This window comes from Knoellia tibetensis (genome assembly GCF_048606415.1).
Lineage (GTDB): Bacteria > Actinomycetota > Actinomycetes > Actinomycetales > Dermatophilaceae > Knoellia > Knoellia tibetensis.
The window spans coordinates 111683-166871 of sequence record NZ_JBMBWF010000003.1; the positions used below are offsets into that span (position 1 = coordinate 111683).

The 55189-nt window shown below is 72.4% G+C and carries 55 protein-coding genes, 2 tRNA genes and 1 pseudogene (2 of these 58 cut by a window edge); 14 read left to right on the top strand and 44 right to left on the bottom strand.

What is annotated here, in order from left to right; translation table 11 throughout:
* A protein-coding gene (gene rpsP, locus ACOJV7_RS14310) for a 30S ribosomal protein S16 (protein WP_420190897.1) crosses the window boundary here: on the bottom strand, positions 1-65 show its beginning. 469 nt of this gene lie to the left of the window's left edge; the window shows 65 of its 534 coding nt (coding positions 1-65); it begins with the start codon at positions 63-65; the stop codon falls past the left edge of the window.
* Positions 66-308: 243 nt separating this feature from the next.
* On the opposite strand from rpsP, the gene ACOJV7_RS14315 reads away from it, so the two are divergent.
* Complete coding sequence (locus tag ACOJV7_RS14315) at positions 309-782, top strand: hypothetical protein (protein ID WP_420190898.1); 474 nt, start codon at positions 309-311, stop codon at positions 780-782.
* On the opposite strand, the gene ACOJV7_RS14320 is transcribed toward ACOJV7_RS14315, so the two are convergent.
* From ACOJV7_RS14320 to ACOJV7_RS14395, 16 genes and pseudogenes are all read right to left on the bottom strand, one after another.
* Positions 754-2313 (bottom strand): SDR family NAD(P)-dependent oxidoreductase, encoded by a 1560-nt coding sequence (locus ACOJV7_RS14320; RefSeq protein WP_420190899.1) that lies wholly within the window; start codon positions 2311-2313, stop codon positions 754-756. The genes ACOJV7_RS14315 and ACOJV7_RS14320 overlap by 29 nt on opposite strands.
* Positions 2314-2399: 86 nt before the next feature.
* Entirely contained in the window at positions 2400-2726 is a 327-nt protein-coding gene (locus tag ACOJV7_RS14325; protein ID WP_420191077.1) for a TOBE-like domain-containing protein, read from the bottom strand.
* A gap of 30 nt (positions 2727-2756) precedes the next feature.
* Positions 2757-3410, bottom strand: a pseudogene (locus tag ACOJV7_RS14330) (sulfate/molybdate ABC transporter ATP-binding protein); the annotation flags it as partial.
* Positions 3407-4213 carry a sulfate ABC transporter permease subunit CysW gene (cysW, locus tag ACOJV7_RS14335; protein ID WP_420190900.1) on the bottom strand — a complete coding sequence of 269 codons (807 nt, stop codon included), beginning with the start codon at positions 4211-4213 and terminating at the stop codon, positions 3407-3409. The gene cysW and the pseudogene ACOJV7_RS14330, both read right to left, overlap by 4 nt.
* The gene (gene cysT, locus ACOJV7_RS14340; RefSeq protein ID WP_420190901.1) at positions 4210-5211 is read right to left on the bottom strand and encodes a sulfate ABC transporter permease subunit CysT; all 1002 of its coding nucleotides are present in this window, start codon (positions 5209-5211) and stop codon (positions 4210-4212) included. The genes cysW and cysT overlap by 4 nt, the downstream gene beginning before the upstream one ends.
* Position 5212: 1 nt before the next feature.
* A complete protein-coding gene (locus ACOJV7_RS14345) occupies positions 5213-6253 on the bottom strand; it encodes a sulfate ABC transporter substrate-binding protein (RefSeq protein WP_420190902.1) in 1041 nt (346 codons plus the stop codon).
* 133 nt (positions 6254-6386) lie between these two features.
* Positions 6387-7475: an amidohydrolase family protein gene (locus ACOJV7_RS14350; RefSeq protein WP_420190903.1), complete on the bottom strand. Its 1089-nt coding sequence runs from the start codon at positions 7473-7475 to the stop codon at positions 6387-6389.
* A 139-nt stretch (positions 7476-7614) separates the two neighbouring features.
* Positions 7615-8430 carry an alpha/beta fold hydrolase gene (locus ACOJV7_RS14355; protein ID WP_420190904.1) on the bottom strand — a complete coding sequence of 272 codons (816 nt, stop codon included), beginning with the start codon at positions 8428-8430 and terminating at the stop codon, positions 7615-7617.
* A 10-nt stretch (positions 8431-8440) separates the two neighbouring features.
* Positions 8441-10048: a signal recognition particle protein gene (gene ffh / locus ACOJV7_RS14360; protein ID WP_420190905.1), complete on the bottom strand. Its 1608-nt coding sequence runs from the start codon at positions 10046-10048 to the stop codon at positions 8441-8443.
* Between the two features lie 93 nt (positions 10049-10141).
* Positions 10142-12535 carry a [protein-PII] uridylyltransferase gene (locus ACOJV7_RS14365; protein WP_420190906.1) on the bottom strand — a complete coding sequence of 798 codons (2394 nt, stop codon included), beginning with the start codon at positions 12533-12535 and terminating at the stop codon, positions 10142-10144.
* Between the two features lie 153 nt (positions 12536-12688).
* Positions 12689-13027: a P-II family nitrogen regulator gene (locus tag ACOJV7_RS14370; RefSeq protein ID WP_420190907.1), complete on the bottom strand. Its 339-nt coding sequence runs from the start codon at positions 13025-13027 to the stop codon at positions 12689-12691.
* Positions 13024-14457, bottom strand: a complete 1434-nt coding sequence (locus tag ACOJV7_RS14375; protein ID WP_420190908.1) for an ammonium transporter — start codon at positions 14455-14457, stop codon at positions 13024-13026. Before ACOJV7_RS14375 ends, ACOJV7_RS14370 begins: the two co-directional genes overlap by 4 nt.
* A gap of 268 nt (positions 14458-14725) precedes the next feature.
* Positions 14726-15391 carry a maleylpyruvate isomerase N-terminal domain-containing protein gene (locus ACOJV7_RS14380; protein WP_420190909.1) on the bottom strand — a complete coding sequence of 222 codons (666 nt, stop codon included), beginning with the start codon at positions 15389-15391 and terminating at the stop codon, positions 14726-14728.
* Positions 15392-15393: 2 nt separating this feature from the next.
* On the bottom strand, positions 15394-16596 hold the full coding sequence (gene ftsY, locus ACOJV7_RS14385) for a signal recognition particle-docking protein FtsY (RefSeq protein ID WP_420190910.1): 1203 nt from the start codon (positions 16594-16596) through the stop codon (positions 15394-15396).
* 22 nt (positions 16597-16618) lie between these two features.
* On the bottom strand, positions 16619-18580 hold the full coding sequence (locus ACOJV7_RS14390) for a M13 family metallopeptidase (RefSeq protein WP_420190911.1): 1962 nt from the start codon (positions 18578-18580) through the stop codon (positions 16619-16621).
* Positions 18580-18903: a hypothetical protein gene (locus ACOJV7_RS14395; protein WP_420190912.1), complete on the bottom strand. Its 324-nt coding sequence runs from the start codon at positions 18901-18903 to the stop codon at positions 18580-18582. Before ACOJV7_RS14395 ends, ACOJV7_RS14390 begins: the two co-directional genes overlap by 1 nt.
* A 99-nt stretch (positions 18904-19002) precedes the next feature.
* Here ACOJV7_RS14395 and lepB point away from each other — a divergent pair, with 99 nt between their 5' ends.
* Positions 19003-19710, top strand: a complete 708-nt coding sequence (gene lepB / locus ACOJV7_RS14400) for a signal peptidase I (protein WP_420190913.1) — start codon at positions 19003-19005, stop codon at positions 19708-19710.
* Between the two features lie 50 nt (positions 19711-19760).
* Here lepB and smc read toward each other — a convergent pair whose 3' ends face one another.
* The 3 genes from smc to ACOJV7_RS14415 form a co-directional block, all read right to left on the bottom strand.
* Positions 19761-23336: a chromosome segregation protein SMC gene (gene smc / locus ACOJV7_RS14405; RefSeq protein WP_420190914.1), complete on the bottom strand. Its 3576-nt coding sequence runs from the start codon at positions 23334-23336 to the stop codon at positions 19761-19763.
* 158 nt (positions 23337-23494) lie between these two features.
* Entirely contained in the window at positions 23495-23782 is a 288-nt protein-coding gene (locus tag ACOJV7_RS14410; protein WP_420190915.1) for a chorismate mutase, read from the bottom strand.
* Positions 23783-23865: 83 nt separating this feature from the next.
* Positions 23866-24189: an acylphosphatase gene (locus ACOJV7_RS14415; RefSeq protein ID WP_420190916.1), complete on the bottom strand. Its 324-nt coding sequence runs from the start codon at positions 24187-24189 to the stop codon at positions 23866-23868.
* Between the two features lie 71 nt (positions 24190-24260).
* On the opposite strand from ACOJV7_RS14415, the gene ACOJV7_RS14420 reads away from it, so the two are divergent.
* Together ACOJV7_RS14420 and ACOJV7_RS14425 are read left to right on the top strand one after the other, a co-directional pair.
* Positions 24261-26216 carry an acyltransferase family protein gene (locus tag ACOJV7_RS14420; RefSeq protein WP_420190917.1) on the top strand — a complete coding sequence of 652 codons (1956 nt, stop codon included), beginning with the start codon at positions 24261-24263 and terminating at the stop codon, positions 26214-26216.
* Entirely contained in the window at positions 26213-26668 is a 456-nt protein-coding gene (locus ACOJV7_RS14425) for a DUF1801 domain-containing protein (protein ID WP_420190918.1), read from the top strand. The genes ACOJV7_RS14420 and ACOJV7_RS14425 overlap by 4 nt, the downstream gene beginning before the upstream one ends.
* Here ACOJV7_RS14425 and mutM read toward each other — a convergent pair.
* The 9 genes from mutM to ACOJV7_RS14470 form a co-directional block, all read right to left on the bottom strand.
* Entirely contained in the window at positions 26610-27512 is a 903-nt protein-coding gene (gene mutM, locus ACOJV7_RS14430) for a bifunctional DNA-formamidopyrimidine glycosylase/DNA-(apurinic or apyrimidinic site) lyase (protein ID WP_420190919.1), read from the bottom strand. The two genes, ACOJV7_RS14425 and mutM, sit on opposite strands and share 59 nt — an antisense overlap.
* 17 nt (positions 27513-27529) lie before the next feature.
* The gene (gene rnc / locus ACOJV7_RS14435) at positions 27530-28303 is read right to left on the bottom strand and encodes a ribonuclease III (protein WP_420190920.1); all 774 of its coding nucleotides are present in this window, start codon (positions 28301-28303) and stop codon (positions 27530-27532) included.
* Positions 28304-28313: 10 nt separating this feature from the next.
* Positions 28314-28508, bottom strand: a complete 195-nt coding sequence (gene rpmF / locus ACOJV7_RS14440) for a 50S ribosomal protein L32 (RefSeq protein WP_035946591.1) — start codon at positions 28506-28508, stop codon at positions 28314-28316.
* Position 28509: 1 nt separating this feature from the next.
* Positions 28510-29091, bottom strand: coding sequence for a YceD family protein (locus ACOJV7_RS14445; protein ID WP_420190921.1), 582 nt, complete (start codon positions 29089-29091; stop codon positions 28510-28512).
* Positions 29092-29302: 211 nt separating this feature from the next.
* Complete coding sequence (gene coaD / locus ACOJV7_RS14450) at positions 29303-29803, bottom strand: pantetheine-phosphate adenylyltransferase (RefSeq protein WP_420190922.1); 501 nt, start codon at positions 29801-29803, stop codon at positions 29303-29305.
* Between the two features lie 76 nt (positions 29804-29879).
* Positions 29880-30512, bottom strand: a complete 633-nt coding sequence (locus tag ACOJV7_RS14455) for a hemerythrin domain-containing protein (RefSeq protein WP_420190923.1) — start codon at positions 30510-30512, stop codon at positions 29880-29882.
* A gap of 37 nt (positions 30513-30549) precedes the next feature.
* The gene (rsmD, locus tag ACOJV7_RS14460; RefSeq protein ID WP_420190924.1) at positions 30550-31107 is read right to left on the bottom strand and encodes a 16S rRNA (guanine(966)-N(2))-methyltransferase RsmD; all 558 of its coding nucleotides are present in this window, start codon (positions 31105-31107) and stop codon (positions 30550-30552) included.
* A 1-nt stretch (position 31108) separates the two neighbouring features.
* Positions 31109-33337 (bottom strand): ATP-dependent DNA helicase RecG, encoded by a 2229-nt coding sequence (locus tag ACOJV7_RS14465; protein WP_420190925.1) that lies wholly within the window; start codon positions 33335-33337, stop codon positions 31109-31111.
* Between the two features lie 4 nt (positions 33338-33341).
* Entirely contained in the window at positions 33342-35039 is a 1698-nt protein-coding gene (locus tag ACOJV7_RS14470) for a DAK2 domain-containing protein (protein ID WP_420190926.1), read from the bottom strand.
* Positions 35040-35209: 170 nt separating this feature from the next.
* Here ACOJV7_RS14470 and rpmB point away from each other — a divergent pair, with 170 nt between their 5' ends.
* Positions 35210-35404 carry a 50S ribosomal protein L28 gene (gene rpmB / locus ACOJV7_RS14475; protein ID WP_009778186.1) on the top strand — a complete coding sequence of 65 codons (195 nt, stop codon included), beginning with the start codon at positions 35210-35212 and terminating at the stop codon, positions 35402-35404.
* A gap of 207 nt (positions 35405-35611) precedes the next feature.
* On the opposite strand, the gene thiL is transcribed toward rpmB, so the two are convergent.
* Positions 35612-36652 carry a thiamine-phosphate kinase gene (gene thiL, locus ACOJV7_RS14480; RefSeq protein ID WP_420190927.1) on the bottom strand — a complete coding sequence of 347 codons (1041 nt, stop codon included), beginning with the start codon at positions 36650-36652 and terminating at the stop codon, positions 35612-35614.
* Between the two features lie 138 nt (positions 36653-36790).
* Here thiL and ACOJV7_RS14485 point away from each other — a divergent pair, with 138 nt between their 5' ends.
* Together ACOJV7_RS14485 and ACOJV7_RS14490 are read left to right on the top strand one after the other, a co-directional pair.
* Positions 36791-37024, top strand: a complete 234-nt coding sequence (locus ACOJV7_RS14485) for an Lrp/AsnC ligand binding domain-containing protein (RefSeq protein ID WP_035951055.1) — start codon at positions 36791-36793, stop codon at positions 37022-37024.
* Between the two features lie 2 nt (positions 37025-37026).
* Positions 37027-37482 carry a DUF3515 family protein gene (locus tag ACOJV7_RS14490; protein ID WP_420190928.1) on the top strand — a complete coding sequence of 152 codons (456 nt, stop codon included), beginning with the start codon at positions 37027-37029 and terminating at the stop codon, positions 37480-37482.
* Between the two features lie 11 nt (positions 37483-37493).
* Here ACOJV7_RS14490 and ACOJV7_RS14495 read toward each other — a convergent pair whose 3' ends face one another.
* Positions 37494-38639 carry a D-alanine--D-alanine ligase family protein gene (locus tag ACOJV7_RS14495; RefSeq protein ID WP_420190929.1) on the bottom strand — a complete coding sequence of 382 codons (1146 nt, stop codon included), beginning with the start codon at positions 38637-38639 and terminating at the stop codon, positions 37494-37496.
* Positions 38640-38690: 51 nt separating this feature from the next.
* Between ACOJV7_RS14495 and ACOJV7_RS14500 the strand changes: the two genes are divergently transcribed.
* Positions 38691-39776: a trans-sulfuration enzyme family protein gene (locus ACOJV7_RS14500; RefSeq protein ID WP_420190930.1), complete on the top strand. Its 1086-nt coding sequence runs from the start codon at positions 38691-38693 to the stop codon at positions 39774-39776.
* 52 nt (positions 39777-39828) lie between these two features.
* On the opposite strand, the gene ACOJV7_RS14505 is transcribed toward ACOJV7_RS14500, so the two are convergent.
* Both ACOJV7_RS14505 and ACOJV7_RS14510 read right to left on the bottom strand, forming a co-directional pair.
* Positions 39829-40827 (bottom strand): NAD(P)H-dependent glycerol-3-phosphate dehydrogenase, encoded by a 999-nt coding sequence (locus ACOJV7_RS14505; RefSeq protein WP_420190931.1) that lies wholly within the window; start codon positions 40825-40827, stop codon positions 39829-39831.
* Positions 40824-41705: a lysophospholipid acyltransferase family protein gene (locus ACOJV7_RS14510; RefSeq protein WP_420190932.1), complete on the bottom strand. Its 882-nt coding sequence runs from the start codon at positions 41703-41705 to the stop codon at positions 40824-40826. Before ACOJV7_RS14510 ends, ACOJV7_RS14505 begins: the two co-directional genes overlap by 4 nt.
* Before the next feature lie 131 nt (positions 41706-41836).
* Here ACOJV7_RS14510 and ACOJV7_RS14515 point away from each other — a divergent pair, with 131 nt between their 5' ends.
* Positions 41837-42475: a CofC family guanylyltransferase gene (locus ACOJV7_RS14515; RefSeq protein WP_420190933.1), complete on the top strand. Its 639-nt coding sequence runs from the start codon at positions 41837-41839 to the stop codon at positions 42473-42475.
* Positions 42476-42484: 9 nt separating this feature from the next.
* Positions 42485-42694 carry a hypothetical protein gene (locus ACOJV7_RS14520; RefSeq protein WP_420190934.1) on the top strand — a complete coding sequence of 70 codons (210 nt, stop codon included), beginning with the start codon at positions 42485-42487 and terminating at the stop codon, positions 42692-42694.
* Between the two features lie 97 nt (positions 42695-42791).
* On the opposite strand, the gene ACOJV7_RS14525 is transcribed toward ACOJV7_RS14520, so the two are convergent.
* From ACOJV7_RS14525 to leuC, 3 genes are all read right to left on the bottom strand, one after another.
* Complete coding sequence (locus ACOJV7_RS14525; protein ID WP_420190935.1) at positions 42792-43553, bottom strand: HU family DNA-binding protein; 762 nt, start codon at positions 43551-43553, stop codon at positions 42792-42794.
* 388 nt (positions 43554-43941) lie between these two features.
* Positions 43942-44529: a 3-isopropylmalate dehydratase small subunit gene (gene leuD, locus ACOJV7_RS14530; protein WP_420190936.1), complete on the bottom strand. Its 588-nt coding sequence runs from the start codon at positions 44527-44529 to the stop codon at positions 43942-43944.
* Between the two features lies 1 nt (position 44530).
* Positions 44531-45958, bottom strand: coding sequence for a 3-isopropylmalate dehydratase large subunit (gene leuC, locus ACOJV7_RS14535; protein WP_420190937.1), 1428 nt, complete (start codon positions 45956-45958; stop codon positions 44531-44533).
* Positions 45959-46092: 134 nt separating this feature from the next.
* Here leuC and ACOJV7_RS14540 point away from each other — a divergent pair, with 134 nt between their 5' ends.
* Positions 46093-46836, top strand: a complete 744-nt coding sequence (locus tag ACOJV7_RS14540; protein WP_035951033.1) for an IclR family transcriptional regulator — start codon at positions 46093-46095, stop codon at positions 46834-46836.
* A 72-nt stretch (positions 46837-46908) separates the two neighbouring features.
* Here ACOJV7_RS14540 and ACOJV7_RS14545 read toward each other — a convergent pair.
* The 4 genes from ACOJV7_RS14545 to gltX all read right to left on the bottom strand — a co-directional run bounded on the left by ACOJV7_RS14545 (position 46909) and on the right by gltX (position 49527).
* Positions 46909-46981, bottom strand: a tRNA-Glu gene (locus ACOJV7_RS14545).
* A 97-nt stretch (positions 46982-47078) separates the two neighbouring features.
* Positions 47079-47150 (bottom strand) — tRNA-Gln (locus ACOJV7_RS14550).
* A 95-nt stretch (positions 47151-47245) separates the two neighbouring features.
* Complete coding sequence (locus tag ACOJV7_RS14555) at positions 47246-47995, bottom strand: HAD family hydrolase (protein WP_420190938.1); 750 nt, start codon at positions 47993-47995, stop codon at positions 47246-47248.
* Positions 47992-49527 carry a glutamate--tRNA ligase gene (gltX, locus tag ACOJV7_RS14560; RefSeq protein WP_420190939.1) on the bottom strand — a complete coding sequence of 512 codons (1536 nt, stop codon included), beginning with the start codon at positions 49525-49527 and terminating at the stop codon, positions 47992-47994. The genes ACOJV7_RS14555 and gltX overlap by 4 nt, the downstream gene beginning before the upstream one ends.
* A 117-nt stretch (positions 49528-49644) precedes the next feature.
* Here gltX and ACOJV7_RS14565 point away from each other — a divergent pair, with 117 nt between their 5' ends.
* The gene (locus ACOJV7_RS14565) at positions 49645-49857 is read left to right on the top strand and encodes a dodecin (protein ID WP_420190940.1); all 213 of its coding nucleotides are present in this window, start codon (positions 49645-49647) and stop codon (positions 49855-49857) included.
* On the opposite strand, the gene ACOJV7_RS14570 is transcribed toward ACOJV7_RS14565, so the two are convergent.
* From ACOJV7_RS14570 to ACOJV7_RS14585, 4 genes are all read right to left on the bottom strand, one after another.
* Positions 49829-51121, bottom strand: a complete 1293-nt coding sequence (locus ACOJV7_RS14570; protein WP_420190941.1) for an RNA polymerase sigma factor — start codon at positions 51119-51121, stop codon at positions 49829-49831. The two genes, ACOJV7_RS14565 and ACOJV7_RS14570, sit on opposite strands and share 29 nt — an antisense overlap.
* Complete coding sequence (locus tag ACOJV7_RS14575) at positions 51118-51465, bottom strand: YciI family protein (RefSeq protein WP_420190942.1); 348 nt, start codon at positions 51463-51465, stop codon at positions 51118-51120. The genes ACOJV7_RS14570 and ACOJV7_RS14575 overlap by 4 nt, the downstream gene beginning before the upstream one ends.
* 216 nt (positions 51466-51681) lie before the next feature.
* On the bottom strand, positions 51682-52455 hold the full coding sequence (locus ACOJV7_RS14580) for a fumarylacetoacetate hydrolase family protein (protein ID WP_420190943.1): 774 nt from the start codon (positions 52453-52455) through the stop codon (positions 51682-51684).
* Positions 52456-52487: 32 nt separating this feature from the next.
* Positions 52488-53324, bottom strand: a complete 837-nt coding sequence (locus tag ACOJV7_RS14585) for an SGNH/GDSL hydrolase family protein (protein WP_420190944.1) — start codon at positions 53322-53324, stop codon at positions 52488-52490.
* Between the two features lie 118 nt (positions 53325-53442).
* Here ACOJV7_RS14585 and ACOJV7_RS14590 point away from each other — a divergent pair, with 118 nt between their 5' ends.
* Positions 53443-54330, top strand: coding sequence for a 3-methyladenine DNA glycosylase (locus ACOJV7_RS14590; protein ID WP_420190945.1), 888 nt, complete (start codon positions 53443-53445; stop codon positions 54328-54330).
* A gap of 110 nt (positions 54331-54440) precedes the next feature.
* Positions 54441-55189: the start of an N-acetylmuramoyl-L-alanine amidase gene (locus ACOJV7_RS14595; protein WP_420190946.1), read on the top strand. Its footprint extends 1159 nt past the window's final position; the window shows 749 of its 1908 coding nt (coding positions 1-749); it begins with the start codon at positions 54441-54443; its stop codon lies beyond the right edge, outside the window.

Genomic DNA, 55189 nt, shown 5'->3' on the forward strand with positions numbered 1-55189 from the left:
ACGACGACACGGTAGATGGCGGTGCGGATCTTGCCCATCCGCTTGAGACGAATCTTGACGGCCACGAGTGTGGTCTCCGTTCCGGTTGTTGTGGGCACGGCGAGACCGCGGTCAGGATTCACGCGGGGTACCGATGCCCGGGGTAGGCATCCGGCCGGTCTGCCGGCCGAAAGGTGTACAGCCGACCATTCTGCCAGACCCGGGAGGGTGGTCCCGACCACGAGAGGCGGGCGACCGGCATACCGACGTCCTTCGGGTATGCCGTCGTCTCGCCTTCGTGGACACCTTCCCGGGCCTACCGTGGAGCGGTGACCGCGACGACGAGCACGCCCCCGCGCCCCCTGCCTGCCCCCGCGTCCGTCGCGCTCCTCGTGCTGTGGACGGTTGCCGGCCTCCTGTGGGAGGTCACCGTCGCCGGTCTGCTCACCATCGGGATCTTCGTCGCGCCCCTGGCTGCCATCGTGCTCGTGCTCGCCGTCGTGCTCACCGTGCGTCGCCCCGGCAGCTGGCCCGCCGTCGCCGGCCTGGGTCTCGCTCTGGCGGTGGGGCTCGTCGGGCTCGGGCTGTTCCTCGGGTCAGCGAGTCCGTCGCAGGGGTCGTGCAGCGCGACGCCCGACGGGGTCGAGACGTGCACGTCGGGTGGGCTGGCCCACGACCTGGACGCCTTCGTGTGGAGCACGGGCGCACCGTGGTTCGTCGCGGCGGCGGTCGTCGCAGCCCTCACGGTCGCCGGCTACGTCGTGCTGCGACGGGTCACCACGGGCTGGGTTCGTAGTCTTTGACGAAGCACCCGTAGACGTCCTCGCCGGCCTCGCCGCGCACGATCGGGTCGTAGACGCGTGCGGCGCCGTCGACGAGGTCGAGCGGCGCGTGCCAGCCCTCGGCGGCGATGCGGAGCTTCTCGTGGTGCGGCCGCTCGTCCGTGATCCAGCCGGTGTCGACGGCGGTCATGAGGATGCGGTCGGTCTCGAACATCTCGCCCGAGCTCGTGCGGGTGAGCATGTTGAGCGCGGCCTTGGCCATGTTGGTGTGCGGGTGGCCGGGCCCCTTGTAGCGGCGGGAGAACTGGCCCTCCATCGCCGACACGTTGACGACGTAGGCACGGCGCGCACCGGCGGCGACGGCCGCGCGCAGCGACGGGCGCAGCCGCGAGATGAGGATGAACGGCGCCGTCGAGTTGCAGAGCTGCACCTCGAGCAGCTCGAGCGGGTCGACCTCGTCGACGACCTGGGTCCAGCTGTTGTTGCGTTGGGTGTCGGGCAGCAAGCCGCCGGCGTCGACGGCCGTGCCGGCCAGGTGCGCCTCGAGGCTGGCGCTGCCCGCGGTGAGCGCCATCTCGGTCATCGACGCGGCGGTCCGCTGGGCCAGGGCGCGGGCTGCCTCCTCCTCGCTCTCCCCCTCGTGGTGCGCGACCTTGGTGTCGCGCAGGGTGCCGAGGAGGTTCGCGGGGTGGGCCTCGCTGATCCGGTCGAAGGTCACGAGCTCGGGGTAGCGGACGTGCTGCTCGAGCGGCACCTGCTCTCCGTCGACGAGGTGCGAGTACGAGCCGGGACTGCGACGCACGGTCTGCGCGGCGTTGTTGATGAGGATGTCGAGCGGCCCGGCCGCGGCGACCTCGTCGGCCAGCGCGACGACCTGGGTGGGGTCGCGCAGGTCGATGCCGACGACCTTGAGGCGGTCGATCCAGTCGGCCGAGTCCTCCTGCGCGGCGAACCGGCGGGCGGCGTCGTGCGGGAACCGCGTCGTGATCGTCAGGTGGGCGCCGTCGCGCAGCAGCATGAGGGCGATGTACATGCCGATCTTGGCCCGTCCCCCGGTGAGCAGGGCTCGCTTGCCGGTGAGGTCGGCCCGCTGCTCGCGCTTGACGTGGCTCTTGGCCGCGCAGGTCGGGCAGAGCCAGTGGTAGAAGGCGTCGACGGTCGTGTAGTCGGCCTTGCAGATGTAGCAGCCGCGCGGCTTGAGCAGCTCACCGGCGGTCGTGCCGACCGGCGGCACCTCGAGGAGGATCCCCTTGGTCTCGTCGTCGATCCGCATCGGCGAGCCGGTGGCGGTGCGCGCCAGGATCGCCTCGTCGTGGTCGATCTGCGGCTGCTTCGCCTCACGGCGACGGGCCTTGCGGACCTGCTTGTACATCCGGCCCGTCGCGCGCTTGACCGTCTGGATGTCGGGGTGGCCCGCGTCGAGCTCGGGGAGCTGGGCGAGGACGCGCAGGACGGTGGCGAGGTCGTCGGGGTCGACGCCGGGCCCGAAGTCCTCGGGGTCGTTGTCCGTCGGGTGCTCGTCGACGGGTCGGGTGCGCTCCACGGCGTGCATTGTGTCCCACCGCGGCCGGTGCGTCCGAATCGTCAGGGGCGCGAACGGCATACACCGGCGGTCGAAGGCAGCGCGACCGCGCGCGGTCAGATCGCGAGCGCGGGCTCGGCCTCCGCCGGGTTGACGGGCGCGACCGTGTGCGCGAACACGGTGTCGCCGGCCCCGAGCGCGAGGGCGTCGGCCTCGGCGCGGGTGAGCTGCGCGGCGAACCGCTCTCCCGAGTCGGCACGCAGGTCCACCCGGACCTCGAACCCGAGCCGGACGACGCGCTCGACGACGGCCTCGATGACGCCCGGACCGCCCCCGACCCGACCGTCGAGCTGCTGTGCGCGCTCGCGGCTGCGGTGCAGGGCGATGTCGTGCGGGCGAACGAGCTGGCCACCCAGGCGCGCGACCGAGCCGAGGAACGACATGACGAAGTCGTTGGCGGGTCGGTCGTAGAGCGACACCGGGTCACCCACCTGCTCGATGGCTCCCTTGTTGAGGACGGCGATCCGGTCGGCGACGTCGAGCGCCTCCTCCTGGTCGTGGGTGACGAGGACCGTCGTCACGTGCACCTCGTCGTGCAGCCGCCGCAGCCACTGCCGCAGGTCGGCGCGGACCTTGGCGTCGAGGGCGCCGAACGGCTCGTCGAGGAGCAGCACCTCGGGATCGACCGCGAGCGCGCGGGCGAGCGCCATCCGCTGCCGCTGGCCGCCGGAGAGCTGCGCGGGATAGCGGTGCTGGAACCCGTCGAGCCCGACGATCTCGAGGAGGTCGTCGACCTTGCGGGCGATCTCGGCCTTGGGGCGCTTGCGGATCGTCAGGCCGAAGGCGACGTTGTCACGCACCGTCATGTGCTTGAAGGCGGCGTAGTGCTGGAAGACGAACCCGATCCCCCGCTTCTGCGGCGGTATGCCGGTGACGTCCGTGCCGCCGATGACGACCGCGCCGCCGTCGAGACCCTCGAGGCCGGCGATGGCGCGCAGGAGCGTCGACTTGCCCGACCCGCTCGGCCCGAGCAGGGCAGTGAGGCTGCCCGCGGGGATGTCGAGAGAGACGCCGTCGAGCGCGACGAAGTCGCCATAGGTCTTGCGGGCTCCGGTGACGGTGATCATCGTGTGCTCCTCTTGCGGTCGAGCAGGGTCATCCCCAGCAGCGTCGCGACGGCGAGCCCCATGAGGAGGGTGGCCGCGGCATACGCGCCGTAGGTGTTGTGGTCGTCGATGTAGCGCGAATGCACGAGGAGGGTGAGCGTCTGCGAGACGCCGGGGAAGCCCGAGCTCACCATGATCACCGCCCCGAACTCGCCGAGCGCGCGGGCGATCGTCAGCACGACGCCGTAGGTGAGGCCCCAGCGGATGGCTGGGAGCGTGATCCGCCAGAACGTCTGCCACGAGCTCGCGCCGAGCGTCGAGGCGGCCTGCTCCTGCTCGGTTCCGATCTCGTGGAGCACGGGCTCGACCTCGCGCACGACGAACGGCAGGGTGACGAAGAGGGTCGCGATGACCATGCCGGGCAGCCCGAAGATCACCTGGAACCCGAGGCTCTCGACGCCGCCGAACCAGCCACCGGCACCCCAGAGCAGGATGAGCGAGACGCCGACGACGATCGGCGAGACGGCGAAGGGCAGGTCGACGACGGCTTGCAGGAGCCCCTTGCCGGGGAAGCGGCCGCGGACGAGCGCGAGCGCGGTGGCGACGCCGAAGACGACGTTGAGCGGGACGACGATGGCGACGATGAGCAGCGTGAGGTTGAGCGCCGAGATGGCGGCGGGAGTCCGGACCGACTCGACGAAGGCCCCGAGCCCGGGCTCGAAGGTGCGCCAGAGGATGAGGACGATCGGCACGGCGACGAGGACGAAGAGGTAGCCGAGGGCGAGCGTCCGCAGGCCCAGCCGGGCGGGGGTCGAGGTCCTCATGACGCCTCCTCCTCACGACGCAGCGACCGCCCCGCGAACCACCGGAGCAGGGCGAGGGTGACGAACGCGATGGCGAGCAGCGCCACCGAGACGGCGGCGGCGTTGACGGGCCGGTCGATCTCGATCTGCTGCTGGATGTACTGCGAGGCGACCTGGGTCTCGCGCGGGATGTTGCCGCCGATGAGGACGACCGAGCCGTACTCCCCGATGGCGCGGGCGAAGGCGAGGCCGGTGCCGCTGATGACGGCGGGCAGGAGCGTCGGCAGGACGACGCGGCGGAACGTCACCCAGCTCGACGCGCCGAGCGAGGCCGCAGCCTCCTCGACCTCACGGTCGGCCTCGATGAGGACCGGCTGCACCGAGCGGACGACGAACGGCAGCGTGACGAACGCCAGCGCGACGACGAGTCCGGGCTGGGTGGCGTTGAGCCGCAGGTCGATCGGGCTGTTGGGTCCGTAGAGGGACAGCAGGACGATGCTCGCGACGATTGTCGGGAGAGCGAACGGCACGTCGATGAGCGCGTTGACGATCCGCTTGCCCGGGAAGTCGTCACGGACGAGCACCCACGCGATGAGAGTGCCCATGACCGCGTTGACGAGCGCGACGACCGCGGCCGCGACGAGGGTCACCCGCAGCGACGCCAGGGCGACCGGCGCTGTCACCGCCTCCCAGAAGCCGCCGAAGCCCTCCTCGAGGGACGTCGCCGTGAGCGCCGCCAGCGGGAGGAGGACCATGACGCTGAGCCACAGCCCGACGACCCCGACACCGAGGGGGCGACCGAGCCGTCCGGTGCGGGAGCCGCCCACGGGGCGGGAGCCGCCCCCGGGGCGGGAGCCGCCCACAGGGCGGGGGCCGCCCACGGGGCTGGGCGCCTGCCCGTCGCCCGCCCCGTGGGCGCCGGCCTCCTGCGCACCGGCGACCTCGGGGTCCGCGGGTGCGGTCCCGTCGCGTCGCTGGTGCGCGAGGAGCTGCGGCTGCTCGCCGGTGGCCGTCGTCATGTCAGGACGTGGCCTTGTCGTAGATGACCGCGATCGAACCGGTGTCCTTCTTGAACAGCGTCCCGTCCACGGTCTTCCAGCCGCCGAGGTCGTCGATGGTCCAGAGCTTCGTCGGCTCCGGGAAGTCCTTCGCGAACTCCGCCGCGACGGTCTGATCGACGGGCCGGAACCCGGCCTCCGCCCATAGCTTCTGCGCCTCGGGCGTGAAGAGGAAGTCGCGGAAGGCCGTGGCCTTCTCGGCATTCTCGCCCTTGGTGAGGACAGCGACCGGGTTCTCGATCTTGAACGTCGTCGGCGGCGTGACGTGCTCGACCGGGTCGCCCTTGCGCTCGGCGAAGAGGGCCTCGTTCTCGTAGGACAGCAGGACGTCACCCGTGCCCTGGAGGAAGGTCTCGGTCGCCTCCCGCCCGGACTTCGGCTGCACCTTGACGTGGTCGGTGACGAGCTTCTCGATGAAGGTCAGCCCCGCGGCGGAGTTCTTGCCGCCGTCGCTCTTGGCGGCGTACGGCGCGAGGAGGTTCCACTTCGCCGACCCCGAGCTGAACGGGTTCGGCGTGACGACCTCGACGCCGGGCTTGAGCAGGTCGTCCCAGTCCTTGATGGCCTTGGGGTTGCCCTTGCGGGTGACGATCGTGACGACCGACCCGAACGGGACGCCCTTGTGCTCGCCGGCGTTCCAGTCGGCCGCGACGAGGCCGGCGTCGACGAGCCGGGTGATGTCCGGCTCGACCGAGAAGTTGACGACGTCCGCCGCGGCACCGGCAGCGACCTTGCGCGACTGGTCTCCGGATGCGCCGTAGGACTGCTGGAAGGTCACCCCACGGCCCTCCTCGGTCGCGTTGAACGCGGGGATGACCTTGTCGAAGCCGACCTTGGGCACGGCATACGCGAAGAGGTTGAGGGTGCTCGTCGACGCCTGGTCCGCGGCCTGGGCCTCGGCACCGCCGGCCGTGTCGCTCGCGCCTCCACCGGCACAGGCCGACATCACCAGCGCACCAGCGGTCGCGACGGCGGCCAGGGCGAGGCGGGGATGACGGCTCATGGGAGGGCTCCTTCGATCGGGGTCCGTCAGAGCTGGCCGTGCGGCCGCACTTCCTGTCGGACAGGTCGAAGTCTTCGATAAGCCGAAGTTATCCGTCAAACAACGTCAGATTATGTCTCGCATGATGGATGGCTCACCACGTGACGCCTCGCAGGACGACGGCGTCCGGCTCCCCGAGCACCGTGACGTCCATGCGCGGGTCGCGACCCAGGACGAGCAGGTCGGCGTCCGCCCCCTCCTCCAGGCCGGGCCTGCCGAGCCACTCCCGGGCTCCCCACGTCGCGGCGGTGAGGACCTCGGTGTTGCTGAAGCCGATGCGCGACAGCTCGACGGCCTCCTGCGCAGCGAGCCCGTGGGCGATCGAGCCTCCCGCGTCGGTCCCGAGATAGATGGGTATGCCGGCCTCCCGCGCCGCGCCGAACGTCTCGTAGCGCCGGGCGTGGAGGTCGAGCATCCTCCGGTGGTAGTCGGGGAACTTCTCGCGGGCGGGCTCGGCGATGGCCGGGAAGGTCGCGATGTTGACGAGCGTCGGGACGATGGCGATGCCCTGCGCGGCGAAGGAGTCGATCGTGTCGGGCTCGAGCCCGGTCGCGTGCTCGATGCAGTCGGTGCCCGCGGCCGCGAAGTCGCGCAGCGAGTCCGGGCCGAAGCAGTGGGCGGTCGTGCGAGCCCCTTCCTCGTGGGCCGCGGCGACGGCCTCCTTGAGGACGTCGGCCGGCCAGCACGGCAGGAGGTCGCCGGTCTCGCGGTCGATCCAGTCGCCGACGAGCTTGACCCAGCCGTCGCCCGCGCGTGCCTCCATGCGGACCCGCTCGACGAGCTGCTCGGGTTCGACCTCCCACGCGTAGTTGCGGATGTAGCGCTTGGTCCTCGCGATGTGGCGACCCGCCCGGATGACCTTGGGCAGGTCGTCCCGCTCGTCGATCCAGCGGGTGTCGGCCGGCGAGCCGGCGTCGCGGATGAGCAGGGTGCCGTTGTCGCGGTCGGCGGTCGCCTGCTGCTCGGCGGTGGCGTCGTCGACGGCGCCGTGGCGGTCGAGGCCGACGTGGCAGTGCGCGTCGACGAGTCCGGGGACGAACCAGCCGCGCAGCGTCTCGACGTCGTGGCCGGCGCCGGTCGGGCGCTCGTAGGTCATTCGCCCCCCGACGACCCACGCCTCCGGTCGCACGTCCTCGGGTCCGAGCAGGACCTCACCGACCAGGTGCAGCACCGATGCCGTCATGGCACCCGACCCTAGCGACCCGGCTCCCCACCCCAGCTTTTGCTCCCCATGAGGGAAGGTTGTGGGTCCGGAGGGAACAGTGCCCTCCGGATGCTCAAGGTTCCCTCCCCAGGAGCAAAAGCTGGGGCGCGGAACGGCGTCAGGCGGGGGCGGCGAGGACGCGGCGCAGCGCCTCGATGACGACGGCCGGGGCGTCGCTGTGCACCCAGTGCGACGCACCCTTGACGGTGAGCTGGCGCACCCGCGGGAAGAGCGCGCGCATCGTCACCGAGTCCTCGTCCTTGATGTAGCGGGACTCCGAGCCGGCGATCCACAGGACGGGGCCGGCATACGGCTCGACGTCGCCCGGCGCGAAGGGGAAGTCGGCGATGACCGAGTGGTGGCCACGGGCCGCGTCGGCGACGAAGAGCTCGAGGTTGGCCTGCCAGCGCCACGACGTGCCCTCGCGCCGGAGGTTCTGCAGGAGGAACGCCTTGACGCCCGGGTCGGGCTCCTCGAAGCGCGCCTCGGCGTCGGCCCGGTCGCGCAGCTCCCCCAGCGGCAGGCGCTGCATCTCGGCCATGTAGCCGGTGAAGCGGTCGAGGTTGACGTAGTCCTTGGGTGCGATGTCGACGACGACGAGCTTGGCCACGAGCTCCGGCTCGGTGAGCGCCAGCGTCATCGCGACCTTGCCACCGAGCGAATGACCGACGACGACCCACGGTCCCTCGTCGCTGGCGCGCAGCGTCGAGGCGACGGACGCGGCATACGACTCGAAGGAGAACTCCTGCGTCCACGGGCTGCGACCGTGGTCCGGAAGGTCGACGAGCGTGCACCGCGCGCCGTCACCCGAGGGTCCCGCGAGCGCCTTCGCGATCGTCGACCAGTTGCGTCCCTGGCCGAAGAGCCCGTGGAGGAAGGCGATCCGCGGTCCGGCGGTCCCGACCGACAGCGTGTGGAGCGGCCCGGTGCTCACGACCGACGGGTCACTTGCCGAGGAACTTCTCGAAGCCCTTGGGGAGCTGCGCCGGGTCCATCGCAGCCGGGTCGAAGCCACCGGGAGCACCGGCGCCGCCCCCGAACGACGAACCCGCCGGCTTGGACGCCGCGCGCTGGGCCGCCGCCTGGGCCTCGGCAGCGCGCTTGGCGGGGTTGCCGGACTTGGACTTCTTGCCGCGGACCTGCTGCTGCTGGCGGGCCTTCTTGCCACCGCCACCACCGAGACCCGGCATGCCCGGGAGCCCGCCGCCGCGGGCGAGCTGCTTCATCATCTTCTGGGCCTCGCCGAACCGCTCGAGCAGCTGGTTGACCTCGGAGACGGTGACACCGGATCCGCCGGCGATGCGGGCACGGCGCGAGCCGTTGATCTGCTTGGGGTGGTTGCGCTCGAAGGGCGTCATCGAGCGGACCATCGCCTCGACGCGGTCGAACTCGCGCTCGTCGAGGTTGTCGAGCTGGGCCGACATCTGCCCCATGCCCGGCATCATCTTGAGCATCGACTTGAGCGAGCCCATCTTCTTGATCGCCGACATCTGCTGGAGGAAGTCGTCGAAGGTGAAGTCCTCGGCCGCGAGGAACTTGCGCTCCATCTCGGCGGCCTGTGTCCGGTCGAACGCCTTCTCGGCCTGCTCGATGAGGGTGAGCACGTCACCCATGTCGAGGATGCGGGAGGCCATGCGGTCGGGGTGGAAGACCTCGAAGTCGCGCACCCCCTCACCGGTCGACGCGAACATGATCGGGCGCCCGGTGACCCCGGCGACCGAGAGCGCCGCACCACCGCGGGCGTCACCATCGAGCTTGGACAGCACGACGCCGGTGAAGTCGACGCCGTCGAGGAACGCCTCGGCGGTCTCGACGGCCGCCTGGCCGATCATCGCGTCGATGACGAAGAGGACCTCGTCGGGGTTGATCGCGGCGCGGATGTCGCCGGCCTGACGCATGAGGTCGGCGTCGACCGCGAGGCGTCCTGCCGTGTCGACGATGACGACGTCGTGCTGCTTGGAGACCGCCTCCCGTATGCCGTCACGCGACACCGCGACCGGGTCGCCGAAGCTGCGAGTCCCCTCCCCCGTGGGGCCGACGGCGTCGTGGCCGCCGACGTTGCCCTGCTCGGGGGCGTAGACCGGGACGCCGGCGCGCTCGCCGACGACCTGGAGCTGGGTCACGGCGTTCGGGCGCTGGAGGTCGGCCGCGACGAGCATGGGCGTGTGGCCCTGCTCCTTGAGCCAGTACGCGAGCTTGCCGGCGAGTGTGGTCTTGCCCGCACCCTGGAGGCCGGCGAGCATGATGACCGTCGGGCCGCTCTTGGCGAAGCGGATGGTGCGGGTCTGCCCGCCGAGGATGCCGACGAGCTCCTCGTTGACGATCTTGACGACCTGCTGGGCCGGGTTGAGGGCCTCCGACACCTCGGCGCCGAGCGCGCGGTCACGGACCGAGGAGGTGAACTCCTTGACGACCGGCAGCGCGACGTCGGCGTCGAGCAGGGCCATCCGGATGTCGCGGACGGTCCTGTTGACGTCGGACTCGGACAGACGTCCCTTGCTGCGCAGGTTCTTGAAGGTCGACGTCAGGCGGTCGGAGAGGCTCGTGAACACCGCACAAGGTTAACCGCCGTTCGGCGGGCTCCTTGCGTCCGGCAAGGTGACGCCCCAGCCACCACCTCGCCGGACGCACGAGGAGCGTGGTGGTCAGCTGCTCCCGTCGCACGTGTCGATGACGACGGCGACGACCTGCGCCACCTTGGCCGGGCCCAAGGGGCGACCCGAGAAGTCGGTGACATAGAACGTGTCGAGGGTCTGGCCGGCATACGTCGCGATGTGCGCGGAGCGCACGGAGACACCCGTCTTCGCGAGGGCCATCCCGAGCTCGTGCAGGAGCCCCGGGCGGTCCTCGGCGCGAACCTCGAGCACGGTGGCGTCGTCGCTCGCCCCCGGGACGACGAGCGCGCGCGGCTGCCCGGGGGTGCCGATCGTCGACTCACGGCTGGGACGCGCGGCGAACTGGCGACGCCGGTCGAGCAGCCCGAGAGGCCCCCGGTCGCCGGTGGAGAGGCGGGCCAGTCCGCGGTGCAGCCGGTCGTGCTCGGGCTCGTTGCCGCTCGGGGACTCGACGTGCCACTCGTTGACGGCGACCCCGTCCACGGTGCGCAGGATCGCCGTCCGCACGACGAGTCCCTCGGCGGCGAGCAGGCCGGCGGTGTCGGCGAAGAGCCCGAGCCGGTCCCGGTCGGCGATGTCGATCCGGTACGACCCGCCGTGCGAGACGACCTCGACGTGCGGCTCCCCCGTCGCGAGCGCGCGCACGAGGTGCTCGGGCAGGGAGCCCTGGCCCACGTCCGCGGGCGGCGCGGCCGGGCTGGCAGCGACGGTCGACCCGCTCGCGTCGAGACGGGCGCGCACCTCGGTGGCGAGCTGCGCGAGCAGGGCGGCGCGCCAGTCGGTCCACGCCTTCGGGCCGGCGGCGACGGCGTCCGCCTCGGTGAGGGCCAGGAGGAGGTCGAAGCGGTCGCGGTCCCCACCGACGGCGGCCACCGCCGCGTCGATGGTGCGGGGGTCCGAGTGGTCGCGACGGGTGGCGAGCTCGATGAGGGTGAGGTGCTCGCGGACGAGCGCGGTGACGACCTCGACGTCGGCCTCGGGGTGCCCGAGCCGGCGCATGACGGCCTCGGCGATCGGCGCTCCCGCGGCGGAGTGGTCGTGGGCTCCCGGCACCTTGCCGATGTCGTGCAGGAGCGCTGCGAGCAGGAGCAGGTCGGCGCGGCCGACCCCGCGCACGAGACCGGTGGCGTGGACGACGGTCTCGATGAGGTGCCGGTCGACGGTGTGGCGGTGGACAGCGTTGCGCTGCGGGCGCGACCGCACCGCGGCCCACTCGGGCAGCCAGCGCTCGATGACGCCCTGCTGGTCGAGCCCCTCCCAGACGGTGACGAGGCCCGGCCCGGCGGCGAGCAGGTCGCTGAAGAGCCCGCGGGCCAGCGGTGTCCACGGCGTCGGCAGGTCGGCACAGCGCGTGGCGAGGTTCTCGAGGGTCGTGGGCGAGATCGGCAGGTTGGCGCGGGCGGCGACGACGGCGGCGCGCAGCGGCAGGTGTGGATCGGACCCGGACGTGCGACCGGCGCCGAGGACGACCTCGCCGTCGCTCTCGAAGAGGCCGTAGCCGAGCGGCGCCATCTGTGGCCGGCGCGGCCCGACGCGCAGCACGCGGGCACGCTGCGACTGGCCGGCGCGGCGGACGGTGCCGTCGAGGGCGTAGGCGATGGCGCGCCCGGCGTCGGACACGTCGGCGAGCAGGTCGTCGGGGTCGCCGTAGCCGAGCAGGGCCGCGACGGCGTCGTGGTCCTCGCGACCGAGCCGGTCGCGCCCGCGGCCCGTGACGACGTGGACCGCGTCGCGGACGTCGAGCAACAGCCCGTATGCCGTGTCGACCTCACCACGCGGTCGGTCCGCGAGCCAGGCCTCGGCGAGGGCGCTGAGGATCGTCATGTCGCGCAGGCCGCCGTGGGCCTCCTTGAGCTCGGGCTCGATCGACTGGGCAAGGTCACCGTGGCGGTGGTGGCGCACGGCGATCGCCTCGGTGAGCTGCGGCAGCCGCTTGCGGGCGTGGGCCCGCCAGTCGTGGCTCACCGTCGCGCGGGCAGCGGCGACGACCTCGGCGTCACCGGCGACGGGGGCGATGTCGAGGAGACCGACGGCGGCAGTGAGGTCGTCGGCGGCGACGGTGCGGCACTGGTTGACGGTGCGGACGCTGTGGTCGAGCCTGACTCCGGCGTCCCAGATCGGGTACCAGATGCGGTCGGCGAGGCGGGTGACCTCGTCAGCCGAGAGGGTCCGGCCGTAGTGGAGGAGGACGAGGTCGTAGTCCGAGAGCGGGCCGGCGTCACCGCGCCCGACGCTGCCGACAGCGGCCAGGGCGACCCCCTCGACCCGTTGCCCCCGGACCGCCTCGTCCCAGAGCTCGCCGAGCCACTGCTCGTTGAACTCGGCCAGCCGGCGACGGCGCTCGGTGCCCGAGCCGGCCTGCTCGAAGGCCCGCGTCCCCGCGAGGTCGAGCCGGCGGGCGGCCACGTCGGCGATGTCGGTCATGCGATTTCCTCCCCTGGATGTGGTGTCTCTGGTCGGCCGGTCACACCATTCCCGCCCGAAGTGGGATCCGGTCACTGCGAGTGGGGACGGTTCCCCTGTGCAGTGCACCGAACCCACTCCGGGCGGGAAAGGAGGGGCGGTCGGGTGCGGCCCTCAGATGGCGTCCGAGCCGCGTTCTCCCGTGCGGACGCGGACCACGTCCTCGACGGGCTGGATCCAGATCTTCCCGTCGCCGATCCGGCCCGTCTGGGCCGACTTGAGGACGACGTCGGCGACGCTGGTGGCGTCCATGTCGTCGACGAGCACCTCGAGGCGGATCTTCGGGACGAAGTCCACGGTGTACTCGGCGCCGCGGTAGACCTCGCTGTGACCGCGCTGGCGGCCGTATCCGGACGCCTCGCTGATGGTCATGCCCGAGATGCCGTAGGCCTCGAGGGCCTCCTTCACCGCGTCCAGCTGGTGGGGCTTGATGATGGCGGTGATGAGCTTCATGCCTTGACTCCTTCGGAGGTGAGCTCGTCGGCGTGACGGGCGTCGGTCTGCGGTCCGGTCGAGGTGACACCGAGGCGTCCACCGCGGGCCACGAGGTCGTAGCCGGACTCGGCGTGCTCGGACTGGTCGATGCCGGCGACCTCGTCGTCGTCGCTGACCCGCCATCCGACGGTCGCCTTGAGGGCGAGGCCGATGACCGCCGTGACGATCGCCGAGAAGACGAGCGACGCGAGGGCGATGACGACCTGGACGACGAGCTGGCGGGCGCCGTCACCGTAGAACAGGCCACCCTCGGTGGCGAGCAGGCCGGCACCGACGGTGCCCCAGAGGCCGGCGACGAGGTGGACGCCGACGACGTCGAGCGAGTCGTCGTAGCCGAAGCGGAACTTGAGGCCGACCGCGAGGGCCGCGAGCGCACCGGCCACGGCGCCGAGGACGATCGAGCCGACCGGGGAGAGCGCACCACAGGCCGGGGTGATGGCGACGAGACCGGCGACGACACCCGAGGCGGCGCCGACCGAGGTGGCGTGGCCGTCACGGACCTTCTCCACGACGAGCCAGCCGAGGATCGCCGCACAGGTCGCGACGGTCGTGTTGACCCACACGAGGCTCGAGAGGCCGTCGGCGGCGAGCTCGGAGCCGGCGTTGAACCCGAACCAGCCGAACCACAGCAGACCGGCGCCGAGCATGACGAGCGGGACGTTGTGCGGGCGCATCGCGGTCTTGCCGAAGCCGAGGCGCTTGCCGACGATGAGGGCGAGGACGAGGCCGGCGATACCGGCGTTGATGTGGACGACCGTGCCACCGGCGAAGTCGATCGGCAGCACGTTCGCCACGCCGTCGGTGGCGCCGAAGAGCTTGGCCGACAGCCCGTCGGCGGAACCGCTGAGCAGGCCGCCTCCCCACACCATGTGGGCGACCGGGAAGTAGGCGAGGGTGACCCACAGCCCGGTGAAGAGCAGCCAGGTCGAGAACTTGGCGCGGTCGGCGATGGCACCGCTGATGAGGGCGACGGTGATGATCGCGAAGGTCAGCTGGAACCCGACGAAGAGCACCTCGGGGATCCACACGTCCGCGCCGAACACGTCGATGATCGCCGTGCCGTTCGCGTCGACCGTGGCGCCGGCCGCGTCACCGACGACTCCCTTGAGTCCGAAGTTCTCGAACGGGTTGCCGATGATGCCGCCGATGTTGCTGCCACCGAAGGACATCGAGTAGCCCCACAGCACGTAGACGACACCGACGACGCCCATGGCGCCGAACGACATCATCATCATGTTGAGGACGGACTTGGCGCGCGTCATGCCGCCGTAGAAGAGGGCGAGGCCGGGCGTCATCAGCAGGACCAGGGAGGCGCAGATGAGGACGAAGGCCGTCGCCGATGCGTCGATTGCGGGCTCGGCCGCGACGGGGAGGAGAGTTGGGCTCATGGGGAAGGAGTCTGGAAGCCCGCCGTTTCACCTCGCCTCGCCTCGTGTTACAGCCACGTTGCACGTCGCCGCCGCGCGTAAGAAGTGTGTTTCACGCCCGTATGCCGTCCGCCCACCTCGGCGCTCGCGCTCCCCGGCCCACCCGGTGACGGCACGTCCCGCGTGAGGTGGCGCTCCGGCATACGAGGAGTCGCGGATCCGACCTCACGGAGGTGGGTGATGACCCGGATCTCCGACACCCCCGGGGGCAACGACCGCCCGGCGGACCCTAGAAGGCCGAGACGTCGCCGCCCGATCGCTGCGGACGGCTGAGCGCGCGGACGAGCGCGACCTGCCCGTGGCGGGAGAGCGAGACGTGGACGAGCAGGTCGAGCACCGCCTCGACGACGAGCGGGTCGTGCTCGGGGGTGGGCAGGCCCACGCTGGCCGCGAGGTCGTCGCCGTGCACGACCATCTCCATCATCCGGGTCGTGGCGAAGTCCGGCGTCGCCAGCGACCAGCCCTGCCACGGGATGTGGACGACGTCCGGGTCGCGCGGCCGGGCGAGTGCCTCGGGCAGCTCCGCCAGTGCCTGCCGCGCGCCCGCGACCACGGCTTCATGACCGGCGGCCGCGGCCGCGTTGTCCTTCTCGTCCTGGTCCGGGTCGGTCTCGCCGTCGCGTGAGGCGGCGACCCACGGAGCCTGCGAGTAGTGGTCGAGCAGCCCGATGACCGGCGCGTCTCCGGGGGCCGGCACGCGCAGGCCGCGCACGATGTGCCCCGTCTGGGCGAGCAGGTGGTGGGCCAGCCCGCCGACGGTCATCCCCGAGCACGCGCTGTCGCGCTCCCACGCGTCGCGCACCTCGGCGTGCGCGGCGAGGTCGATGCTCGCGCGGGTGGAGGCCACGAGGGCGTCGGTGAGCCGGGCGCGGTCGTGCAGCGCAGCGACAGCCATCGTCAGTCGAGAATCGCGTCGACGAAGCCCTCGGGGTCGAACGGCGCGAGGTCGTCGGGACCCTCGCCGAGCCCGATGAGCTTGACGGGCACGCCCAGCTTGCGCTGGACGGCGACGACGATGCCGCCCTTGGCGGTGCCGTCGAGCTTGGTGAGGACGATGCCGGTGATACCGACGACCTGGCTGAAGACCTCGGCCTGGCGCAGGCCGTTCTGGCCGGTCGTGGCGTCGAGCACGAGGAGGACCTCGTCGATCGGGCTCTGCTTCTCGATGACGCGCTTGACCTTGCCGAGCTCGTCCATGAGCCCGACCTTGTTGTGCAGGCGGCCGGCCGTGTCGACGATGACGACGTCCGCCTCCATCTCGGCGGCGCCCTTGACGGCGTCGAAGGCGACGGCCGCCGGGTCGGCGCCCTCGCGGTCGGAGCGCACCGTCGGCACGCCCACGCGTTCGCCCCACGTCTGCAGCTGGTCCGCGGCCGCGGCCCGGAAGGTGTCGGCGGCGCCGAGGACGACGTCCTTGTCCTCGGCGACGAGGACGCGGGCGAGCTTGCCGACGGTCGTCGTCTTGCCGGTGCCGTTGACTCCGACGACGAGGACGACCGCGGGGCGGCCGTCGACGCGCGACGAGGCGACCGTTCGGTCCATCGAGGGGTCGACGAGCGCGACGAGCTCCTCGCGCAGCCAGCCGCGCACCGCGGCCTCGTCGGCGTTCCCCGCGACCTTGACCTTGGTGCGCAGGGAGTCGACGAGCTCGGTCGTGGCCTCGACGCCGAGGTCGGCGGTGAGGAGGGTGTCCTCGACGTCCTCCCAGGCCTGCTCGTCGAGGTCGCCGCGCGAGAGGAGGGCGAGCAGGCCCTGGCCGAGGGCGGAGTTGGAGCGGGCGAGGCGGGCACGCAGACGCTGGAGGCGCGTCTGCGGCGCCTCGGGCCGCTCGACCTCGGGGACCGTGACCGGCGGGAGGGTCTCGTCGACCGTGCCCTCGTCGGTCGGTGCGGGCAGCGTGTCGACGGACCCCTCGGGCCGGTCGTCACGCTCCTCGTCGGCCGTCGGGGCCGGCGCGGACGGCGTCGTCGGACGCTCTCGCGGCAGCTCCTTGGTCGCCCCACCCCTCCCCCGGAGGAAGGTGGCGGCGAGCCCGCCGAGGACGACCAGCAGGCCGATCGCGACGGCGAGGAATTCCCAGAAGGTGTCGATGGCACTCACGTCGCCATCCTCGCACCCGGGATCAGAAGATGCGGACCCGCTCGTCCTCGGGCACCCACATGCCGTCGCCGGGCTGGACGTCGAAGGCCTCGTGGAACTCGACGAGGTTGCGCACGGCGTTGGCGCGCAGGTCCATCGGCGCGTGGGGGTCGATCGCGAGCAGCCTCACGGCCTCGGCCTCGCGCGCCATCCCGCACCACACCTGGGCCCACCCGAAGAAGAACCGCTGGTCGCCGGTGAGGTCGTCGAGAACCGGGGCCTCGCTCCCCTCGGTCGAGATCCGGTATGCCGCGTGCCCGATCGTGAGCCCGCCGAGGTCGCCGATGTTCTCGCCGACCGTGAGCGCGCCGTTGACCTTGTGGCCGGGGGCGTCACGCGACTCGAGCTCGTCGAACTGGGCGATGAGGCGCTGCGCCCGGCCGTCGAAGTTCGCGCGGTCGCTGTCGGTCCACCAGTTGCGCAGGTTGCCGTCGCCGTCGTACTGCGACCCCTGGTCGTCGAACCCGTGGCCGATCTCGTGGCCGATGACCGCGCCGATGCCGCCGTAGTTGACCGCATCGTCGGCCTCGACGTCGAAGAACGGCGGCTGGAGGATGGCTGCCGGGAAGACGATCTCGTTGAGCCCGGGGTTGTAGTAGGCGTTGACCGTCTGCGGCGTCATGAACCACTCGTCGCGGTCCACCGGGCCGCCGAGCTTGGCGAGGTTGCGGTCGACCTCGAAGGCCGAGGCCCGGGCCACGTTGCCGACGAGGTCACCGGCGTCGACCTCGAGCGTGGAGTAGTCGCGCCACGTCTCGGGGTAGCCGATCTTGGGGGTGAACGACTCGAGCTTGGCCAGCGCCTCGCGGCGGGTCTCCAGACCCATCCACTCGAGGCCGAGGAAGTCGCGCCGGAACGCCTCGACGAGGTTGTCGACGAGCTCGACCATCCGCTCCTTGGCGTGCGGCGGGAAGTGCTGCTCGACGTAGAGCTGCCCGACGGCCTCACCGAGGGCGTCCTCGACGAGCCCGACACCGCGCTTCCAGCGGTCACGGATCTGCGGGACCCCCGAGAGCGTGCGCCCGTAGAAGTCGAAGTTCTCGGCGACCACCGCGTCGGCGAGGTAGGCCGCGAGCGCGTGGACGACGCGCCAGCGCAGCCAGTCCTGCCACACGGCGATGTCGACCTCGGCGAGCGCGGCCGCGATGGACCGGAGGTGGTCGGGCTGGCGGGCGATGACCTGGTCGAAGGCCCGCTCGGGCGCTTGCGCGCCCACGAGGTATGCCGTCCAGTCGACTCCCGGCGTGAGCTCCTCGAGCTCCTGCCGGTCGACGAGGGTGTAGGTCTTCACGGCGTCCCGGTTGGCGACCTGGTCCCAGTGCGAGGCGGCGATGCGAGTCTCGAGGTCGACGATCCGCTCCGCGGCAGCGGAGGCCGCCTCCCCGGCATACACGCCGGTGAGGGTGAGCATGCGCGCGACGTGACCGGGGTAGGCGCCACGGATGGCGGCGTGCTGCGGGTCGCGGTAGTAGGCCTCGTCGGGGAGGCCGATGCCGGCCTGCTCGAGGTAGACGACGTAGCGGGTCGAGTCGCGGTCGTCGGTGTTGACGATCGGGTGGACGAGCCCGTCGACGCCCGCGCGCAGGAAGCGGCCGAGCACGGACATGACGTCGCTCGGTGTCTTCACCTCGTCGATGGCGGAGAGCAGCGGCGCGAGCGGCGTCGCGCCCAGCTCCTCGATGCGCTCCTCGTCCATGAAGGAGGTGTAGAGGTCACCGACCTTGCGGGCGACGGTGCCGGACTCGGGGTTGCCCGCGGCGACGCCGGTGATGATGTCGCGCACGTGCTCCTCGGCGCTCTCGCGGAGGCGGTCGAAGCTGCCGTAGCGGCCACGGTCGGCCGGCATCTCGGTGCGGGCGACCCACCCACCGTTGACGTGCCCGAAGAGGTCGTCCTGTGGCCGGACCGCGGCGTCGCCAGCGGACCGGTCGATCCCCGAGCGCATCAGGAGCGCGCGCCGGCGTCGGCCGGGGTCGGGGTGTCGGCGTTCACGGCGTCGGCGGACGCCTCTGTGGCCGGCGCGGTGGCCGGCGCGATCGCCTGAGCGGTCGCGGCACCGGCCGAGGACGCGTCGACGGAGGACGCGTCGTCCCCACGCTCGAGGCGCTGGCGGGCCGACTGCTGGCGCTCCTTGAGCGCGATGACGACCTCCTCGCCCTTGGGAGTGAGGACTCCACGGCCGTCCCGGCGCGCGGGGATCGCGACGAGGGCGACGACGGCGAGGGCGAGGGCGACACAGACGAGCATGCCGAGAATGAGCGCGACCATGTCCCAAGGGTGTCCTAGTGGACCCCCGCAGACAAAACGACACCCCGCCCCCGTGGACGCCGGCGCGCATCGGGCATCCCTACCGCGTAGGCTCGGCGAGTGACCGTGACGACCGCGCAGGAGGCCGCCGGGCGTCGCCGTCGCAGGCTTCCCGTCGGCGTCGAGGTCATCCTCGCCGTCGTCGTCGTGGCGCTGGTCCAGGGGTTCGTCGTCAAGCCGTTCGGGGTCCCGTCGCAGTCGATGGAGCAGACGCTGCGCATCGGCGACCGCATCGTCGTCGACCGCACCGACGGCACCGTGGAGCGCGGCGACATCGTCGTCTTCGCCCATGGTGAGACGTGGCAGGAGACCCGGCTCCGTCCCACCGGCAACGTGCTCACCGACAGCATCCGCAGGGTCGGCGACCTCACCGGCATCGGCCCGTCGAGCACCGCCTACACCGTCAAGCGGGTCATCGGCATGCCCGGTGACCGGGTCCGCTGCTGCGACAGCTCGGGCCGGGTCCTCGTCGAGGGCGACCCGCTCGAGGAGGGCTACCTCTTCGAGGACCACACCTTCCGCTCCCCCGAGCTCACCTGCGACACGACGCCTCGGTCCTCGCGGTGCTTCCCCGAGATCCGGGTGCCGTCCGACCGCCTCCTCGTCCTCGGCGACCACCGCTCGCAGTCTGCGGACTCGGTCGCGAGCTGCCGGGGCGGGACGGAGGCCGAGGGGTGCGCGCGGTTCGTCCCGATGAACCGCGTTGTCGGCCCGGTCGTCTTCCGGATCTGGCCGCTGGACACCTTCGGTCGCGTCAACGCCGACTGACCGCTGCCGTTCCCACCGGGACGCGGCCGGCTCGCGGTGCCGCCGTCCGCTCAGGCGGTGGCGGCGACGTCGCGGATGCGCTGCGAGACGACCGTCGTGATGCCGTCACCGCGCATGCTCACGCCGTAGAGGGCGTCGGCGATCTCCATCGTCTTCTTCTGGTGGGTGATGACGATGAGCTGGCTGCTGGCACGCAGCTCCTCGAAGAGGGTGATGAGGCGGCCGAGGTTGGTGTCGTCGAGGGCGGCCTCGACCTCGTCCATGATGTAGAACGGGCTCGGCCGCGCCTTGAAGATCGCGACGAGCAGGGCCACCGCGACGAGCGAGCGCTCGCCACCGGAGAGCAGCGAGAGCCGCTTGACCTTCTTGCCCGGCGGACGCGCCTCGACCTCGATGCCGGTGGTGAGCATGTCGCTCGGGTCGGTGAGGACGAGCTGTCCGGAACCTCCGGGGAAGAGCCGCTGGAACACGCGCTCGAACTGCTCGGCGGTGTCGTGGTAGGCCTGCGTGAAGACCTGCTCGACCCGCTCGTCGACCTCCTTGACGATGTCGAGGAGGTCGCGCTTGGACTTCTTGAGGTCCTCGAGCTGCTCGACGAGGAACTTGTGACGCTCCTCGAGTGCCGCGAACTCCTCGAGGGCGAGCGGGTTGACCCGGCCCAGCGCCGAGAGGCCACGCTCGGCCTTGCGCAGCCGCTTCTCCTGCTCGTCGCGCACGAACGCCGACGGCATCGGCACGTCGCCCTCGTGGTCGGGTCCGGCGAGGAACGGGATCGGCTGATGGGGGCCGTAGTCCTCCATGAGGACGTCGGGGTCCATGCCGAGCTCCTCGACGGCCTTGGCCTGGAGCTGCTCGATGCGGGCGACCTGGCGGGCCCGGGCGACCTCGTCGCGGTGGGCGGAGTCGGTGAGCTCGCGCAGCTCGTCCTGGTGGGTGCCCATCTCCTCGCGCAGCCCTCGCACGACCGTGTCGCGACGGGTGCGCTCGGCCTCGGCCTCGTCGCGCAGGCGAGCAGCGCGCACGAGGGCGGTGGCCATCCTCTCGGTGGCGTAGGCCGCGGCCTGGCTCACCGCATCGGCGATGGAGGCCTCGCGGCGGCGGCGCTCCTGACGCTGGCGGAGCTTCTCGCGGGCCTGGATCTCGTTGCGGGCAGCGCCCTCGAGCGAGTCGGCACGGCCCTTGAGCGAGCGGGCCCGCTCCTCCTTGGTGCGCAGGGTGAGCCGCAGCTCGGTCTCGGCGGTGCGGGCGCGGCTCGCGGCGAGCTCCAGGGCGTCGCGCTCGTCGGTCGAGGGCTCCTCGGACTCGGTCGGCTCGGCGCTGGCCTCGTCGAGGCGAGCGGACAGGGCCGTGAGCTCGAGCCGGTCGGCCTCGAGGGCCGCCTCGGCGTCGGCGATCGTGCGCTCGGTGCGCTCGACCTCGGAGCGGCTCGACCGGATCGTCGACTGGAGCCCCCCGAGCTGCTCGGCGACGGCGGCCATGCGGGCGTCGCTGTCGTGCAGGGCCTCGAGGGCGGCCTCGACGCGCTGGGTCACCGTCGAGGCCTTCTCGCGCTCGGTGACGAGGGCGAAACGTGCCTGCTCACCCCGGGTCGTCGCGGTGGTGACGGCGGTCTGCGCATCCTCGAGCGCCGACTGGATCTCGAGGAGGGACTGGCCACCGCTCGAGCCACCGCGCACCCACCCGGGGGCATAGACGTCGCCGTCCTCGGTCACCGCGGTGATGCCGTCGCCGCGGGCGACGAGGGCGAGGGCGTGCTCGGCACTGGGCACGAGGGCCACGAGGTCGAGGAGCTGGTCGACGGCGGGACGCACCGACGCGGGCGCGTCGACGACGTCTCGCGCCCAGACGGCCGAGCCGTCGAGGGCCGGCCACGACCCGCGGTCGGACGGGGCTGCGGTGTCGCCCACGAGGAGGGTGGCGCGGCCCTGGTCGTCGGAGCGGAGCGTGGCGACGGCGCGGGCGGCGTCCTGCGCGGTGCCGACGGCAAGCGCCTCGGAGGCCCACCCGAGCGCTGCGGCGACCGCGCCCTCGTGCCCACCGGTCACCTGGAGCAGTGAGGCGACGGTGCCGACGATGCCATGACCGGTGTCGCCGGACTCGGAGGCGGCGAGCAGGGCGGCGGCGCCGTCCTTGCGGCGCAGGCTGAGCTCGAGCGCCTCCACGCGGGCAGCGGCGGACGCCCGGTCACGCTCGGCCTCCCGCTCGACGTCCTCGAGCTCGGCGATCCGGGTCTCGACGGTGGCGAGCTCCTCGGCGGCGGTCTCGTAGGCGCTGTCGAGCCCCTCCTCGCCCTCCTCGTCGTTGGCCACGGTGCCCTCGAGCCGGGCGAACTCCCTCTCGGCCTCGGAGGCACGAGCGAGCGAGGCCTCGATGATGCCGCGCAACCGCCCGATCTCGGCCTCTCCGGCCTCGATCCGGCTGCGCCTGGCACCGACCTGGCCGGCGAGCTTGGCCAGCCCTTCGCGACGGTCGGCAGCAGCGCGAGCCAGACGCGACAGGCGTTGCTGCTCACCGGCATACGCGCTCTCGGCCTCTTCGCGGGCGGTGACGGCGGCGGCGAGCTGCTCGGCGGCGGTGGCGACCTCGGCGAGGAGCTTCTGCTCGGCCTCGCGGGCCTGGGCCGCCTGGGCGCGCAGCTCCTCCGGGTCGCGGCCCGAGGTCGCCTCGTCGACGTCGTCCTGGCCGAGCAGGCGCACCCGCTCGCGGGCGACGGAGGCGGTGGACTCGAGCCGGTCGCGCAGCGACTGGAGGCGGACGAAGCGGTCCTGCGCGCGGCCGAGCTCGGGGGCGGCGTCGGCAGCCTGGCGCTCGACCTCGGTGATGCGCGAGCGCAGCTCCCCCAGGGCGTTCTCGACGGCGGTGCGGCGCTCGATGAGCGCGGTCTCGTCGGCGACCTCCTGCTCGAGCGTCGAGGTGAGCTGGACGAGGTCGTCGGCGACGAGCCGCAGCCGCGCGTCGCGCGCCTCGGCCTGGATGACGGCGGCCCTGCGCGCCGCCTCGGCCTGGCGACCGAGCGGGCCGAGCTGGCGGCGGATCTCGCCGGTGAGGTCGTGGACGCGGGTGAGATTGGCCTCCATCGCGTCGAGCTTGCGCAGCGCCCGCTCCTTGCGCTTGCGGTGCTTGAGGACGCCCGCGGCCTCCTCGATGAAGCCGCGGCGCTCCTCGGGGGTCGCGCGCAGGACCGCGTCGAGCTGGCCCTGGCCGACGATGACGTGCATCTCGCGGCCGATGCCGCTGTCGGAGAGGAGCTCCTGGATGTCGAGGAGGCGGCTGGGGGTGCCGTTGATGGCGTACTCGGAGCCGCCGTTGCGGAACATCGTCCGAGTGATCGTCACCTCGGTGTAGTCGATGGGCAGCGCACCGTCGGTGTTGTCGATCGTCAGGCTCACCTCGGCCCGGCCGAGCGGCGGGCGGCCGGCGGTTCCGGCGAAGATGACGTCCTCCATCTTGCCGCCGCGCAGGCTCTTGGCGCCCTGCTCCCCCATGACCCAGGCGAGCGCGTCGACGACGTTGGACTTGCCGGAGCCGTTGGGGCCGACGATGCACGTGATGCCGGGCTCGAGACGCATGGTCGTGGCCGAGGCGAAGGACTTGAACCCCTTGAGGGTCAGGCTCTTGACGTACACGCGGTGGCTCTCGGTTCTTCTGGGGGCATCGGGACGGGATCGACGCCGTCACTGTACCGGCGCGCACCCCGCCCGCCGGGGACGCGAGAACCGAGCTGCGTTGCCTGTGACGGGTGGGGCTGCTGGGGCTGGCGCCCGGTCTGATGGGCCCGGTGGCGTCAGCCCTTGGCGATCGACTCGTGGTGGTGGATGACCTCGGCGATGACGAAGTTGATGAACTTCTCGGCGAACTCGGGATCGAGGCCGCTCTCGTCCGCCAGCGCCCGCAGGCGGGCGATCTGCCGCTCCTCACGGGCCGGGTCGGCGGGCGGCAGCCCCTCGGTGGCCTTGAGCTCGCCCACCTGCTGGGTGCACTTGAACCGCTCGGCGAGCAGGTGCACGAGGGCCGCGTCGATGTTGTCGATGCTCGAGCGGAGGCGGGCCAGCTCCGGGGGGACGTCGCTCATCGCCCCATCGTAGGAATGCCCCCCATGCGCAGACCCGTCGTCCCACGACCCGGTATGCCGTTCGCCCACCACCGCGTCCCTGCTCACCTCTCGACGAAGCCGCTGACGTCGGGCCGGGGCTCGCTCTCGAGCGGCGTCGAGACCGAGGCGACGGCGCCGGGGCGGTGCGTCGTCGACGGCTGCTCCGAGAGGAGGCGCACGAGCCGGTCGACGGCACCGCGTGGTCCCTGTGCGACGACCTCGACCCGGCCGTCGGCCGTGTTGCGCGCGTGGCCGGACAGCCCGAGCTCGAGCGCGCGGGCGCGGGTCCACCAGCGGAAGCCCACACCCTGCACCTGGCCTCGCACGTTGAGGGTGACGCGGACGGGCTGCATCCCGTCGGCGCCGGGGTCGAGGCTCGTCTCCATGGCGCCGATCGTAGGTCGCTCTCCCAGCGCGCCTCCACGCCCCTGTCGGTGCACGTCCATAGCCTGAGGGCATGAGCGTGGAGAGCCCTTCGCTCGGGCCCGGGGCCGCGACCTCCGCACCCCCGCCCGGGAGCGCGGCGACGCGCCCGCGGGGACGGCTGCCGGGTCTCGACGGGCTGCGCGCCGCGGCGATCGTCGCGGTCCTCGTCTTCCACCTCGACCCGCGCTGGCTCCCCGGCGGGTTCCTCGGGGTCGACGTCTTCTTCGTCATCTCCGGCTTCCTCATCACGACCCTGCTCGTGCGCGAGCACGCCCGCGAGGGCCGCGTCGACCTGCGCGGGTTCTGGACCCGGCGGGCGAGGCGACTGCTGCCGGCGCTGCTCGTCCTCGTCCCGAGCGTCATCCTGCTCGCCCGCCTCGTCGAGGGGGACCTCCTCGTGGGCATCGGCCGCCAGGCCCTCGGCGCGCTCACCTTCACGAGCAACTGGCTGGAGATCGCCGCCGGCTCCGACTACTTCCACAGCACCGCCCCCCAGCTCCTCATGAACCTGTGGTCGCTCGCGGTCGAGGAGCAGTTCTACCTCGTGTGGCCGCTCGTCGCCCTGGCCCTGCTCCGCCTCGCGCCGTCGTCGCGCGCCCGGGCCGGGGTCGCGGTCGGGCTCGCGCTGGGCTCGGCGGTGCTCATGGCGGTCCGCTACGACCCCGAGCTCGGCGCCACCCGCGTCTACTACGGCACCGACACCCACCTCATGGGCCTCATGCTCGGCGCCGCGCTCGCCTTCGCCTGGGCCGCCCCTCACCGGGCGTGGACCTCGACCGCGCAGTGGCAGCGTGCGCGCGTGCCCGTCGTGGCGGCCTCGGGCCTCGTCCTCGTCGCCCTCGTGGCCCTGCTCGACGAGGCGACGCCCTTCACCTTCCGCGGCGGCATCCTGCTCGCGTCGCTCGCGACGAGCGTCCTCGTCCTCGCGGTCGTCGAGCGTCCGTCCCCGCTGCGCTCGGTCCTCGACGCCCCGTTGCTGCGATGGGTCGGTGAGCGCTCCTACGGCCTCTACCTCTGGCACTGGCCGGTCATCCTCATCGTCGAGGCCGACCTCCCGTGGGCCGAGCGCTCCGCCGACGGCTACCTCTGGTCGCGGCTGTGGTGCGTCGTCGTCACGGTGGCCCTCGCCGACCTCTCCTACCGTCTCGTCGAGTCGCCCGTCCGTCGCCGCGGCTTCCGGGGCACGGCTCGCCACGCACTCCACACGATCCGGTATGCCGGCACCCGCACCGCCCGCATCGTGTGGACGAGCGTGGCCGTCCTCGCCGTCGTGCTCACCGCGGTCATGCTCACCGCCCCGACGCGCACGCGCGTCGAGCAGCTCCTCGACGCCAACGCGGCCGCCGCCCGGGTGGCGCCGTCGGCGAACGCGTCGACGCCCGGAACCGCCGGTGGTGCGACGCCGTCGCCGCAGCCCTCGGGCGGCGCGCAGCCGGCGACCGGCAGGGTGGCCCAGACCTGGGCGATGCCCGCCGGCACCGAGATCGACGGCGTCGGCGACTCGATGATGGTCGGCAGCGTCCATGCCCTGCGCTACTACTTCCCCGGCATCCGCATGGACGCCCGCTCCAACCGCCAGTGGGCCGAAGGGCTCTCGGTCGTCAAGGCGCGTGGCGCGAGCGCCCGCCGCGCCGTCGTCCTCGCGCTCGGCACCAACGCCGGGACCGACATCGACAAGGCGCGCGCCACGCTCGACGCCCTCGGCCCCGACCGCATGGTCGTCCTCGTCACCCTGCACGGCCGGATCAACCGCATCGCCTCCGACAACGCGGCGCTCGAGGAGCTCGCCAAGGGGCGCGACAACGTCGCCGTCGCCGACTGGGACGCCGCCCTGGAGGGCACGAGCGGCCAGCTCCAGTCCGACGGCATCCACCCCTCGCTCAAGGGCGCCCACCTCTACGCCCAGACGATCCGGCAGGCGTTCGCGGACCTGAGCGAACGGCATACGGGCAAGGCCGTGACGCTCAAGGAGCTCCCGCTGCCATGACGAGCGCTTCCCCACCCGACCACGGCGACCGCCTGACGTTCCCGGTCGCGGGCGACGTCGAGGAGCACCTGCGGAGCGTCGAGCCCGCGGCCCGGCGCCACGACGCCCTCGCGGTCGTCGACCTCATGCGCGAGGTGACCGGCGCCGAGCCGGTGCTGTGGGGCACGTCGATCGTCGGGTTCGGCCGTCAGCCCTACACCACCGCAGACGGCAAGGAGCGCGAGTGGTTCGCCGTCGGGCTCGCCGCACGCAAGGCCGCGCTCACCCTCTACGGCCTCACGTTCTACGGATCGCACGCCGACGTGCTCGGGCGGCTCGGCCCACACACGACCGGCAAGGGCTGCCTCTACCTCAAGCGTCTCGCCGACGTCGACGAGACGGTCCTGCGCGAGCTCATCGCCCTGTCCTGGTCCGAGAACCACGCGGGCGGGGCTGGCACCGAGGGCAGCTGAACGACGACCGGTTCATGAACTGGTCGCGCCGGATCGCGGTGCCGCATCGGTCGCACGGCTCGCCCTCCTGACCGTAGGCGTGGAGGGAGCGGTCGAAGTAGCCGGACGCGCCGTTGACGTTGACGTAGAGCGCGTCGAAGCTCGTCCCGCCCTCGAGCAGGGCCGCGGCCATCACGTCGCGGGCGTGGTCGAGGATGCGCGAGATCGCGGGCTTGGTGAGGCTGCTGCCGGGGCGCTCGCCGTGGACCTTCGCCCGCCACAGGGCCTCGTCGGCATAGATGTTGCCGATGCCCGACACGACGCCCTGGTGCAGGAGCATCCGCTTGACGGCGCTGTCGCTCGCCTTGATCCGCCGGACCACGGCCGCCTGGTCGTAGGCTTCCTCGAACGGGTCGGGGGCGATGTGCCGGATCTGGTGCGGCACCCCGTCGTCACCGAGGTCGTCGAGGGCGAACCCGCCGAAGGTGCGCTGGTCGACGAAGCGCAGCTCGGGGTCGCCGTCGGCGAAGGTGAAGCGCGCATGCAGGTGCTTCTCGTCCGGAGCGTCGGAGGCCTCGACGAGCAGCTGGCCGCTCATCCCGAGGTGGGCGATGAGGCCGATGGGCGCCACTGGCTCACGGTCGGCCTCATCGCGCACCTCGGCGAGGACGAGCCAGAGGTACTTGCCACGCCGCCGCGCCTCGACGACGGTCGAGCCGCTGACGCGGCCGGCGAGGTCCGCAGGGCCGGGCACGTGCCGCCGGGCCACGCGGGCGCCGGTGAAGGAGGCCGCGGTGATGCGGCGGCCGACGATGTGGTCTGCGAGACCGCGTCGGACGACCTCGACCTCGGGCAGCTCGGGCACGGGCGGTCAGCGGGTCGTCAGGAGAGGTCGGGCAGCGGCGCGGTCGAGAGGCCGTCGCCGTGCCGCTCCCGGAGGGTCTGCCACGCGGTCGCGGCGGCCTGCTGCTCGGCGTCCTTCTTCGTGCGGCCGCTGCCGGTGCCGTGCACGACACCGTCGACGAGGACCTGCGCCGTGAAGGTCTTGGAGTGCTCGGGGCCCTCCTCCTCGACGGCGTACTCGACGGGGCCGGCGGAGTGCAGGGCGCAGATCTCCTGCAGGCTCGTCTTCCAGTCCAGACCCGCGCCGAGCGTGGCCGACCGCGCCATGAGGGGGTCGAGAAGGTGGTGGACGAGCTCGCTCGCGGCCGCCATGCCGGCGCTGGAGTAGGTCGCACCGATGACGGCCTCGACGGTGTCGGCGAGGATCGAGTCCTTGTCGCGGCCACCGGTCGACTCCTCGCCCCGCCCGAGCAGGAGGTAGTCGCCGAGCCCGAGGGTGCGGCCGACCGCAGCCAGGGCCCTCATGTTGACGACAGCGGCCCGCAGCTTGGCGAGCTGGCCCTCGGTGAGGTCCGGGTGCGTCGTGTAGAGGGTGTCGGTGACGACGAGCCCGAGCACCGAGTCCCCGAGGAACTCGAGGCGCTCGTTGTGCGGGACGCCACCGGCCTCGTAGGCGTACGAACGGTGGGTCAGGGCACGACCGAGCAGCGCCTCGTCGATGTCCCCACCGGTCACCTCGTGGAGGTGCTGGTGGAGCTCACCGACGGGGCGCCGCGGCGTCAGGGCCGCAGGGCCCTGCGAGCCCCTCCCCATGAGGGTGGGCTCAGCCCTGGTGCTCGGTGCGCTCGGCCACGCCGTACTGGCGGCCGTTGTAGCTCCCGCACGACGGGCACGCCACGTGCGGCTGCGTCGGGGCCTTGCACTGCGGGCACGTGGTCAGGGTGACCGGCGTCGCCTTCCAGTTGGCACGGCGCGAGCGGGTGTTGGAGCGCGACATCTTCCGCTTCGGAACGGCCACGTCAAGTCCTATCTGAAGTCTGCGTCGTGGTCGGCTCGGACGCGAGGTCCGTGAGAGCCGCCCACCTGGGGTCGATCACGTCATGTGCGTGGTCCGGGTCCTCCGCGAGGTGCATCCCACACTCGGAACACAGCCCCGGGCAGTCCGGGCGACACACGGGCTGGAACGGCAGTGCTGGCACCACCGCATCCCGGAGCACCGGCTCGAGGTCGATGAGACCGTCCTCGATGAGGTACTCCTCGGCTGCATCCTCGTCGCCCACCTCCTGGTGGTGGGCGTTGCGATCGGCGTAGGCGAACAGCTCCTGGAACCTGGCATCCACATCGTGGCTCACCGGGTCCAGGCACCGCACGCAGGCGCCGGTCGCCGTGCCTTGGACCGAACCGGTGACCAGGACGCCCTCGACGACGGACTCGAGCCGCACGTCGACGTCCAAGGGCTCCCCCTCGGTGACGCGCAGCACCTCCGTGCCGAAATCGGCTGGTGCCCCGACCTCGCGGACAAGCTCCGCCATCGAGCCGGGTCGCCGGCCGACCTCCTTGGTGTCGAGCACCAGAGGAGACCGAGGATCGAGACGGTTCATTGCCCTTTGCCTTGGTCGGGTGGTTCAGTCCGTCGTCACGGCTGACGCAGACCGAAGATCAAAGGTACCGGAGGTGCGCCGCCTGCCCAAATGCTGTCGGTATGCCGGCCCATGCAGAGCATGGGACCCGCGCCCACGTTGCCGGGACCGCCGCGCTCCTCGCCCTCGTCAGCGGTGGCAGGAGCGGTCAGGTGCCCCGGCTCAGCCCGGCTCAGCCCCGGCCCGCCACGCGCTCGGTGAGGGCTGCGTGGACGACGTCCGGGACGAGCCCGGCGACGTCTCCCCCGAAGCGGGCAACCTCCTTGACGAGCGAGCTCGACACGTGCTCGAACTCGGGCGCCCCGGGCAGGAAGACGGTCTCGACGCCGGTGAGGTGCCGGTTCATGAGCGCCATCGGCAGCTCGTAGGCGAAGTCGGTCCCACCCCGCAGGCCCTTGACGATGACCTCGGCTCCGACCTCGCGGCAGACGTCCACGAGCAGCGTGCCCGCGAAGGCCTCGACGCGCACGTGGTCCGAGACCGAGTCCGGGAGCGAGCTCTCGATGAAGCCGATCCGCTCCTCGACGGTGAAGGTGCCGCTCTTGGCCGGGTTGTGCAGGACGGCGACGACGACCTCGTCGTAGAGCGCCGCCGCCCGGACGAGCACGTCGACGTGCCCCATCGTGATCGGGTCGAACGACCCCGGACAGACGGCCCGCCTCGTGTTGCTCACGCGCGTCACCCTACTGACAGGGCACGGCCCCGGGCGCTCGGCGCGCGCCCGGGGCCGTGGAGTCTCGGCGAGGGTGTCAGCCCTTCGCCTCCTGCTTGGAGGCCTCCTCGACCTCCTTGGCCTTCTCCTTGGCCTCGTCCTTGATCTCGTCGGCCTTCTCGCGCGCCTCCGGTGCGGCGAGCACGCCCTCCTTCTCCGCGCGCGAGACGAGCGCCTGAACCTGCTCGAGGCTCGCGCAGCCCTGCTCGAGCAGCTCGTTGCGCCGGGTCGTCCAGGCCACGCCGAGCTCCTCGCGCGCATCGATCGACACGTCCTCGCGAGCCGGGTTGAGGATCGTCTGCTCCTCCTCGTTGGCGTGGTGGTTGAGGACGGTCGCGAGCTCCTCGAGCGCGGTGTCGTACTTCTCGGTGTCGGTCCCCTTGGCCTCGAGGAAGGCCACCAGCGCCTCGTTGATCTCGGCGTGCTCCTCCTCGCCGTGCTCCTTCTCGTGCTCGCCGATGGCACCCTTGCGCTTCAAGGTCGGGTAGACCTTCTCCTCCTCGCTCTCGCCGTGGGCGACGATGAGCTCGGCGAGGGCCTCGCGGGCTGCGGCGCGGTCGGAGTCGTTGCGGCGGCACTCGCGGATGAGGTCCTCGAACTGCCGGTGGTCGGCCAGGATGAGGTCGAGGACGTCACCGCGGGTCGGACGGGGGATCTCGTAGTCGGTCATGCAGCCATCTTGGCTGACCAGCGGCACGTTCGGGGTGCTAGGAGCCGGACCGGACGGCATACCAGAGGATGGTCTCGCCGTAGGCCTTGCGACGCTCCGGCTCGAGGCCATCGGGCCACGTCGGCTCGGGCGAGCGCTTCGAGCGCTCGACGACGACGAGGGCGTTCTCGGCGAGCCAGCCGCGGGCGACGAGCGCCTCGAGGTCGCCGCCGAGGGCCGTCTCGGCGAGGTCGTAGGGCGGGTCGAGGAAGACGAGGTCGAGTGGGTGCGCAGCCCCGGCGAGGGCGGAGGAGACCGTCGTCGGCAGCACGGCCACACGCAGCCCGAGCCGCCCGGCGTTGTCGCGGATGACCGCGGCCGCGGCCCGGTCGGACTCGACGAGCGTCACCTCGGCCGCGCCGCGGCTGGCGGACTCGAGACCGAGGGCGCCGGAGCCGGCATACAGGTCCATGACGTGGGCGCCCGCGAGGGCGTCGCGCGCCTCGAGGGCCGAGAAGAGCGCCTCGCGGACCCGGTCGCTCGTGGGGCGGGTGCCGCGGCCGCCGGGGGTCTTCAGCTCGCGGCCGCCTGCCGTGCCGGCGATGATCCTCGTCATCTCATCCTCGTTCCAGGTAGGCCGCCTGCTCGGCGTCGACGCGCGCCGAGACGAGCGCCGCGAGCCGTGGGTGGGCGGACAGGTCGGCGTCCTCGCTGACGACCTCGAGGGCGTCCTCTCGCGCCGCCTCGATGAGCTCCTCGTCCTCGAGGACGTGGAGGAACTGCAGCTGGCTGCGCACGCCGTGCTGCGAGGAGCCGAGGATGTCGCCCTCGCGGCGCTGCCGCAGGTCGATGCGGGACAGCTCGAAGCCGTCGGTCGTCGCCGCGACGGCGTCGAGCCGCTCGTGCGGTGCCTCGCCGACGCCGGGGTGGACGAGCAGGCAGAGCCCCGGCAGCCCGCCACGACCGACGCGACCACGCAGCTGGTGGAGCTGGGAGACGCCGAAGCGGTCGGCGTCCATGACGACCATGACGCTGGCGTTGGGGACGTCGACGCCGACCTCGATGACGGTCGTCGAGACGAGGACGTCGATGTCGCCGGCGGCGAAGTCGCGCATGACCGCGTCCTTCTCCTCGGCGGCGAGGCGCCCGTGGAGGATCTCGACGCGCAGTCCCGCGAGCGCGGGGTTGGCGACGAGGTCGGCGTGAACGCGGTGGACCGAGGCGAGCGGTCGCGGCGGTGGGGCTTCGTCCTCGCCGGGCTCGTCGTGGCCTCCGTCGTCACCGTGGTCGTCGCCGTCGTCTCCGCCCACGCCGCTGCTGGGGTCGGCGTCGAAGATCTCGGTGTCGGCGTCGGGTTCGTCGTCGTCGCCGATGCGGGGGCACACGACGTAGGCCTGACGCCCCTGCGCCACCTCCTCGGCGACGCGCACCCACGTGCGCTGCAGCCAGCCCGGCCGGTCCTCCGGGACGACGTGCGTCGTGATCGGGGCGCGCCCGGCGGGGAGCTCGCTCAGCGTCGAGGTCTCCATGTCGCCGAAGACGGTCATCGCCACAGTGCGCGGGATCGGGGTCGCCGTCATGACGAGGACGTGCGGCGGGTGCGTCGCCTTGCCGCGCAGGGCGTCGCGCTGCTCGACACCGAAGCGGTGCTGCTCGTCGACGACGACGAGGGCGAGGTCCTGGAAGCTCACGTGCTCCTGGATGAGGGCGTGCGTCCCGACGACGATGCCGGCGTCGCCGCTCGCGATGTCGAGCAGCGCCTTGCGACGCGAGGCGGTCGGCATGCTGCCGGTGAGGAGAGTGACGCGGGTGCCGATCTCGCTGCCGCCGAGCATCCCGCCCTCGGCGAGGTCGCCGAGCATCGCCCCGATCGAGCGGTGGTGCTGGGCAGCGAGGACCTCGGTCGGCGCGAGCAGGGCCGCCTGCCCGCCCGCGTCGACGGCGGTGAGCATGGCCCGGAGCGCGACGACCGTCTTGCCCGAGCCCACCTCGCCCTGGAGCAGGCGGTGCATCGGGACGTCCCTGGCCATCTCGGCGGTGAGGGTCTCGCCGACGTCGCGCTGGCCCGTGGTGAGCTCGAAGGGCAGCCGCGCGTCGAAGGCGTCGAGCAGCCCGCCGGGCCGCGGGACGCGGGCGAGCGTGGACTCCTGTGACTGCCGGGCCCGACGCTGCGCGAGCGCGACCTGGAGGACGAAGGCCTCTTCGTAGGACATGCGGCGGCGCGCCGCCGTCACCTCCTTCATCGACGTCGGGGTGTGGATGCCGCGCAGGGCCGAGGTGCGGTCCATGAGGTCGCGGCGGTCGAGCACCTGCTCGGGGATCGCCTCGGGCGTCTCGTCGAGGAGGTCGAGGACCATCCGGACGCACTCGGTGACCGTCCACGTGTGGAGGTTGCCCACGGCGCGGTAGATCGGGATGAGGTCGCGGCGCTCCCCCCGGTCGAAATCGCTGAGCAGCGAGTAGCCGGGGTGGGCGAGCTGGAGCCGGTTGTTGAACGCCGAGACCTTGCCGGCGAAGAGGGCGCGCGTGCCTGGGAGCAGCTTGCCCTCGTGGCCGTGCGCCGAGAAGAAGGTGATCTCGAGGTCCTTGGTGCCGTCGGTGATGACGGCTTGCAGCATGCGACCGCGGCGTGCCTTCATGGTCCGCGTCGTCGCCGACTTCACCTCGGCGACGGCGACGATGTAGGAGCCGACCGTGGCGGCGGCGAGGTTGCTCTCCGGCGACTGGTAGCGGCGGGGCCAGTAGCCCAGGAGGTCGCCGACGGTCGTGATGTCGCGGGCGGTCCTGAACTTCGTCGCCTCCCGCTTGCCGAGGACCTTGCTCAGCGGGGTGGACTCCGAGTACACCGGTCTACTCCACCCCCAGGAGCAGCGGATAGACCTGCTGGCCGCCGTCGATCCGCACGACCTCGACCTCCGCGTGGTTCCTGGCGAGGTGGGCCGCGACCGCGTCGACGAGCGCCTCGTCGGCGTCGACGCCCGAGACGAGCGTGACAAGCTCACCTCCGCCGGAGAGCAGCCGGTCCAGCACCTCGTTGGCGGTGGCGGACAGGTCGTCGCCAATGAGCGCGACGTCGCCGCTGACGATGCCGAGGACGTCGCCGACGGCGACGGGGCCGGCCCAGGTGAGCACCTCGCGCGAGGCGATCGAGACGGCGCCGTGCCGGGTCGAGACCGCGGCGCCGGTCATGGCGATGGCGTTCTCGCGCAGACCCCGGTCGAAGTCGACGACGGCGAGCGCTGCCAGGCCCTGGACGGCGGTGCGGGCCGGGACGATGGCGGTGACGAGGCCGTCCTCCTCGGCGGCGCGGCACGCGACCTCGGCCGCCATGAGCGTGTCCTTGTCGTTGGGCAGCACGACGACGGAGGCGGCGCCGGTGTCACGGATGGCGGCGAGGAGCTGCCCGGCCGACGCGCGGGCGCCGGGTGCGCTCGGCACGACGCGCGCGCCGGCGTCCTCGAGGATCGCGGCCATGCCGGGGCCGGCGGCGCACGCGACGACCGCGAACTTCTGCGGTTCCTTGGCCGCCACCTGCGTCGCGAAGTGCGTGACCTTGACGCGGTGCGGTCGTCCGGCCGCGATACCGGCCTCGATCGCGGCGCCGACGTCGTCGACGTGGACGTGGACGTTCCACAGCTCGGGACCGCCGACGACGAGCAGCGAGTCGCCGAGCCCGTCGAGGGTCGCCGTCAGCTGCGCCACCCGCTCGGTGTCGCTGCCGTCGAGCAGGAACATCACCTCGAACGCCGGCCCGTCGATCCCGACGGGCAGCGCGTCGAGAGGGTCCTCCCCGTGAGGACGCCGAGTCGTGACGCCGCCCTCCCCCGCCGGCGTGGTGTGGTGCCACGAGGCGCGCGGGAGGAGGAGGTCGTCGGTCGCCTGCTGGAGCGTGCCCTCGTCGGTCCACGCCCCGGTGAGCGCGCGGTGCAGGGCCTCGACCATGAGCAGACACCCGGCGCCGCCGGCGTCGACGACGCCGGCCTGCGCGAGCGACGGCAGCTGATCGGGCGTCCGGGCCAGCGCCTCCTCGGCGGCGGAGACGGCCGCAGCGGCGACCGCGACCGCGTCACCACCGCCGTCGGCACTCTGCCGTGCGGCCTCCGCGAGCGCGTCGGCGACGCTGAGGATCGTGCCCTCCTGCGGGTGCGCGACGCTGGCGCGGGCCATCTCGGCGCCGCGCGTCACCGCTCGCGCGAGCGCCGGGCCGTCGAGCTCGGTGTGCCCCTCCTCGACGACGACGGCGGTCACGCCGGCGACGATCTGGCTGACGATGACCCCCGAGTTGCCCCGCGCCGACATGAGCAGGGCCCGCGACAGCGTGCGGGCCTCGTCGACGAGTGAGGCGGTGCCGAGGATGCCGCGCTCGCCGTGCTCGCGTCGCACCTCGCCCAAGGCGGCGTCCATCGTGAGGTAGAGGTTGGTGCCGGTGTCCCCGTCGGGCACGGGGAAGACGTTGAGGTCGTCGATCTCGGTGCGCCGTGCGGCGAAGGCGGCTCGCGTCAGGGCACCCCAGAGACGGGCTGCGTCGGCATCGAGGACGGCTGGCACGGTGGCAGGCTATCGGGCGGCTCCGACGCGTTTTGGAGCCACACCCGAACTCGGCTACGCTTGGACGGTTCCGCGTGAGCCCCGCCCGGGGCGGACACCGGAAAACCTCGACCTGAGACGGCTGGCGATCCAGCCGTTTCGTATGACACCTGACTTCAAGGAGATCCACCGTGGCTGCCAACTGCGATGTCTGCGGCAAGGGACCCGGCTTCGGCCACAGCATCTCGCACTCGCACCGCCGCACCAAGCGTCGCTGGAACCCGAACATCCAGCGCGTGAAGGCTCTCGTCGGCGACAAGGGCGTGACCCCGAAGCGTCTCAACGTCTGCACCTCCTGCCTCAAGGCCGGCAAGGTCAAGCGCTGACCCCCTAGCTCGACTGTCGAGAGGGCGCCCTCCGGACTTCCGGACGGCGCCCTCTCGCATGCCCGGGACCGGTCTGAGCCCGGGCCCGCGCCCCTTCGGGTGGGAACCTCGCACGTCGCGGCACAACGGTTCCCACCCGACGTGCGACCAACCCACTTCAGGCGGAAAAGTCGGGACGGGTGGGGCGGGGCGGATCGAGTATGCCGGTCAGCCGGCGAAGTGGTCCCAGCCGGTCACGCTCGGCACGGCTCCACCGACGGTGAGCCGCGGCCCCTCGGCGCCGGCCTCGACGACCCGGCCGACGAGGGTCCAGGGCGCGTGCCGGTCGTCGGGCACGCCACCCTCGGGGAAGGTCGCGAGCAGCGAGTGCTCCTCGCCGCCCGAGAGCACCTCGCGCCACCCGGCCTCCGCGCCCAGGGCGAGCTCGACCGGCCCGGCGAGGAACTCCCCCCGCAGGACCTCCTCGTCGAGCGCGAGCTCGACCCCGCTCGCGGCGGCGATCCGGCCGCCGTCGCGGACGAGCCCGTCGGAGACGTCGATCATCGACGTCGCCCCGGCCACTGCGGCCGCGACACCGGCCTCGAGGGGCGGCCACGGCGTCCGGTGGAACCACATGAGCAGTGAGGCGGCGGCGTCGACCCGGGCGAGCGGACGGCTGTGGGCGGGGTCCGCCATCGGGTCCTCCGCTCCCCCGGCATACAGTGCGAGACCGGCGCCGGACCACCCGAGCGAGCCGCAGACGGCGACGACGTCTCCGGGACGCGCGCCCGAGCGCAGCACCGGCGGACGGCCCTCGAGGTCTCCGAACGCGGTGACCGCCACGACGACGACCCCCGCCGGCGCCGACGACAGGTCGCCGCCGACGACGGGGCACCCGGCGTTCTCGGCGGCGTCGGCGATCCCGCGCGTGAGGTCGAGGACCCAGTCGATCTCGGTGTCCGGGTCCGCGGCGACCGAGACGAGCAGCCCGGTCGGCACGGCCCCCATCGCCGCGACGTCGGCGACGTTCTGCGCCACGACCTTGGTGCCGACGTCGTGGCCGGTCGACCAGTCGTCGCGCCAATCGCGGCCGCGGACCATCGTGTCGGTGGTGACGACGACCGAGGCGCCGGTGGACAGGACCGCCGCGTCGTCGCCGGGCGGCACGACGACGCCCGAGGCGGCGTGCGGGCTCGACGCGAAGAGGGGCAGGATCCGCCCGAGCAGGCCGGACTCGCTCACCGAGCCGATCGTCGTGTCCGCGACCACACCGCCACCTCCTGAGCACCCGAGACGCGTGAACTCCCGGCACGGTACCGTGCAGTCACCGTCGCCCCGGCGACGGTCGCAGGACGACAACGACATCCCCGGAGCGGCGACGCTCCCATGACAGTGAGGTGGCATCCAGTGGTCCAGGCCTACATCCTGATCCAGACCGAGGTCGGTCGCGCGGCCGCCGTGGCCGAGGCGATCGCGGCGATCCCGGGAGTGGCGCTCGCCGAGGACGTCACCGGGCCCTACGACTGCATCGCGCGCGTCGAGGCCGAGACGGTCGACGAGCTGGGCAAGCTCGTCATCGCCAAGATCCAGGAGGTCGAGGGCATCACGCGCACCCTCACCTGCACGGTGGTGCACGTCTGACCGTGCTTTCGCGGAAGCGTTCGACGACGGCGGTGGCGCTCGGCGCCACCGCCGTCGTCATGCTGTCGGGTTGCTCCTCCGCCGTCGAGGTCGCGCCCGCTCCCCTCGCGAACGGCGACGTATGCCGTGCCGCCGCCTCCGCGTGGCCCGCCGAGGTCGGCGACCACCCGCGACGCGAGGTGTCCGACGAGGGCGCGGGGACGGCATACGGGGACCCTCCGGTCATCGCCCGCTGCGGGGTCCCCGCACTCGGGCCGACGACCGACGACTGCATCGAGGTCGACGGGCTGGGCTGGGTGGCCCAGCGGCTGAGCGACGGCACCCGCTTCACGACGTTCGGGCGCGACCCGGCGATCGAGGTGCTCGTGCCCAAGGCCTACGCCCCCGAGCCGCTGCTCCTGCCGGCCTTCAGCGCCGCGGCCGAGAGGCTGCCGACCAACGGCCTGGCCTGCCGCTGACCAGCCCCTTCTCAGCGCAGGCCGACGCGGCGCTCCATCGCGAGCGCGATGAGCTCGTCGACGAGCTCGGGGTAGCTGAGACCCGCGGCCGCCCACATGCGGGGGTACATCGAGCTGGGGGTGAAGCCCGGCATCGTGTTGATCTCGTTGATGAGGAGCTCGCCCGACTCGGTGAGGAAGAAGTCGCAACGGGCGAGACCCTCGCAGCCCGCGGCCTCAAAGGCGATGAGCGCCAGCTGCGCGACCTGCTCGGCGACCTCGGGCGAGACGTCGGCCGGTGACTCGAGCCGGATGTCGTCGTCCGCCAGGTACTTCGCCTCGAAGTCGTAGAACGCGTGCCCCTTGACGACGATGGCCTCGCCGAGCGGGCTCGTCCGGGGCGCGTCGGTGCCGTGTCCGTCGAGCACGCCGCACTCGATCTCGCGGCCGGCGATGCCCTGCTCGACGACGACCTTGGGGTCGTGCTCGCGGGCGGCCTCGACGGCCTCGCGCAGCCCGTCGGGCGAGTCGACCTTGCTGATGCCCATGCTCGAGCCGGCGCGGGCCGGCTTGACGAAGACCGGGAAGTCGAGGGCGCCCACGGCGTCGAGCGCGGCCTCGGGGTCGCGGCGCCACTGCCGGTCGGTGATGACGACGTAGGGGCCGACCGGCAGCCCGGCCGCCTGGAAGACGACCTTCATCATGTGCTTGTCCATCATCACGGCCGAGGCGGTGACGCCCGACCCGACGTAGCGGACGTCGGCGAGGTCGAGCAGTCCCTGGATCGTGCCGTCCTCGCCGAAGGGTCCGTGGAGCAGCGGGAAGACGACGTCGACGTCGCTCAGCTCACGGGGAGCGGCGCCGGGCTCCTGGACGATGAGGTGGCGGGCGGACATGCTCGTCGGCACGAGGACCGCGGGACCGCTGGGGTCGACCTCGGGGACGTGACCGGGCGCGAGGCGCAGCCGCTCGGGGTCCTCCGGCGCGAGCACCCAGCTGCCGTCCTTGGCGATGCCGATCGGGATGACCTCATAGCGCTCCGGGTCGAGAGCCGACATGACGCTCGCCGCGGTCGCGCAGGACACGGCGTGCTCCGAGGAGCGGCCACCGAAGACGAGGGCGACCCGCAGGCGGCGGGACTCGGGGGCAGGGTCCGGGGTCTGGGAGTCGGTGTCCATCGCGAGAGACCCTATCCCGGGGAGGCGAGCACCCGGCATACGCTCGCGTCCGTGGACCACGACGACCTCAGCCCCGCCACCCGCCTCGTCGCGCTCGGCCGGGTGGCGCGCGAGCCCGGCGAGCAGGTGGGCGCCCCGCTCACGATGACGTCGACCTACCACGCGGACGGGGCGGCGAGCTATGCCCGCGTCGCCAACCCCACATGGTCGGCGTTCGAGGAGGCGCTCGGCTCGCTGGAGGGCGGTGACGCGCTCGTCTTCGCCTCGGGGATGGCCGCGGTGGCGGCAGCCCTCTCGCTCGTGCCGCACGGCGGTCGAGTGGTCGTGCCGACCGCGGCCTACAACGGCACGCTCGTCACGCTCGCGGACCGCTCCGAGGCCGGGGAGGTCGTCGTCACCCAGGTCGACGTGACGGACACCGAGGCGGTCGTCGCCTCCCTCGACGGCGCGGCCCTGCTCTGGCTCGAGTCGCCGACGAACCCGCTCCTCGACGTCGCCGACGTCGAGGCGCTGGCCGCCGCCGCGCGCGCGCGTGGGGTTCTCGTCGCGGTCGACAACACCTTCGCCACTCCCCTGCTCCAGCAGCCGCTCACCCTCGGCGCAGACCTCGTCGTGCACTCGGTGACGAAGTACCTCTCCGGCCACAGCGACCTGCTCCTCGGCGCCGTCGTCACCGGCCGCGACGACGCCGGCCGCGCGCTGCACGAGCGGGTGCGCCGCCACCGCCAGCTCCACGGTGCGATCGCCGGACCCATGGAGGCGTGGCTGGCCCTGCGTGGCCTGCGGACGCTGTCGGTGCGGCTCGAACGGGCGAGCGCCAACGCGGCCGAGCTCGCGGGACGGCTCGCCGGGCACCCGGCCGTGTCGCGGGTCCGCTACCCCGGGTTCGGGGCGATGGTCTCCATCGAGCTCGATGGCGACGCCGAGACCTCCGAGCGCGTGTCGGCGGCGACCCGGGTCTGGGTCCACGCGACGAGCCTCGGCGGGGTCGAGAGCCAGGTCGAGCGGCGTCGTCGCCAGCCCGGTGAGCCCGACGCCGTGCCCGACGACCTGCTCCGGCTGTCGGTCGGCATCGAGGACGTCGAGGACCTCTGGCGCGACCTGTCCTCGGCGCTCGACACGGCGACGGGCCGCTAGGGCATCACCCAGAGGCCTGGCGTCAGCCGGCGTCAGCCGGCGTGATCCCGACTCAGCCGGTCTCGGCCTTGCGCGGGCGCGAGAGCAGCGCGCCGACGACGTCCTGGGCGGACTTGCCCTCGGTGATCATCGCGTCGACCTGCTCGATGATCGGCACGTCGACGCCGTGCTGGCGGGCGAGGTCGAGGATCGAGGTGCACGACTTCACGCCCTCGGCCGTCTGCTTCGTCACCGCGACGACCTCGTTGACGGTCATGCCCTGACCGAGCCGCACGCCGAAGCTGTGGTTGCGCGACAGCGGCGACATGCACGTCGCGATGAGGTCGCCGACGCCCGCGAGTCCCGCGAAGGTCGCGGGCGAGCCACCGAGGGCCATGCCGAGCCGGGTGGTCTCCGCCAGCCCGCGGGTGATGATCGAGGCCTTGGAGTTGTCGCCCATGCCGAGGCCCTCGGCCATACCGACGGCGAGCGCGATGACGTTCTTGGTCGCGCCCGCGATCTCGGTGCCGACGACGTCGGTGCTCGTGTAGGGCCGGAAGTAGGCCGCGGCGCAGGCGTCCGCGACCTGCTGGGCGGCCGTCTCGTCGGACGCGGCGACCGTGCTCGCGGCCGGCTGCTTCACCGCGATCTCCCGGGCGAGGTTGGGACCCGAGACGACGACGATGCGCGACGGGTCGACGCCACCGGCGTCGGCGATGACCTCGCTCATCCGCTTCGTCGTGCCCAGCTCCACGCCCTTCATGAGCGAGACGACGGCCGCACCTGACGGGAGCACCGAGCCCCACGTGCCGAGGTTGTCGCGCAGCGTCTGCGACGGCACCGCGAGGACGACGATGTCGGCGCCCGCGGCGGCTTCCTCGGGGTCGGACGTCGCCGAGATGCGCTCGGGAAGGGGCAGCTCGGGGAGGTACTCGTCGTTGCAGCCCGCGTTGATGGCGCCGACGACCTCGGGTCGGCGCCCCCACATGCGCACGTCCGTGCCCGCGTCGGCGAGGACCGCGGCGAAGGCCGTCCCCCAGCTGCCGGTGCCGAAGACCGCTGCAGTGCTCACGCGGGGTCCCTCTCGTCGTCGGTGGTGATACCGGGGGTGTCGTCGCCACCGTCGCCACGGGGTGGGTCGGTGACGGTGTCGTCGGCCCATTGTGAGGCGGCGGACGTCTTCGCCGTGGCGGAACGCTCGCTCGGGGTCACCGCTCGCGGCCGACCGGTGACGGTGATGCCGCGGTTGCGCGGGTCGAAGCGGCCCTCGGGAGCGGTCTCGCCGCGCAGCGGTTCCAGCTGCGCGGTGAGGGCCACCATGATCCGCTCGGTCGCCTCGGCCAGGACCTCTGCGGTGACGGGGCGGCCATGGAGGTCGGCGAGGTCGACCGGCTCCCCCGCGCTCACGTGCATCGTGTGCCTGGGCAGGACGCTCGGACGGTGCGAGTAGGGGCCGAGGACCTCCTGGGCACCCCACTGCGCGACGGGGATGACCGGGCACCCGGTCTCGAGCGCGACCCGGGCGGCGCCGGTCTTGCCGCGCATCGGCCAGAGGTTGGGCTCGCGCGTGACGGTGCCCTCGGGATAGATGGCGACGCACTTGCCGTCCTCGACGGCCTGCACGGCGGCGCGGTAGGCGTCCGAGGCCTGACCCGTCTCCCGGTAGACCGGGATCTGGTCGGCGCCGCGCAGCACGAGACCGATGAGCGGGATCCGGAAGACCTCCACCTTGCCGAGGAAGTGCGGCACGATCCCCGAGTCGTTGAGGAAGTGCGCGAAGACGAAGGGGTCGACGTGAGAGATGTGGTTCGACACCGCGACGAACCCGCGGTCACGGGGCAGGTGCTCGGCGCCGGACCACGCCCGCCGGGTCAAGGACATGAGGAGGGGTCGCAGGACCATCACCGCGAACCGGTATGCCGGTGGGGAGTGTCGTGGCCCGGTCCTCATGCAGTCCTTCCGTCGGGTGCGCGCTGCTGCGCGGGCGCGCCGGGGAGGTCGGAGGCGCACGGTCTGCGCACATCTTGGTCGGCGCGAGGGGTGATGTCGAGCAGGCAGGCCAGCCGGGAGAGGATCGAGGCATGGAGCAGCTCCCCGAGCCCCGGTGGCACGTCGTCGTGCCCGTCAAGGGCGGCCCGGCGGCGAAGTCGCGGTTGCGGAGCTCGCTCGACGTCAGGGGTCTCGACGACGGCGCGCTCGTCGCCGCCGTCGCCCACGACACCCTCGCCGTCACCGCCGCCGTGGTCGGGCCCGACCACGTCGTCGTCGTGACCGCCGAACCGGGCGAGACGGCATACGCGCTGTCGCAGGGGTTCGTCGTCGTGCCCGACCCGGGGACCGGTCTCGACGACGCGTGCACCGCAGGGGTGCGCGAGGCACTCGCTCGCGGGGGAGCCCACGTCGCGGTCCTCCTCGGCGACCACCCGGCCCTCACGGCGCCCGAGCTCATGGACGTGCTGCGGCACGGTGCAGGGCACGCGAGCTTCTTCGTCGCGGACGCCGAGGGCACGGGGACGGCGCTCGTGGGCACGTCGACCGGACGTCCGCCGGCCCTCGCGTTCGGGGCCGGGAGCGCCGCGAGGCACCGCGACCTCGGCCACGCGCCGCTCGACGTGGAGGTCCCCGGGCTGCGTCACGACGTCGACGACGAGGCCTCGCTGCGCTGGGCGGTCGAGCACCTCACTCCGGGTCCGCGGACGCTCGCGGCCCTGGGGCGATAGCGTCGGAGGGTGCAAGCGAGCATCCACACCTTCGCCGAGGACGGCTCCGGGTCCGCGCTGCTCGACGACGGCCGCCTCGTGACGTGGCCAGGCGAGGTCTTCGCGGGCAGCGCCCTGCGGCACGTGCGGCCGGGCCAGCGGGTGAGCGTCGAGGTCGTGGGCATCGAGGTGTCGCGCCTGTGGATCGTCGGCATCGGGGAGGGCGAGGTCATCCGCTGACCTCGCGCCGGGACCGCCCGGCAAGGTGCTGCGGACATGGACAGCAGCGAGGGCCGGCACCCGCCCGGGTGCCGGCCCTCTCGACGTCTCGGTCCGCTCAGCGCTTCTTGGCCGTCGTCTTCTTCGCCGTCGTCTTCTTGGCGGGTGCGGCCTTGGTCGCCGTCGTCTTGGCGGCGGTCTTGGCGGCGGTCTTGGCGGCGGTCTTGGCGGCGGTCTTGGTCGCGGTCTTCTTCGCCGGGGCCTTCTTGGCGGCTGCCTTGGTCGTGGTCGCCGCCTTCGTGGCGGGAGCCTTCTTCGCGACCGCCTTCGTCGCGGTCTTGGTGGCGGTGGCCTTCTTCGCCGTCGTCTTGGCGGGTGCGGCCTTCGTCGCCGTCTTCTTGGCGGCCGCCTTGGTGGCGGTCGCCTTCGTCGTCGCCGCCTTCCTGGTCATGGTGGCCTTGGCCGCGGTGGCCTTGTTCGCCGTCGACTTCGTGGCCGCGGCCTTCCTGGCGGGGGCCGCGGCCTTCGCGGTCGTCGCCTTCTTGGCGGCGGTGGCCGTGCCGGCGCTCGCGCGCTGCGCCGCCGGCGAGGCCTTGGGCAGGGTCGAGGGCTTCTTGACGTAGGCCTTGAAGGCGGCGCCCGCGCGGAAGCGGGGAGCCTTGGCCTTCGGGATCCGGACGCTCGCGCCCGAGTGGGGGTTGCGGCCGGTGCGCGCGGCGCGCTCGACCCGGTCGAAGGTGCCGAAGCCGGTGATGCCGACCTTGCCGCCCTTGGTGATCTCGCGGACGATCGTGTCGAGGACCGCGTCGAGGGCCTCGGTCGCTGCCTTGCGGCTGCCGAGACGCTTCTCGAGCTCCCGGACGAGTTCTCCCTTGTTCACTGTGACTCCATCGTGTGTGCCGCCGGACGACCCGACGATGTGCGTGTGACCAGGCGGTTCCCTGACCTGCCGACGACGTTATGCCTGCTCAGGGGGCACGTCCACCACCCTCGGAGCCGTTTCCGTTGTCCCACAAGGGCTTTGGAAAGGCGGTGCACTCAGGGCCGAACGAGCCCGTACGAGGTCCGTCCCAGCGGTCGGCGCGACGAGAATGCACGAAAAGCCCTGCCACACAAGCGAACTGGGCACGACGGGTCGGTACGGAGCCCTGGCCCGGCTCACCGCCGATCGTGACCCTGGAGTCCCACCAGTCACACGAGTCACACCCCGCCGGCGCCGCAGTCGGCGTCAACTCCCCACGCGCACACGGCGTGTCGGACCGAGGGACTCAGAGCGTGACGGGCTTCCAGGCCGGTCGCGTGCGCTCGTATGCCGTGATGTCACCTTCGTGACGCAGCGTGAGCGAGATGTCGTCGAGACCCTCGAGGAGGCGCCAGCGGGCGTAGTCGTCGACCTGGAACGCGGCGGTGAGGTCTCCCGCCGTCACGGTCCGCGACTCGAGGTCGACGGTGACGGAGGTGCCGGGCTCGTTCTCGAGGAGCTTCCACAACAGCTCGACGTCGTCCTGGCTGCACTGTGCGGCGAGCAGGCCCGACTTGCTGCTGTTGCCGCGGAAGATGTCGGCGAAGCGCGAGGAGATGACGACCCGGAAGCCGTAGTTCATGAGGGCCCACACGGCGTGCTCGCGCGAGCTGCCCGTCCCGAAGTCGGGACCGGCGACGAGGACCGACCCGGCGGCATACGTGGGGTCGTTGAGGACGAAGGTCTCGTCGGTGCGCCACGCCGCGAAGAGGCCGTCCTCGAAGCCTGACTTCGTGACCCGCTTGAGGTACTCGGCGGGGATGATCTGGTCGGTGTCGACGTTGCTGCGGCGTAGCGGGACGCCGATGCCGGTGTGGGTCGTGAAGGCTTCCATCTCAGGCCTCCTGGGTCGCGAGCAGGTCGGAGGCGACGGGCTCGAGGTCGGACGGGCTGGAGAGGGTGCCACGCACCGCGGTGGCGGCGGCGACGAGCGGGCTGACGAGGTGGGTGCGGCCACCCTTGCCCTGCCGGCCCTCGAAGTTGCGGTTGGAGGTCGACGCGCTGCGCTCACCCGGCGCGAGCTTGTCGGGGTTCATCGCGAGGCACATCGAGCACCCCGGCAGGCGCCACTCGGCCCCGGCCTCGGTGAAGACCGCGTCGAGCCCCTCGGCCTCGGCCTCGAGCCGCACCCGCGCCGAGCCCGGCACGACGAGCATCCGGACACCGTCGGCGACGCGGCGGCCCTTGACGACCTCGGCGGCGGCGCGCAGGTCCTCGATCCGCCCGTTGGTGCACGACCCGACGAAGACGGTGTCGACGGCGATGTCGCGCAGGGGGGTCCCGGCGACGAGCCCCATGTACTCGAGCGCCCGCTCGGCCGCGTGCCGCTCGGAGTCCTCCATCTGCGCCGGGTCCGGCACGGCGTCCCCAAGCGGCACCCCCTGGCCCGGGTTGGTGCCCCACGTGACGAACGGCGTGAGCGAGGCGGCGTCGAGCACGACCTCCGCGTCGAACTCCGCGTCGTCGTCGCTGTGCAGATCGCGCCAGGCGGCGACCGCCGCGTCCCAGTCCTCGCCACGGGGCGCGTGGTCACGGCCCTCGAGGTAGGCGAAGGTCGTCTCGTCCGGCGCGATCATGCCGGCGCGGGCACCGGCCTCGATCGACATGTTGCACACCGTCATCCGGGCCTCCATCGACAGCGACCGGATGGCGCTGCCGCGGTACTCGAGGACGTAGCCCTGGCCACCGCCGGTGCCGATCTTCGCGATGACAGCGAGGACGATGTCCTTCGACGTCACCCCGGCGGGCAGCTCGCCCTCGACGGTGACGGCCATCGTGCGGAAGGGCTTGAGCGGCAGCGTCTGCGTGGCGAGCACGTGCTCGACCTCGGAGGTGCCGATGCCGAAGGCCAGCGCGCCGAACGCGCCGTGTGTCGAGGTGTGGCTGTCGCCGCAGACCACGGTCATGCCCGGCTGGGTGAGCCCGAGCTGGGGGCCGACGACGTGGACGATGCCCTGCTCGGCATCTCCCATGGGATAGAGCTTGATGCCGAACTCGTCGCAGTTGCGACGCAGGGTCTGGACCTGGGTGAGGCTCACCGGGTCCGAGATCGGACCGGGGGTCGTCGGGACGTTGTGGTCCTCCGTGGCGAGCGTGAGGTCGGGGCGGCGGACGGGACGCTCGGAGAGCCGCAGCCCGTCGAACGCCTGCGGGCTCGTCACCTCGTGCAGGAGGTGCAGGTCGATGTAGAGCAGGTCAGGCTCGCCCTCACCACGACGCACGACGTGTGCGTCCCACACCTTCTCCGCCAGGGTCTTCCCCACGACCAAAACACCTCCACGAGACGAGAACGGGACGTCGTCGACCGGGTCGTCGGCGACGTCGCTCAGACCGAGGTTGGCACGCCGTCCGGAACGTGGAACTTGCGTCTCACCGCTTGGGACGGCAATATCAAGACATGGACAACACCAGTGGGGTCGGCGTTCTCGACAAGGCAGCCATCGTCCTGAGCGCCCTCGAGGCCGGCCCATCGACCCTCGCGCAGCTCGTCACGGCCACCGGCCTGGCCCGCCCGACGGCCCACCGCCTCGCCGTCGCCCTCGAGCACCACCGGCTCGTCGGCCGCGACATGCAGGGCCGCTTCGTCCTCGGCCCCCGCCTCGGCGAGCTCGCCGCCGCGGCCGGCGAGGACCGCCTGCTCGCGGCGGCGGGCCCCGTGCTCGGCGCGCTGCGCGACCACACCAACGAGAGCGCGCAGCTCTTCCGCCGTCAGGGCGACCACCGCATCTGCGTCTCCGCGGCGGAGCGGCCGGTCGGCCTGCGCGACTCCATCCCGATCGGCGCGAGCCTGACGATGCTCGCCGGCTCGGCGGCCCAGGTGCTGCTCGCGTGGGAGGAGCCCGACCGCCTCCACCGCGGCCTCCAGGGGGCAGCCTTCAACGCGACGACCCTCTCGGGCGTTCGGCGTCGCGGCTGGTCCCAGAGCGTCGGCGAGCGCGAGCCGGGCGTGGCCTCGGTGTCGGCCCCGGTCCGCTCCCCCTCCGGTCGCGTCATCGCCGCCGTGTCGATCTCCGGCCCCATCGAGCGCCTCTCGCGCCAGCCCGGTCGCCTGCACGCCGCCACGGTCATCGCCGGCGCCAACAAGCTCACCGAGGTCCTCGCCCGTCACGCCAAGCAGGCAGAGGAGCAGCACTCGGCCTGACGGCATACGCCCCCACGACCCACAACGCAGAAGTCCCCGCCACCGTGGAGGTGGCGGGGACTTCGGTGCGAGTAGCCCCGACGGGATTCGAACCCGCGCTACCGCCTTGAGAGGGCGGCGTGCTAGGCCGCTACACAACGGGGCCCTAGCTGCTGCTCGGCACGAGCCGGACAGCGGGTGGAAGCCTACCGCAGAACAGCAGATCTTCCGAATCGGCCTGTGCCACAGGGACATTGACCAAGCTGGGGTACCAGGACTCGAACCTAGAATGACGGTACCAGAAACCGTAGTGTTGCCAATTACACCATACCCCAAGGGGGTATCACTGGCTCTTCGGGCCGAAGCCGTCCGAACCGGTGAACCGAGGAGCGATACTACCCGCCCGCTCCCACGCGCCCAAATCGACCGGTCAGGTGCCCGGTCGCAGCAGCGCGGGCAGCTCGGCGAGCGACGCGACGACGGGGATCCCGCGCTCCTCTGCCACTGCGAGCCGGTCCGCGACGGTGAGGTCCTCTCCCGCCGCCTCGTCGCCGCGACGCAGCCAGACGGCCACGAGGCCGGCGTCGTGCGAGCCCATGACGTCGCTCGTCCACTCGTCCCCGACGTAGGCCACCTCGGCCGGGTCTGCGCCGAGCTCCTCGCATGCGTGGTGGAAGACCTCGGGCGCCGGCTTGCCGACGCCGAGGCAGTCGCGCGAGCAGACGAGGCCGTCGAGGGCCAGCAGGCCGGCCGACGTGACTTTGCCGACGGTGAACGCCGGCGCCGAGTTGGTGAGGACCCGCACCGGGATGCCGGCCTGGCTCAGCCACTGGAGGAACGGCAGCGAGTCGTCGAACGCCGTGAGCGCCTCGTCGAAGACCGGCAGGTACGCCGTCTCGAACCGCGCCGAGTGCCCGTCCTCCCAGTCCAGCCCGAAGGCCTCGGCGACGTCGCGCAGGCGGAGCAGCCGCATCTCGTCGAAGGTGTGCGAGCCGGCGACGAAGGCGCGGAAGACCGCCCGCGGGTCGCTGCGGAAGCGCACCGCCGCCTCCGCAGCCGTCTCCTCACCCAGGTCCGGCCACACCACGCGCATGGCGACGGCGCCGGCGGCGTCCATCGCCGCCGAGGTGTCCCACAGCGTGCCGTCGGCGTCGAGGAGGACCGCCTTGACAGCCGTCACAGGGAGTCGCGCAGCGACCGAAGGCGCGCCAGCGTGGAGGTCTTGCCGAGGATCTCCATCGACTCGAAGAGCGGCGGGCTGATCCGCGCACCGGAGACCGCCGTGCGCAGCGGTCCGAACGCGAACTTCGGCTTGATGCCGAGCCCGTCGACGACGGCTGCACGCAGCGCGGCCTCGATGGCCTCGGCGTTCCAGCCGCTGTCGGTCCCGAGGACGCCGGTGCCGGCGTCGTCGAGGTCGCCGAGCGCCGTCATTGCGGCGTCGAGCACCTGGCCGGCGTCGTCCTTGAGCTGGGCCCGGGCGTCGTCGGCGATCTCGAGGGCGTCGTCGGCGACGAAGAACGGGCGCACGAGCGCCGACGCCTCCGTGAGGTGCGCGATGCGGGTCTGGATGAGCTCGGCGACCGCCTTGAGCCGGCCGAGCTCGCCGAGTGTCGGGTTGCCCGAGAGCACCTCGTCGCGCTCGAGGAAGGGCAGGAGGCGCGAGGTGAAGTCACCCAGGGGAAGCTCGCGGATGTAGACGCCGTTGAGCCAGTCGAGCTTCTTGAGGTCGAAGATCGGCCCGACCGGGTTGACCTTGCGCCAGTCGAACCCGTCGCTGAACTCGCGGAAGGTGAAGACCTCACGCTCGGTGCCGTCCTCCTCGGTCACCGGCGGGTAGGCCAGCAGGGCGAGGAAGTTGACGAGCGCCTCGGGGAGGTAGCCCTCCTCACGGAACCACGTGAGGCGCGCGGCCGGGTTCTTGCGCTTGCTGATCTTGGACTTGTCGGTGTTGCGGAGCAGCGGCATGTGCGCGAAGCGCGGCGGCTCGAGCCCGAGCCACTGGTAGAGCAGGACGTGCTTGGGCGTCGAGCTGATCCACTCCTCGCCGCGCACGACGTGGGTGATGCCCATCTCGTGGTCGTCGACGACGACGGCGAGGTGGTAGGTCGGGAACCCGTCGGCCTTGAGGATCACCTGGTCGTCCGGTCGCGGCGCAGACACCGTGCCGCGGATGAGGTCGTCGAAGGTGAGCGGGACGTCGTCCGGGACGAACATGCGCACGACCGGCTTCTCGCTGAAGCCGGGCAGCTCGGCACGCTCCTCACGCGTCTTGCCGTGGCAGAGACGGTCGTAGCCCGTGGGCTGCTTGGTCTTCTGCTGCATCTCGCGCATCTGCGCCAGCCGCTCGCCGGTGCACCAGCAGTGGTAGGCCTTGCCCTCGGCGAGCAGCCGGTCGACGTAGGGGCGGTAGGTGTCGAGCCGCTCGCTCTGCTTGTAGGGGGCGTAGGGCCCGCCGATGTCCGGCCCCTCGTCCCAGGTCAGACCCAGCCAGTGCAGCGTGTCGTAGACCTGCTGCTCGCTGTCCTCGCGGAACCGCGCCCGGTCGGTGTCCTCGATCCGAAGGAGGAAGCGACCGCCCTGCTGCCGCGCGAACGCGAGGTTGAACAACGACATGTAGGCCGTGCCGACGTGCGGGTCGCCGGTCGGCGAGGGGGCGACGCGGAGACGGGGGCTGCGGGCTGCGGGTGCGGGTGCGGGCTGTTCGCTCATGATGCGCCGATTCTAGGGACTCCCCACCGAGCAAGCCCTCGTGCCGGTCCCCGCCCGGGTCTAGGTTGGCGGGAGGACCGGGCGAGCGGCGTCCGGCACGACGCCCGGAGGCGGACCATGGCCAACCACGTCTATGCGATCTCGGAGCTCGTCGGCAGCTCCCCCGACGGCCTCGAGGAGGCGATCGAGAACGCCGTGAGCTCGGCGAGTGAGAGCGTGCGCAACCTCGACTGGTTCGAGGTCACCGAGATCCGCGGCCACCTCGGCGACGGCGGCCGCGTCGCCGACTGGCAGGTCGGGATCAAGCTCGGCTTCCGCGTCGAGAAGTAGCTCGGCCCAGCGTCGCGCGCCGCGTTGCCAGCCAGGCACGCTCGGCGGGGTTCTCCGTGGTCGCGATCGCGCCGGTATACGCGCGTCTCGCGTCCTCGTTCCGTCCCAGACGGCGCAGGAGGTCCGCTCGCGTCGCGTGCCACGGTCCGTATGCCGTGAGCCCCAGGCCCTCGACGATGCTCAGCGCCACCTGGGGCCCGTCGAGCTCGGCAACGGCGACGGCGCGGTTGAGGGCGACGACGGGTGAGGGCGAGACGACGAGCAGCTGGTCGTAGAGCGCGACGACCTGGCTCCAGTCGGTGAGCGAGGCCTCGGTGGCGTCGGTGTGCACCGCCTGGATCGCGGCCTGCAGCTGGTAGGGGCCGGGCCGGTTGCGGGCGAGACAGCCGCGCACGAGCGCGTGCCCCTCGTCGACGAGCGCGGAGTCCCACCGGCTGCGGTCCTGCTCGTCGAGCGTGACGAGCGAGCCGTCGGGTGCGATGCGCGCGGGGCGGCGGGCCTGGGCGAGGAGCATGAGGGCGAGGAGACCGTCGACCTCGGGCGGCGAGCCGATGCCGTCGGCGACCGAGCGCAGCGCCCGGGTGAGCCGGATCGCCTCGCCGGCGAGGTCCGGCCGATCGGCGTCGTCGGGCCCGGAGCTGAGGTAGCCCTCGTTGTAGACGAGGTAGAGCACGGCGAGGACGCCGTCGAGCCGCTCGGCGAGGTCGGCCTGCTCGGGGATGCGGTAGGGGATCCGTGCCTTCGCGATCTTGGCCTTGGCGCGAGTGATGCGCTGCGCCATCGTCGTCTCGGGGACGAGGAAGGCCTTCGCGATCTCGGCGACGGTCAGCCCCCCGAGCAGGCGCAGGGTGAGGGCGACGCGGGCCGGCTCGGCGAGGGCCGGGTGGCAGCACGTGAAGACGAGCCGGAGCCGGTCGTCGGCGACGGGTCCGGTGGCCTCGGGTGGGGTGGTGTCGGTGAGCATGGCGGCCTCGGCGTACTTCTCGTCGCGCACCTTCTCGCGGCGCAGGTGGTCGAGCCCCTTGCGTGCGGCCGTCGTCGTCAGCCACCCCGCGGGGTTGGGCGGGACGCCGTCCTGCGGCCACCGCTCGAGCGCGATGACGATCGCCTCACCGAGGGCGTCCTCGGCGAGACCGATGTCGCCGAAGCGACGGATGAGGCCGGCCACGACCCGGCCGTACTCGGCGCGGACGACGTCGGCGACGGCGTCCGCACCGAGCCCGGTCGCGGCGTCGGGGTCGGGCACGTGGTCGGGGGTCGTCACTCGCTCTGGAAGGGGCGGACCTCGACGCGTCCCTGACATGCGGCCGAGCCCTCCTTGGCCCACTGGAGCGCCTCGTCGAGGTCGTCGGCCTCGATGACCCAGAAGCCGCCGAGGAACTCCTTGGCCTCGGAGAAGGGGCCGTCGGTGACGGTCGGCTTGTCACCGGTCGCGTCGACGACGGTCGCGCTGCTGATCGGCTCGAGCCCGCCGGCGAAGACCCACTTGCCGGCGGCGCGGACCTTGTCGTTGAACTTCTCGACGTCGGCGAACATCTGCTGGATGGCCTCGTCCGAGGGCATCTCGTCGTCGACGCTGCCGGGGACCGAGAGCAGGTACTGGGCCATGGTGGTTCTCCTTGGAAGTGGTTCTCACGGGTGAGCGACCGGTCGCCGTCGGTGGCGCCCTGCGGTGTCGCTCATCCCCTCCACGAACAGGCGTCGAGAGATACGACACCTCGTCCGGAGCTTTTTTCAGGAACCTACCCGGGCCCACCCGGCCAGTGGCCGACCGGCGACCGCCCGCGCGGGTGGGCCGCCGTCACTCGGGCGGGGGAACCGCCGTCACTCCGCGGAGACGAACGGGTTGCTCAACGAGCCGATCTGGTCGATGTCGACCTCGACCCGCTGGCCGGCGACGACCTGGCCGACGCCGGCAGGGGTGCCGGTGAGGATGACGTCACCGGGCAGCAGGGTGAAGGCCTGCGAGGCGAACGCGATGAGCTGGGCGACGTCGTGCACCATGTCGGACGTCGGACCGTCCTGCACGACCTCGCCGTCGAGCGTGGTGCGGATCCGGCACGCGGCGGGGTCGAGGTCGGTCTCGATCCACGGTCCGAGCGGGCAGAAGGTGTCCATGCCCTTGGCGCGCGCCCACTGGCCGTCACTGCGCTGGAGGTCACGCGCGGTGACGTCGTTGGCGACGGTGTAGCCGAAGACCGTCGACAGCGCGTGCTCGACCGACACGTCCTTGGCGAGGCGGCCGATGACGACGGCGAGCTCGCCCTCGTAGCTCACCTCCTGCGTCACCGACGGGATGACGACGGGGTCGCCCGGGCCGACGACCGCGGTGTTGGGGATGAGGAACATGAGCGGGGTCGTCGGCGCCTCGCCGCCCATCTCCCTGGCGTGGTCGGCGTAGTTCCTGCCGATGCCGACGACCTTGCTGCGCGGGATGACGGGGGCGAGCAGCCGCACGTCCTCGACGAGGTGGGTCGCTCCCGTCAGCTCGATCCGCTGGTAAAGCGGGTCGCCCGTGATCTCGGCGATCTTCTCGCCCGCCCCGTCGACCAGCCCGTATGCCGGGTCCTCACCTGTCGTGAATCTCGCGATGCGCACGCGCTCACTCTAGGGCGCGGGCGACCCGGGGCTCACTCCAGGCGGGCGACGACGGTGCCGGCGAGGACGGCATACCCGGCGTCGTTGGCGTGGATGTCGCTGCGGCTGCACATCCAGGTCCAGGCGCAGATCGTCGCGACGTTCGTCGGGATCGTCCCGTATGCCGTCGTCACCGGTGTCGTGACGCCCGACCGGAACGCCCTCGCCACGTCGGCGACGTCGGCGTCGGCCGTGGCGGCCGAGCGTGCGACAGCTGCGTTGAGCAGCGACTGCAGCTGGGTCGTCAGTGCGGCGACCTGCTGGCCGGCCGCCCCGGTGAGCCACGCGGCGAGGAAGGGGTTGTAGTAGTTGAGCACGACGATCTGGGTCTGCGGTCCGGTCGCGGCGCGCAGTCGGCCGAGGATCGTCGTGAGGTTGCGCTCGACGGTGCCGACGGCCCCGATCGCGCAGGCGACGTCGACGGTCCCGCGGGCGCACGGGGTGACGTCGTTGGCGCCGATGTCGATGGTCACGAGGTCGACCTTGGCCTTGTGCGCGCTGAGGAACTCGACGGCGGCGTCCACCTGCGAGCCCGCTTCGTAGGTGCAGCGGTCGGTGCCGAGCATCGACGTCGTCGTGGCACCCGAGCAGGCGAGGTTGCGCAGCCTGGCCTTGGGGGCGTCCTGCTGCAGGGCGTCGAGGACGCCACCGACGTAGCCCCCGTCCCGGTCGTCGCCGACGCCCGGCTGGTAGCCGGCGGCGAGGGAGTCACCGAGCGCGAGGTACCACGACGTCGCCCTGCCGGCACTGGGGTCCGGCTTCGCCGACGCGGCGGCAGGTGTCACGAGGACGGCGAGGGTGGCGATGACGATGGCGAGGGCTCGACGCATGGGCTGGCTCCAGTGGCTCGTGGTCCGCGGCACTGCGGGCCTCACGGGATCGTCGCACAGGCAGCGCGGTCTGCGGTGGAATCCGGAGCCGGCACGGGTCACCTACGCTTGACGGGCCATGAGAGCCGCGACCGTCACCGACCCCACCACCCTGGGGCTCGCGACGTGGACGGCGCGTGCGCAGTCGCATGCAGCGAGGGTCGACGCGGCGACGGCCGCCCACCGCGAGCGCCGGGCCCGTGGCGAGGCGCATCCGGTCGAGGACTTCCTCTTCACCTACTACGGCACGACGCCGGCGCAGCTGCGCCGCTGGCACCCCGGTCCCGGTGTGCGCCTCGAGGATGCCGAAGCCCTGGACCGGGCCTCCTGGAGGCACTACCGCGTCGTGGACGGGGCGGTCGAGCTCGATGTCGCGGCCTTCGTCGCCGCACGCGGGCGCGCCGTGGAGTTCGTCAGGCGGCTGCTCTCCGCGACGGTCTCGCGACCGGCCCGCCTCGGCTGCTTCGGGCTGCACGAGTGGGCGATGGTCTACCGCGCGGACGACGGCGACGTGCGCCACGACCGCGTGCCGCTGCGCCTCGGCCGGGCCGGCACCGACGAGGTCGTCGAGCGTCAGAGGATCACCTGCAGCCATTTCGACGCATTCCGGTTCTTCACGCCGGAGGCGGTGTCGCGCAACGCGATCCAGCCGACCCGCGAGTCGCAGGTCGCCCTCGAGCAGCCCGGCTGCCTGCACGCGGGCATGGACACCTACAAGTGGGCGACGAAGCTCAGCCCCTTGGTCCCGAGCGAGCTCGCCATGGACTGCTTCGACCTCGCGTCGCAGATCCGCCGGCTGGACATGGAGGCCTCGCCCTACGACCTGTCGGCCTGGGGCGTCGAGCCGGTGAGGATCGAGACGGCAGCCGGGCGGACGGCATACGCCGAGCGGCAGCGGGCGTTCGCGGAGCGCTCGAATGCCCTGCGCCACCGGCTCATCGAGGTACTGGACACCGTCGCGCCCTGAGCCCGCCACATCGCGTCGCCTTGTCAACCATTGACGCTGGAAGGGCCGACAGCGTTGGATAGTCCCATTGCCCGGGACTCCCCCGGGACCATGCCGGAAGGGTCGCGACGATGGCGCGCAGGTTTTCACGGTTCGGGGCGGGAGCGCTCGTGGCGACACTCGCCGCGGCCGGACTCACGCTCAGCAGCACCACAGCAGCGTCGGCCACGGACTGGGGCAGCTGCCTCGAGGGTTCGGACGACACGCAGGCGGTCTTCGCCCGCGCCGCACAGGTCAGCGGGGTCCCCGAGGACGTGCTGCTCGGGGTCGGCTACCTCGGCGGGCGGTGGAGCCAGCACGCCGGGCAGCCGAGCGTGTCCGGCGGGTACGGCGTCATGCACCTGACCGACGCGCCGGTCGTCCCGGTGACCGCTCCGGAGAAGGGCGACAGCACCAGCGGGCTGCCCAGCCGTGCGGGCACGCTGCACGTGGCACGTCAACGGACCGGGCTGTCGGCCGAGAGGCTGCGCACCGACCCGGTCGCCAACATCTGCGGGGCGGCGGCCGTGCTGGCGTCCTACCAACCGGGCGCCACGGAGCAGGACGCGGCGGGGTGGAGCAAGGCGGTCGCGCGGTATGCCGGCACGGCCGACCGCAAGGAGGCGCTGCACTACGCCGGCCTCGTCTTCGACGTGCTCCGGTCCGGCGCCACCGAGACCACCGACCTCGGCGACACCGTGACGCTGGCGGCGCAGCCGGGCGCAACCCTCGACACCTCGGCCGTGGTGGAGGACCGCGTCCTCCAGCCCGGCGTCCAGGAGCTCGAGTGCCCCTCGACGGTCGAGTGCGACGTCGTGGAGGCGCAGTACCGCAGCACCGG

What these genes read in the sequence shown, in the direction of transcription:
- cysT (WP_420190901.1), bottom strand. Translation starts at nt 5,211, where the DNA reads ATGACGACGGCCACCGGCGAGCAGCCGCAGCTCCTCGCGCACCAGCGA.
- ACOJV7_RS14395 (WP_420190912.1), bottom strand. Translation starts at nt 18,903, where the DNA reads ATGGTCGCGCTCATTCTCGGCATGCTCGTCTGTGTCGCCCTCGCCCTC.
- ACOJV7_RS14425 (WP_420190918.1), top strand. Translation starts at nt 26,213, where the DNA reads ATGACGAGCGCTTCCCCACCCGACCACGGCGACCGCCTGACGTTCCCG.
- cysW (WP_420190900.1), bottom strand. Translation starts at nt 4,213, where the DNA reads ATGAGGACCTCGACCCCCGCCCGGCTGGGCCTGCGGACGCTCGCCCTC.
- ACOJV7_RS14345 (WP_420190902.1), bottom strand. Translation starts at nt 6,253, where the DNA reads ATGAGCCGTCATCCCCGCCTCGCCCTGGCCGCCGTCGCGACCGCTGGT.
- leuD (WP_420190936.1), bottom strand. Translation starts at nt 44,529, where the DNA reads ATGGAAGCCTTCACGACCCACACCGGCATCGGCGTCCCGCTACGCCGC.
- ACOJV7_RS14365 (WP_420190906.1), bottom strand. Translation starts at nt 12,535, where the DNA reads ATGACCGACATCGCCGACGTGGCCGCCCGCCGGCTCGACCTCGCGGGG.
- ACOJV7_RS14370 (WP_420190907.1), bottom strand. Translation starts at nt 13,027, where the DNA reads ATGAAGCTCATCACCGCCATCATCAAGCCCCACCAGCTGGACGCGGTG.
- ACOJV7_RS14375 (WP_420190908.1), bottom strand. Translation starts at nt 14,457, where the DNA reads ATGAGCCCAACTCTCCTCCCCGTCGCGGCCGAGCCCGCAATCGACGCA.
- ACOJV7_RS14575 (WP_420190942.1), bottom strand. Translation starts at nt 51,465, where the DNA reads ATGGCCCAGTACCTGCTCTCGGTCCCCGGCAGCGTCGACGACGAGATG.
- ACOJV7_RS14445 (WP_420190921.1), bottom strand. Translation starts at nt 29,091, where the DNA reads ATGAACCGTCTCGATCCTCGGTCTCCTCTGGTGCTCGACACCAAGGAG.
- ACOJV7_RS14410 (WP_420190915.1), bottom strand. Translation starts at nt 23,782, where the DNA reads ATGAGCGACGTCCCCCCGGAGCTGGCCCGCCTCCGCTCGAGCATCGAC.
- ACOJV7_RS14590 (WP_420190945.1), top strand. Translation starts at nt 53,443, where the DNA reads ATGAGAGCCGCGACCGTCACCGACCCCACCACCCTGGGGCTCGCGACG.
- rnc (WP_420190920.1), bottom strand. Translation starts at nt 28,303, where the DNA reads ATGGGGAGGGGCTCGCAGGGCCCTGCGGCCCTGACGCCGCGGCGCCCC.
- ACOJV7_RS14515 (WP_420190933.1), top strand. Translation starts at nt 41,837, where the DNA reads ATGGAGCAGCTCCCCGAGCCCCGGTGGCACGTCGTCGTGCCCGTCAAG.
- ACOJV7_RS14455 (WP_420190923.1), bottom strand. Translation starts at nt 30,512, where the DNA reads ATGACCGACTACGAGATCCCCCGTCCGACCCGCGGTGACGTCCTCGAC.
- ACOJV7_RS14540 (WP_035951033.1), top strand. Translation starts at nt 46,093, where the DNA reads ATGGACAACACCAGTGGGGTCGGCGTTCTCGACAAGGCAGCCATCGTC.
- rsmD (WP_420190924.1), bottom strand. Translation starts at nt 31,107, where the DNA reads ATGACGAGGATCATCGCCGGCACGGCAGGCGGCCGCGAGCTGAAGACC.
- ACOJV7_RS14510 (WP_420190932.1), bottom strand. Translation starts at nt 41,705, where the DNA reads ATGAGGACCGGGCCACGACACTCCCCACCGGCATACCGGTTCGCGGTG.
- ACOJV7_RS14420 (WP_420190917.1), top strand. Translation starts at nt 24,261, where the DNA reads ATGAGCGTGGAGAGCCCTTCGCTCGGGCCCGGGGCCGCGACCTCCGCA.
- ACOJV7_RS14565 (WP_420190940.1), top strand. Translation starts at nt 49,645, where the DNA reads ATGGCCAACCACGTCTATGCGATCTCGGAGCTCGTCGGCAGCTCCCCC.
- ACOJV7_RS14320 (WP_420190899.1), bottom strand. Translation starts at nt 2,313, where the DNA reads ATGCACGCCGTGGAGCGCACCCGACCCGTCGACGAGCACCCGACGGAC.
- ACOJV7_RS14325 (WP_420191077.1), bottom strand. Translation starts at nt 2,726, where the DNA reads ATGTCGTTCCTCGGCTCGGTCGCGCGCCTGGGTGGCCAGCTCGTTCGC.
- ACOJV7_RS14495 (WP_420190929.1), bottom strand. Translation starts at nt 38,639, where the DNA reads ATGGACACCGACTCCCAGACCCCGGACCCTGCCCCCGAGTCCCGCCGC.
- ACOJV7_RS14390 (WP_420190911.1), bottom strand. Translation starts at nt 18,580, where the DNA reads ATGCGCTCGGGGATCGACCGGTCCGCTGGCGACGCCGCGGTCCGGCCA.
- ACOJV7_RS14380 (WP_420190909.1), bottom strand. Translation starts at nt 15,391, where the DNA reads ATGGCTGTCGCTGCGCTGCACGACCGCGCCCGGCTCACCGACGCCCTC.
- ACOJV7_RS14585 (WP_420190944.1), bottom strand. Translation starts at nt 53,324, where the DNA reads ATGCGTCGAGCCCTCGCCATCGTCATCGCCACCCTCGCCGTCCTCGTG.
- gltX (WP_420190939.1), bottom strand. Translation starts at nt 49,527, where the DNA reads ATGAGCGAACAGCCCGCACCCGCACCCGCAGCCCGCAGCCCCCGTCTC.
- ACOJV7_RS14415 (WP_420190916.1), bottom strand. Translation starts at nt 24,189, where the DNA reads ATGGAGACGAGCCTCGACCCCGGCGCCGACGGGATGCAGCCCGTCCGC.
- ACOJV7_RS14350 (WP_420190903.1), bottom strand. Translation starts at nt 7,475, where the DNA reads ATGACGGCATCGGTGCTGCACCTGGTCGGTGAGGTCCTGCTCGGACCC.